Below are 53895 nucleotides of genomic sequence, written 5' to 3' on the forward strand. Positions count from 1 at the left end.
GTTATGCGTATTCCACAACTGCATGTTCGTGCTGTCGGTCGCATAGCGGATGTTCAGCGGGTCAAAAACCAGCAAACCACCATATCCGCGATCAACGATGGCCTGCGTCAGTCGCTTCCAGCGGTGTTCCCGCATCCGTGCAAGATTGGGCAATTCCAGACCTGCCGCAGCCCATTCGTCAAAAGCCAGCTGTGTCGGCCCGATCTCGATCCGGTCATTCTCATTTGGCGTGCCATCGCCCAGCGTAGCGCCTCGGCAGGGGTCAATCTTGCGCGTGTCTCGGTAATGCTTGTTCATGACGGACCTCGTTGCTTGTTCGGTCAAACCTAAGGTGCCCATGTGGATCGTCTTGGAAAAATGCGACGGCGAACCTGTCGTTTTCGACCGACAAAAATTTCGACCTATGCTAAGTCGCTGGTATGAATAAAGTTCTGCAGGAAAAAATACCATATGATGTCGGCAACCCGCGTGCTTTACCGGGTATACAGCCTGCAACGATGGAAAATTGGTTGCATCGGGACGAGGCTTTTGCCGGTCAGATGCAACGCCGGGAGAAGCTGCTGACAGAACGCCGCGATGACGTTCTGGCGCTTGATCCGCAGGCTGAATCCGCTGCTCGGGAACTGCTCGACCTTGTGGTGTCGCAGGTCTATCCCAATGCGGGTGAGGAGGTCGTCAGACCCGATGGTGCGACCGTCGCAGTCGACCGGGCGCAGCCGCTTGATACATTGTGCAGGCTGGTTCAGGAGGATTTTTGCATCCTTCAAAAGCGCGGAACTGAACATGTATTGACCGGCGCAATCCTGTGTTTCCCGGCCAGCTGGCTTTTGTCCGAGAAATTCATGCGACCACTGATCGACATCCATGTGCCTGTTGCAAGTTACGACGACAATATCGCCAAGCGGGTGCAGCGCCTGTTCGACGGGATACAGCCCGGTCGTCCGCTCTGGCGCTTTAACGCGCTTTGGTATGAAGACCCCGAACTGTTTCAACCCCGAAGCGCCAGTGACAGGCGGGGCGTCACAGATCGACGTAAAACGTCTTACCTGAGAAGTGAGCGGCAAACCCTGCTGCGCTTGCCGAAAACGGATGCGGTCGTCTTTTCAATCCACACTTATGTTCTGGCGGCGAACGCGGTTCCCAAAATGGAAAACCCCGCCTGAAGGCGGGGCATCCAAGGAGGGTCTTCTGTAATTCTCTTATTGGCCCAAGGCGGCCGCAACATCGGCAAACGCGTTTGTTGCGTTCAGGGCAACTATCGCGAAGGTAAAGACAAGCACCTGGGTGTTGAGGCGAAAATCTTCACCCCGGATCAGATTCACTGCAGCCATTGACAGGGCAATCGGGGTCGAAACGCCTGCCAGTACACCCGTCATGCACCAACTGCTGAGACGCAGAACGTCGCTTGGCTTTACGACACCATCGTCGTCATCGAACGTTTCCTGACCTGGCATGTTTGTATCTTCACTGCGAAACGCGATGCTGAGCAATTGTTCATCTGTCAGCTGGATCGGGCGGGACGTCGAAGTATGAAGTACACTTAAGGTGTCACCGTTCTCTGGCATATTCACTGCCGAGAATTGCCCGGTCAGCGACTGAAAAATTTGTTTTCTGTCGCGTGATCGGCTGGGGGCCAGAGTGTCAAAGGCGCTCATAAACTGCTCGACCGTCAGAACCGTGTGTGGCGACAGCCATTCAACGCGCCGGGTCGAACAAATGTCGACCATGCGATACAGAATGACGACCATCATCAGTTCCGAAATCTCGGAGTCATCCAGCAGGGGTGAGACCGGCGTGATTGAAAGAACCAATCTGTTTTGCGGATTTGCGGCGCGGGGTTTTGTTATCGTTTTTAGCCCCGCGGCGCGATCCATACGCTCGTACCGGTCTTCCTGCTCGGGGGTGCCTGTATCCAAGGTCAGTCGCACAAGATACTGACTTGAAACAATGCTGGCTTCAGAATTGCTCAGCAACGCCTTGCGTTCGACCAGATGGCCGTAATCTTCCAGCGTCGTGGCAACGATTGTGCCAAAACGCTCGATCGCGCCATTCGCGTCGCCGTTAAATTGCAGGCCGCCATGGTAGCTGTGCTTCCGAGCCACTGCACTGTCCTTTTTGCGTACTGTTCAGCGAACACTGTAACAACCATTCGTGTGGAGAATTTGGCGGAAAATGCAAAAAAGGTGATTTTACTCCGGTATTGGTTACGCGTTGGAAACCAAGAAACTAAAGGCTTTTGTTTGTCACTGTGGCGGAAATGTGGCGAAAGCGGGTGCGGAGTGTGTTTTTGGTGCGACCGCCTATTGGTCGATTCGGGCGGCCATGATTGCTATGGATTGCTGATAAACAGAGGCCGCGTTCCACTGTTGTAGCACTTGAAAATTCGGCTCCCCTGGCTGATAGCCACGCCCCGGCTTCCACCCTTTCTTGCGAAGATAATTGGCGGTCGAGGCAAGCGCGTCGGTCATGTCATAGAAGTCCACCCGACGGTCGCCGGTGGCATCGACGCCATAGGTCAGGGCGTTGCCCGGCAGGAACTGAGTGTGGCCCAACTCGCCATGTTTTGCCCCTTTTGTCGCCACGGTAATGCTTCCTGCATCGACCAGTTTAAGTGCCCCGATTGCGTGCGGAACAAAGAACTCGGACCGGCGACAATCATAGGCCAGTGTTGTGATTGCGGAAACAACCTGACTGTCTCCCATAAAATTGCCAAAGCCGGTTTCCATGCCGTGAATGGCGATCAGAATGCCCGGCGGAACACCGTATTGCCGTTCAAGCGCAGCATAGAAATCGGGATTTGCAGCCTTGCGTTTGCGCCCCTGCGCGACGATTGCATCAGCGCCTCTGACACGCATGAACTTGTCCAGTGTGTATTTGAAGCTTTTCTGATTGCGGTCTGCCGCAATTGTGCCCGTGGCGTATTGAGCTTGGGCAAGCGCCTGAAGGCCCTTTTTTTTCACACCAGCCTTGCGGGCCTGCTGGGCGAAATCGGCCTTCCAGGCCTCGAACCCCGCGCTGGTATTCCCACAAGGCGCGGCCAGAAGGGGCGAGGACACAAGCAGGGCGAATAATACGTAAAGGCGAAACATGCAGGTAATCCGGTTGTGTTAAAATCTGAGGCCAGCCTACCTTGAGCTTTGAATTGGGCAAAGCAGTTCGTTGGAGTGGCACCAACCGCTCCTGCAAAAGCTTGTTGACTGGTCTGCAGAGCGCCTTTGAAGGGTTTCAGATCCTCAGCATCGGGCAGATAGCAAGGGCGAAGGTAAAAAGTGTGTATTCTGCGTCATGGCGCTCGAAAAGGCTGAACAGCGACAGACCGGCGCAAATGAAACAGGGGCGCCCGTTTGGGCGCCCCTGTAAATCCATGCCGTGTTGCTTAGCAGCTGTAATACATGCCGTACTCAACCGGGTGTGGTGTGTGCTCGTAGGTTTCGACCTCTTCCATCTTCAGGGCGATATAGCCGTCGATCTGGTCTTTGGTGAACACGTCACCTTGCAACAGGAAGTCGTGATCGGAAGCCAGCGCTTCCAGAGCTTCACGCAAGCTGCCGCAGACTGTCGGGATACCGGCCAGTTCCTCGGCAGGTAGATCGTACAGGTTCTTGTCCATGGCTTCGCCCGGATCGATCTTGTTTTTGATGCCGTCCAGGCCAGCCATCAACAGAGCGGCAAACGCCAGGTAGGGGTTCGCTGCCGGATCGGGGAATCGAGCCTCGACACGTTTTGCTTTAGGGCTCTCGGTCCACGGAATACGGACACAACCTGATCGGTTGCGGGCCGAGTAGGCGCGCAGAACTGGGGCTTCGAAACCGGGGATCAGGCGCTTGTAGCTGTTGGTTGCCGGGTTGGTGAAGGCGTTCAGTGTCTTGGCGTGCTTCAGGATACCACCGATGAAGTACAGCGCTTCGTCCGAAAGATCAGCGTATTTGTCACCCGCGAACAGTGGCTTGCCGTCTTTCCAGATCGACATGTTCACGTGCATGCCGGTGCCGTTGTCACCTGCGATAGGCTTCGGCATGAAGGTTGCCGATTTGCCGTACGCATGAGCCACGTTGTGGATGACGTATTTGTACTTTTGCAGTTCATCCGCCTGCTTGGTCAGGCTGTCGAAGATCAGGCCCAGTTCGTGCTGGCATGACGCAACTTCGTGATGGTGCTTGTCGACCTTCATGCCCAGACGCTTCATGGTGGACAGCATTTCCGACCGCAGGTCCTGCGCTTCGTCGATCGGGTTCACCGGGAAGTAGCCACCCTTGACGCCCGGACGGTGGCCCGTATTGCCCATTTCGTATTCGGTGTCGGTGTTCCATGATGCGTCAGTTGCATCAACTTCGTAGGATACCTTGTTGATCGTGTTCGAATAACGGACATCGTCAAACAGGAAAAACTCGGCTTCGGGGCCCATGTATGCAACATCGCCGATCCCCGATGCCTTCAGGTAGGCTTCGGCTTTCTGCGCTGTGCCGCGCGGGTCACGCTCATAGGCTTCGCCTGTATCGGGCTCGACGACCGTGCAGTGTACGCAAATGGTTTTCTCAGCGTAGAACGGATCAACATATGCGCTTTCGGTGTCGATCATCAGCTTCATGTCCGATGCTTCGATCGACTTCCAGCCTGCGATGGACGAGCCATCGAACATGAAGCCTTCGTCCAGGAAGTCTTCGTCGACCTGATCGGCCATCAGGGTCACGTGCTGCAGCTTGCCGCGGGGGTCGGTGAAACGGACGTCGACATATTCGGCGCCCTCTTCCTTGATCAGCTGAAGAACTGCGTCCTTGCTCATTCTCTTAATTCCTCTGACTTGAAGATTGGTATGTTAGAGCGCGTCCGAGCCGGTCTCGCCGGTACGGATGCGAATGGCTTGTTCAACCAGAGAGACAAAGATCTTACCGTCGCCGATCTTGTCGGTCTTGGCTGCCGACACGATGGCCTCGATGGCCGCATCGACCTGGTCATCGTCCAATACGACCTCGACCTTTACCTTGGGCAAAAAGTCGACAACATATTCTGCGCCACGATACAGCTCGGTATGGCCTTTCTGACGGCCGAAACCTTTGACTTCGACGACGCTGAGACCCTGAACACCTACGTCCTGCAACGCCTCTTTCACTTCGTCCAGTTTGAACGGCTTGATGATCGCTTCGATCTTTTTCATTCCGGCTCACCTTGAATGGTTGTCTCAGGCGCAGTGATCACGTCTAAGATCGGGCAGCAACGTGATTGCGGTATCGGTCGGGTCGGTATCCGTTGAAATCAGGCTCTGTGCTAATTTTTGGGCGGTTTGCACAAAAAGTAATCGAAACTGAATCGCGCGAGGGTGTGACATGTCCGAATTGCTGACAGCGGCGCAGATGAGAGCCATCGAGCACGCGGCCATTGAGTCCGGTGAGGTCACGGGCCTGGAGCTGATGGAGCGGGCAGGGCAAGGCGTTGTCGAGGCGATCTTCGAGGAATGGCCAGATCTGGACAGGCGAGGGGCCAACCCCTCGCGCTCCCCGGAGTATTTGGAAAAAGATGAAGATAATCCGTTGCGCGCGGTCGTGCTGTGCGGGCCCGGAAACAACGGCGGTGACGGGTTTGTCGTGGCGCGTCTTTTGCGGGAACTGGGCTGGAAGGTTGAGGTATTCCTGTATGGCGATCCTGACAGGCTGCCGCCGGACGCGCGGGTGAATTATCAGCGATGGGGTGAGTTGGGTGTTATCAACGCGCTTTCAAAAGAAGGCTTGAAGAATGACCGCCTGGCCAATTTTGGAATACCTAACGTTTTGGTGGACGCGATTTTCGGCACGGGGTTGACACGTCCGATTGATCCTGTGCTTGGGCAATTGTTGGAGTATTTTTGCAGCTTGTCATCACGCGTTCGCTTTGTGGCAGTCGATTCACCTTCGGGGCTGTGCATGGACAGCGGAAAGGTGCTTGGTGCCCGAGCAGAAATATTGACCGATGCCAGACCCCTTTCTGCGGATCTGACAGTAACCTTCGAACGAAGAAAACTTGGGCATGTGTTGAGCGACGGTCCGGCCTATTGCCGGAAAGTGAGCGTCGTCGAAATTGGTCTGAATGAAACGTCGGAGCGGCACTGGGGGCAGGTTATTTTGCAAGGAGAAAGAGCAGGCCGGGGTCCAGTCCGCAGCGTCACTCTGGACGACCAAAAGCTCGATAGCGGGCGGCGTGCAAGAACGCTTTTGACAAAGCAAAGCGATTTACCTTCAGTCGTTGCGCACAAATACACCCATGGCCATGCCCTGATCCTTTCGGGTGGCCCCTCCAAATCCGGTGCGGCGCGTCTGGCCGCGCGGGGGGCCTTGCGGATTGGGGCAGGGTTGGTGACGCTGGGGGTGCCATCCTTGGCGTTGGCAGAGGTGGCGAGCCGGATCACTGCCCTCATGCTACAGTGCGTTGATGGTTCTCTAATGCTGTCAGACGTGTTGCAGGACGTGCGGATGAACGCCCTTTGTCTGGGCCCCGGTTTGGGGTTGGAGCGCGCGCGGGACCTGGTGCCGGTCGCCCTGATTGCGAAACGTGCGACGGTTCTGGATGCGGACGCGCTGACAGCTTTTGCGGGTGATCCCGGAAACCTGTTCGAAATGCTGCATGACCGCTGCGTTCTGACCCCACATGGCGGAGAGTTTGCGCGGCTGTTCCCCGATCTGGCGGAAAAGCTGAGCGAAACGCCGGTCAGAGGCCCCGCCTATTCCAAGGTGGACGCAACGCGAGAGGCAGCGGCACGTGCGGGATGTGTCGTGTTGTTCAAAGGGCCGGATACTGTCATTGCGGCTCCGGACGGGCGATGTTCGATCAATGCTGCGTGCTATGATCGCGCGGCCCCTTGGCTTGCAACCGCCGGGTCAGGCGATGTGTTGGCCGGTTATATCGCCGGGCTATTGGCGCGGGGGGTCGATCCGATGACGGCGGCTGAGACAGCAGCGTGGCTGCACGTGGAATGCGCAGGGCGTTTCGGGCCGGGATTGATCGCCGAGGATCTGTCTGAGCAATTGCCCGGTGTTTTCAAACAGCTGAATGTCTAGTTTTTTTGGGCAGAAAGCAGTTCAGGCTCTGACTGAATCGCATGTTTTTGCTGTCAAGATGTGCGCGGATGCATACCGCATATTCGTCAGGTGTATAGGTAAGCATCAGAATTCATTTGCCCGCTGCCAGTATGAGCTGGAGTCGTATCTTGTAAGCTGATGAAAAATAATATAAAATAACAGAATTATCAGTGTGTTCTGTTGCTAAAATACAATTCTTGCGTAAGACAAGGGGCAGACCACTGGAACGCTCGGATTCAGTAAACAAATGGGCAGTATCTGAACCCCGAACCAATTATGGTGAGTGAAATGACCCCAAATATCAAAAAGATATCGGTTGCTGCCTTTCTGACTGCCACGGTCGCTGTTCCGGCAGCCGCAGAGCTGAAATACGAAAATAACAGTGGCGGCTATGTGCTGTTGTACGGGCAGTTTAACCCAGCCTTGATTTCTGTTGATGACGGGCAAGATACCGAGACCCGGGTCCTCGACAACGATCTGTCGAACAGCCGGGTTGGCCTGCGCCTGATGCAGCCATTTGGCCAGAACGAGTTTACCTTTCGCTTGGAAACGGCGTTGGGCTTGCCGAACTCGACTGAATGGAACCAGAACGGTACAAATTTCAGCGGCTGGACTCGCGACGATATCCGATTTGTGGATTTTGCCTTGAAGGGGAGCTACGGCAAATTCTCGGCTGGTCAGGGCAGCATGGTGGCAGATGGTGCTGCCGAGGTGGACCTGTCCTATGTCGGCACCGCGCTGTATTCGTTCACAAACGATGAAAACTCGGGCTTTTTCTATCGTGGCACAAACGGTGTGCTGAGCGGTATTACGGTTGGTGACAGTTCCAGCAACTTTGACGGCTCACGTCGCGGGCGTGTGCGGTATGACACACCAACGGTTAACGGGTTCTCGGCCGCATTTGCATATGGTCAGAACATCCTGTCCAGCAGTGACGATGATGACTACTACGACGTCGGTGTGTTCTATGAAAACACCTTTGCAGGCGGAGTAGAGTTTGCGGCGGCTGTCGCGTATTCGGTGCGGGACCGGGATGACAATTCAGGGGATCGCAAAGATACCATCGGTTCGGCCTCGGTGTTGTTGCCCAGCGGTCTGGGTTTCACCATTGCCGGCGGCACGCGTGACGATGACCGGGCTGGCCAGACGGACCCGAATTACTGGTACGGCAAGGTCTCGTACGAAGGGAACTGGGTTTCCTGGGGTAAGACAGGTGTCGGCATCGACTATTATGACGGCTCGGATTTCGAGACCAACGGGTCCGACACCAAGGCATGGGGTATTGCTGTCGTACAGAAGGTCGAAGCGATCAATACCGATGTATACCTGAAGTATCGCAACCACGACTTCGATGATGGTTCATCCTTTGACAACAACGAAGCATGGGTTCTGGGCGCGCGCTGGAAGTTTTAATTGCCTTCCAGCGACCCAACACGAACGCCCCGAAAACCGGGGCGTTCTTTTTTGCCAAAACCAGGTTGATTCAGCCTTTGCCCCTTGCACGTTGGCGGCAGGGCAAATAGAAGGCGTCAAATTTGCCCGGCGCGCCCGTTTTGCGCGCCCCGAATCCTATGGGGACTACCAAAATGCAGGTTACCGAGACGCTGAACGAAGGTCTGAAACGCGGCTACAACATCGTTGTGACCGCAGCCGAACTGGACGACAAGGTCAATGAAAAGCTGACCGAAGCACAGCCGGAAATCGAAATGAAAGGCTTCCGCAAAGGCAAGGTGCCGATGGCGCTGCTGAAAAAGCAGTTTGGCCAGCGCCTGCTGGGCGAGGCGATGCAGGAATCCATCGACGGTGCGATGAACAAGCATTTTGAGGACAGCGGCGACCGCCCCGCGCTGCAGCCCGAAGTCAAGATGACCAACGAGGACTGGAAAGAAGGCGATGATATCGAGGTCGCGATGTCCTACGAAGCGCTGCCCGCGATCCCTGAGGTCGATCTGAAATCGGTCGCGCTGGACAAGCTGATCGTCAAGGCGGATGACGCCGCCGTCGAGGAAGCGCTGAACAACCTGGCTGAAACCGCTCAGGACTTCAAAGCCCGCCGCAAGGGTTCGAAAGCCAAGGAAGGCGACCAGATCGTGTTCGATTTCGTCGGCAAGGTTGATGGTGAAGAATTCGAAGGTGGATCGGCGGAAGATTACCCGCTGGTTCTGGGCTCGAACAGCTTCATCCCCGGTTTTGAAGACCAACTGGTCGGTGTGAAGGCCGAGGAAGAAAAAGACGTCAACGTGACTTTCCCGGAAGAATATGGTGCCGAACACCTGGCCGGAAAAGACGCGGTCTTCACCTGCACGATCAAGGAAGTGAAAGAGCCGGTTGCAGCTGAGATCAACGATGAGCTGGCGATGAAGTTCGGCGCCGAGGATCTGGCCGCCCTGAAAACTCAGATCTCGGAACGTCTGGAAGCAGAATACGCGGGTGCATCGCGCGCTGTCATGAAGCGGGCCCTGCTGGACGCGCTGGATGAGAAAGTGTCCTTCGACCTGCCGCCGTCGCTGGTTGAAGCCGAAGCCAAGCAGATTGCACATCAGCTGTGGCACGAGGAAAACCCCGAGGTAACCGGTCATGACCACGGTGAGATCGAACCCACCGATGAGCACAACAAGCTGGCCGAACGCCGCGTGCGTCTGGGTCTGTTGCTGGCTGAACTGGGCCAAAAGGCAGAGGTGGAAGTCACCGACGCCGAGATGACCCAGGCGATCATGAATCAGGCGCGTCAGTACCCGGGTCAGGAACGCCAGTTCTTCGAGTTCGTACAGCAGAACGCTCAGATGCAGCAGCAACTTCGCGCGCCGATCTTCGAAGACAAGGTTGTCGACTATGTGTTCGAGCTGGCCCAGGTCAGCGAAAAGGAAGTCAGCAAGGACGACCTGCAAAAAGCCATTGAGGCATTGGAAGAGGAATAATCCTCTTCCTTCCCTCTTTGTTCAGAGAGGGGAAAAAACGGAGCCGCCTGTAAACAGACGGCTCCGCATGGGTGGCTTTTGTATCTATGAGGTGAGGGGGTCAGGCCTCATGAGCAAAAGCACGGGGGGTTTCTAACAAAGCGATCTTCTGCTCTGGTGTGAACGTATCCGAGAGCGCTTCGATCAGCTTCAGAACGTCCTGACGTTCAGCTTCGTTCCTCGCGGCGCTCATCTGTTCCACAAAATACTTCTCAAGATCAGTCAGTGGCTTGTGATCCTGATTGGCCGGGTTCTGGGTTGCGGCCTTCTTGGCTGCAAACAGTGCCAGTGCCTCTTCGTCGTCCATAAAGACGTTCTCATGGATGCCTGCAAATTCGCGCAGGCCCGAGATGCGTTCATCGGTACAATCCAACAGGGCGGCCAGTGCCGAGACTTTCCCCATGGGAACCGTTTCGCCGACATAGTCATATGGCGCGCAGTTCGACCGTTTCAGAACCCGGTCCATGACCGGATCGATTACGGTGATGATATCCTGAATGCCTGAGTTCTTGGCATATTCCAGAGAACCAATCATCAGCTCGCAGGTAGCATAAGAGACAGAGTTCTTTTCCTTGCCACGCGTTAGGCGCTGCGTGTCCACGCAGAAGCGTGTCGATTCCCACATTGTTGCGCTGCGAAGTGGTGCTTCCCCGCAAAGGATTGCCGAAAACACATCCGACAACATATGAGGTCCTGTGGTCTGTAGGGCACGCACGGCTGCGACGACATTCCCCCCGTCGTCGAGTCCGATTACATATGCCGGGTCCAGATGATCGAATTCATCAATTTCCTTGCCGTCTTCGATCTTTACGTCCCATCCAAGACGTCCGCCAAAAACACGTGCTCTCAACTCGAACATTTCGTCAAGAACTTCGCTGAACATATGTCTGTTCAGGCCATCTACCACGATGATCATTTCTTCCCCCTTCGAGTGGTTGTTCGGTAATACTGACGTTACCGCTCTCGAAAGATTTTTCTATTGGGGGATTCCCGTATTTTGACGAAATTTGGGGATTTTTTTGTTTATCCCGGGGTAATAAGCCCGATCGCTATCGCCCGCCCTACAGCCTGAGGGGTGGTCAGCGCACTAAGCTTTTCCCGGCTCGAACGCAAGTGTACTTCTACGGTTCGGTGCGAAATAGACAAAATATCGCCGATATCCTGCTGCGACTTACCTGCGGCGACCCATTGCAGGATTTCCGCTTCGCGAGAGGACAATGTCGGATGATATAGTGCGTTGGTCAGCTGATCCGACGACACGACATTGTCGTGGATGTGTACGGCCATGGCCTGCAAATCGCCGATAAAGTTTGTATAGAGCTTACGCCACTCTTCCTTGCTGCAATTTCGGGTTGCGCTCAGCAGGCCAATATCGCCGTAAGGGCCACGTACCGGGATCGTAACTCCCTGACTGGGCAGGCCAAAATCATGAGCATCCCGGAACACACGCTGAAAATCCGGACTCCGTTCAAGACGGCTCCAATCCACCGGCGCAATACTGCGGCGGGCCATGTGGATGGTCGGGTCGATCATGATCAGACCTTGTTTCTGGTAGTGCTCGGTCCAGGCGTCGTCATAGGTGACAAAGCCAGCCACTGTTCCTGCCGCGGGATTCATACCAGCGTAGGCCGCATGATCCATGTCATGCTTCTCACAGATTTGCCTTAGAAACTCGGTATATCGAACTTCAGAATCCGGCAGAGTGCTCAGATCGACAATTTCCATGTGGCGCCTACCAGCTGTGGCCCATCTTGCCGCCCGATGGTGTCGTCGAGCATGCGTATTACACAGAGTGGAACCCGTTTACCTCACCACGTCAGAACATCATACTTTTCTAAACATGACAAGGAGAGGTCTTAATTGTCTGTGCAATACCGCATATTGCGACAACCAATAGAACATTTTTGTCACTATTCAGTTTCAAGTGCCAAATCCGGCCAATTTCTGACGCCAATGGACGTCAGGGCGCCGGTCTCAACCCGGTTTCGACCAGCATCCCCTTGGCTTTTGCCTCTGGATAGTAACCTTTGGCGTACAGGAAAATCGCCCTGCGTTGATCCCCGTCGGACAGCAGCCAGGCACCGCGCAGGTACTTTCCCGCAAACTCAAGGTTGGTGTCTGCGTCCAGCAAACCTTCGGCTTTACCGGTGTAACCCATCGAGCGCGCAGTGGCGGGTAGAACCTGTAGAAGGCCGTAATAGGGCTGGTTGACGGCCCATGGTCGGTGCGTGCTTTCACGTATGGCCAGCTTGTGAACCAGCTCTCGCGGAACCTGATAATGATCCGCCCATCTGTTGATCGAAGCTCTCAGCTCGGGCGTTTCATTTGGGTGAAGCGGCGGGTCAAAACGTGGCGTACCCGCCTTGGAGACCTGGTCTGCCCCGCAGGCAACCAACGACACAAATAGAAACAGTGCCAGGAAACTTTGGCGCAGATAAACAAGCATTTTTCGGTCCTCTGGATTTCGGCGGCAATGATACGGATCGGACAATAAGTCTTCAAGCTTACCCCGGAAAATGGGCTGAAACTTGCCGGTACGACTTGTGAACACATAGGGAAAAAAGAAAAGGCCGCGCTTTGGCGCGGCCTTTGGAATGCTTACAAGCAGCCGGATCAGGCTTTGGCTTCGTCTTCTTCAACCGGTGCTGCGTCGGCAACCATGTCGTCGTCCGAAGCGGCCGAGCCGATGTCCTCGAACAGTTCGGCGATCTCGAATTCAGCAGCGGCTTCTTCTTCAGCAGCCAGTTCCTGAATCGATTTGCCCGAAGCCTGCAGTTCGGCTTCTTCTGCCGAACGGGCCACGTTCATTTTGATTTCGACTTCAACCTCGGGGTGCAGTTTGACTGCGACAGTGTGCAGACCCAGTTCCTTGATCGGGGCGATCAGGACAATCTGTTTCTTGTCGACGGTGAAACCTGCGTCGGTTGCGGCGTCAGCGGCGTCACGCGGGGTGACCGAACCGTACAGAGCGCCGGCATCCGATGCCGAGCGAATCACGATGAACTGCTGACCGTCCAGCTTTTCAGCCAGTGCTTCAGCTTCTTTCTTGGTTTCCAGGTTGCGGGCCTCAAGCTGCGCTTTCTGGGCTTCGAACGACGCGATGTTGGCGTCGGACGCGCTCAGGGCTTTGCCTTGGGGCAGCAGGAAGTTGCGGGCGTAGCCGGGCTTGACGTCAACGACGTCGCCCATCTGACCCAGTTTCGCAACGCGTTCCAGCAGGATAACTTGCATGTCAGTCTCTCCTTACTTCACAGCGTAGGGCAGCAGGGCGAGGAAGCGGGCGCGCTTGATAGCACGGGCCAGTTCACGCTGCTTCTTCGCCGAAACGGCGGTGATGCGCGAAGGAACGATCTTGCCACGCTCAGAGATGTAGCGCTGCAGCAGACGGGTGTCTTTGTAGTCGATCTTCGGCGCGTTCTCACCCGAGAACGGGCAGACCTTGCGGCGGCGGAAAAATGGTTTTGCGGCCATGGTTTAGAGTCCTTTTCTCAGGCGTTGATCAACGGCGCTCGCGGCGTTCGCCACGTTCGTCACGCTTCTGCATCTGAACCGACGGACCATCTTCGTGGCCGTCGACCTTGATGGTCAGAACGCGCATGACATCTTCATGCAGACGCATCAGGCGTTCCATTTCCTGCACCGCGCCCGAGGGGGCATCGGTTTTCAGAAAGGCATAGTGGCCTTTGCGGTTTTTGTTGATCTTGTAGGCCATCGTCTTGACGCCCCAGTACTCGCTATCAACCAGCTTGCCGCCGTTGTCAGCCAGAACGGTGCCGAAATGTTCGACGAGGCTTTCCGCCTGCGCGTTGGACAGATCCTGACGCGCGATCATTACATGCTCATACAGTGGCATGTGCACTCCTGTTTATATCAAGGCGCATTTCATAGGCGGGGCCAAACGTTCCTTCGCGACCCTGCCACGAGAGGCTGCGCGATTCATACGACTGCGAAGGATGGCCCCGTATACACGTCTGAGCCGCAAGGGCAAGCCCTGCCACATATGCCTCTGAGACGCCGCCCAAATTCCTTTAGGCCGCCCAATTGCTGACGCTTTTCGGCTCAAAGTTGTTTTGCATACCGGACATCAACCGGATCAACAGAATTTCGAAAGTAACCTTAAAAGGGTGACGTGTTATGACCGCTACTAACACAAACGCATATCAGGAAAACGTTGCCGGCTCGCGATTTGAAAATTCAGTGCCGGTAATGATCACGTTTGCACCGAACTGGAAGGCCCGCCTGGTCCTGGCGCGGATGGTCGGGGCGTTCCTGATCGTTTCCGCGTTTTCAATGTGGTTGATGCCCGGATCGGTCGTTGGCGCAGATGTTTGGCCGATCAAGATGGCGGCGTCCATGCTGTTTCTGGTCGTTGGCGTCGCCCTTCTGACGATCGAGGTTCTTGACCCGCGTCCTGACGCCTATTTCGACCCGATCCGTCGCGAAGTCCGGGTGTTGCAGAAAAACGAAGACGGGCGCCCTCAGACTGTCCTGCGCCGCAGCTATGACTCGCTGGGTGGGGCGCGTTTCGAAGAAAACGAAGTTCATCTGTTTGACGTGGACGGCAGCCTTTTGATGAAGCTGCCACTTGAATCGGCGGATGTCAGCCGGGCGCTGAAAGGTCAACTAAGCAAGAGCGTAACAATTTTCGGCTGAGTTTTATTCTGTTCAAAAACGAACAGAAGTTGTGAATCAAAAATAGTTGTGTGCTGCCCCTGGGCAGCACATTTTGCGTTCAAGCAATCCTGACGGATTGCAATCACAAAACCGCGGAGATTGATATGAAATCCACCTTTCTTGCTGCTGCATTGGCCGTGTCAGCGACGACGGCATTCGCCAGCGCCGAGAAATACGTGTTGGACCCCAGCCACAGCCAGGTCATTTTCAGCTATGACCATCTTGGGTTCTCAACCACGACTGGCATGTTTTCCGGCTTTGAAGGCGAGATCATGTTTGATCAGGAAAACCCCGCCGCTTCGAGCGTGAGCGTGTCGATGCCCGTATTGGAGATGTTTACCGGCTGGAAACCCCGTGAAGATCACTTCATGACCGAGGATTTCTTTGGCGCGGCCGAAGGGGATCTGATCACCTTTACATCGACAGGAATCGAAGTGACCGGTGACAACACCGCGAACATCACTGGCGATCTGACGATGAACGGTGTGACCAAATCAGTTGTTCTGGACGCAAAGCTCAACAAGGCTGACACCCACCCGATGGCGAACCAGCCCTGGGCTGGTTTCAATGCCACGACAACGCTGGTCCGCAGTGAATTCGACCTGGGTCAGTTTGCACCGTTTGTCAGCGACGAAGTGCAAATCCAGATTTCGGTCGAGGCACAAAAAGCCGAGTAATCGCAGAATCACGAACAGAAAAACGCCGGTGATTTAATCACCGGCGTTTTTTTTGCCTTACTGACCGCGTATCGCAGTGAGTTCTACGGATACTGCGACGGTAAAGCCCAGCGAGTCTTCGGTAGGCTGCGATGTGCCTACATCAAACGCCAACCGGTTAAGCTCGATTGTGCCCGCCATGGTAGCAGTGTCGCCCTGCAGGTCCAGCGAGAAAAGCAAAACGACATCGATCGACTTGTCGCGAATAGTAAGCGGGCCGCGCGCCTCATAACCACTTTCGGTTTTATAAAGATCGGCCTTGAACTGAGCAGTGGGGAACCGGGCGTTGTCGAAGAAATCTGGCTCCATGGCCTGATCGGATACGGTTCCAAGACGAAGCGAGCCAATGGATATCGTTACATCGACAGATCCCGCCAGGCCCGGGTCTGTGGGCTCGTCAAAGGTAATTGCGGCAGTCCAGTCAGAAAACGAACCTGTCACGGGGCTGTTCAATTGCGAAATTGTAATCGACAGCGTGCCGCTCTGAACTTGCCATTCCGATTGAACCTCAGCCAATTGGACATCCGGGGCTTCCCCTATGTTAGGGGCCAGCTTCCCGGTTGCCCAGCCTCCGGTGACGACGACACCCCAGACCGCCAGTGCAGCGACGGCTGGAATCAGTGAATGGGTTTGATGTGGTGGTTCCGGCGCATCTGACAGACCCGGTAACATCCGACGCAATGTGCCGTCCTTGTCGATGACGTGATGTTTCAGCGCACCTGCAATGTGCAGGACAAGGGAAACAACCAGAACCCACATGAAGAGCCAGTGCAGAACTCCTGTAACCTCGGCCACGGCGGTGGATTTCGGTACAAAAGGCAGGTTTTGGCCGAAGGGCCAAAGGATTGGGGCAAAGCCCTCGGTCGCGGCGTGGTGAATCCAACCGGTCAGGGGCACAAGGACCAGCGAACCGTAAAGCAGCCAGTGGACGGTTTCAGCGGCGAAGGCTTCGGGTTTGTTGTCAGCATTCAGAAGGCCGGGCTTGGTTTGCGTGAACGCCCAAAGAATGCGGGCCAATGCCACGAAGAACACGGTAACCCCTACGGTTTTATGCAATGAGAACACGCGCGCTGCACGGGCAATTTCCAACTCGGTCGGGGCCGCTGCCGAGTGCAATACCGCATGTGCCAGATTGTCCGCGACCCAGCCGAGGGGCAAAGCCGTGAAGATCAGCAACGCGGTTAGCCAATGAAACGTCTTTGCGATGCTGCCGTAGCTTGAAAAGGAATTGGTCGATTGCATGTGTCGGACGCTCCGGGATTCTGGGTTGTGCCCAAGGTAAAGCCGGATGAAACAGACACAAGTGAGCGCGGGTGCACACAAAAGGTGCCACAATGCAGAAAGCAGGCAATGCTTGTGCCAGACGATCAGTCAGTTTACACCCCGCCGCAACCTGAAACCATCCATGAGGTTGCAATGACACTCGCGTTCGTTTTTCCGGGACAAGGCGCCCAGACCATAGGTATGGGCAAAGCTCTGGCAGAGGCCTATCCGGCGGCTCAGGCCATTTTCGATGAGGTGGACGACGCGTTGGGCGAGAAGTTGAGCAGTCTGATTTGGGACGGTGATATTGCTGACCTGACACTGACCCAGAATGCTCAACCCGCGTTGATGGCGACATCGATGGCAGCCATGCGTGCTTTGGAAGCCGAGGGCGTATCCGTCAGCATGGCGGCTTTTGTGGCGGGGCATTCACTGGGTGAATACTCGGCTCTGGCCGCGGCGGGGGCCTTGTCTGTTGCAGATACAGCGCGTTTGCTGCGCACCCGTGGTCAGGCTATGCAAAGCGCGGTACCCGTGGGCGAGGGGGCCATGGCCGCCATTCTGGGGCTGGATCTGGAGGCCGTACGCGCCGTGGCGGAAGAAGCCGCACAGGGCGAGGTCTGTCAGGCCGCAAATGACAACGATCCCACGCAGGTCGTCGTGTCGGGTTCAAAAGCGGCTGTCGAGCGCGCAGCCGAGATAGCCAAGGAAAAAGGTGCAAAACGTGCCGTTATGTTGCCGGTAAGTGCTCCATTTCACTGTTCGCTGATGAAACCTGCTGCAGATGTAATGGCAGAAGCGCTTGTTGCCGTCGAAATTAAGGCACCAGCCGTACCTTTGGTGGCCAATGTTCGCGCCGAGGCTGTCAGCGATCCGGATCTGATCCGTCAATTGCTGGTCGAGCAGGTGACCGGTTCGGTTCGCTGGCGGGAAAGCGTGCAATATATGGCGGCTCAAGGCGTGACTGAAACATGGGAAATCGGCGCTGGCAAGGCGCTGTCCGGTATGATCCGCAAGATCGATCGCGAAATCGCGGGCAAGGCCGTGGGCACACCGGAAGACGTTCAGAAGACCATTCAGGTCGAATCGTAAGCTCAATCCGCGTTGTAAGCGACGCAGCAAGAGGGAAACCGAATGTTTGATTTAACAGGTAAGAATGCGCTGATCACCGGTGCTTCGGGCGGTATCGGAGGTGACATCGCACGTGCGTTGCATGGCGCAGGTGCAACGGTTGGTTTGTCCGGTACACGCGTTGAACCGCTTCAGGCTCTGGCCGACGAACTGGGCGAACGCGCGCATGTTCTGCCTTGCAACTTAAGTGACCCGGAAGCCGTTGAAGCGTTGCCTAAGCAAGCGGCCGAGGCGATGGGATCGGTGGACATTCTTGTAAACAACGCCGGAATCACGCGCGACAACCTGTTCATGCGCATGTCCGACGAAGAATGGCAAAGCGTCATTGACGTGAACATGACCTCGACCATGAAACTGTGCAAAGGGGTGATCCGGGGCATGATGAAGGCGCGCTGGGGCCGTATCGTCAATATCTCGTCCGTGGTGGCCGCAATCGGCAATCCGGGGCAGGCGAACTATGCCGCGTCCAAGGCCGGTATGATCGGGTTTTCCAAGGCTTTGGCCCACGAAGTTGCGACACGCGGAATTACTGTGAATTCCGTGGCACCTGGATTTATCACAACTGCAATGACCGAGAAACTGACCGAGGAACAGAAAAAGGGTCTGTTGCTCAAGGTTCCGGCCGGTCGCATGGGCGATCCCGAGGAAATTGCAGCTGCCGTTCTGTATCTTTCCAGCCCCGAAGCGGGCTATGTTACCGGAAGCACCTTGCATGTGAACGGTGGTATGGCCATGTTGTGAGCGCGACAGGGGCGAGTGCGAAAGCGTTTGCCTCTTGCGTCGACTATGCTATAGGCGGCGCATCTATGCGGGGCCGGTCGTTCAGGTCGGCCTTCTATTTCCCGGTTCGCCGGGACCGAAACCGCCCAAAACGGGCAAACCAAAGCCAACCCGTGCGGGCAAGGGCAGAATCGGGCGGACCGCCCTGTAAAGGAATGAGGAATAGACATGAGCGACGTCGCAGATCGCGTTAAGAAGATCGTTGTTGAGCACCTGGGTGTTGAAGAAGATAAAGTCGTGGAAAACGCGTCCTTCATCGACGATCTGGGCGCAGATAGCCTGGACACTGTTGAGCTGGTCATGGCCTTCGAAGAAGAGTTCGGCATCGAGATCCCCGATGACGCAGCCGAGACCATCCAGACCTTTGGCGACGCCGTCAAGTTCATCAGCGAAGCGTCCTAAGCGTTTCTTTCTGATCAAAATCGGCGCTTCCGGGCAACGGGGGCGCCGTTTTTTTATGCCTGCCCGAATTTCGGACTTGCGTGGCTATTGTGGCCTGCGCACTGTTTCCACTGAGGCAAAACTCAAAGTGGACAGGGCATGATAAGATCCACTCCGATGATAAATACCGCGCGTTTGACGCTGTGCGCCATGCGCCCGGAAGACTTCGACCGGTTTGCGGAAATTTGGCGTGACCCTTGTGTCGTCCGGCATATCGGCGGCTCTCCCCGGTCGCGTGGCGAAGCGTGGGATTCGTTCCTGCGTAATGCCGGGCATTGGCAGATGGCCGGTTTTGGCCAGTGGGGCGTGATGCAACAATCGAATCGCAAGCTGATAGGGCAGGCCGGATTCTTCTATAGCAACCGATGCATGGGCGACGATTTCGACGGCTTCCCAGAGGCGGGGTGGGTGCTGGTCCCCGAAGCACAGGGGCAGGGATTGGGATACGAGGCAGCCAAGGCTGCGCATGACTGGTTTGATCGGGTGATTCCCGGACCGTTGGTCGCGATGATAAACGCGACGAACATGTCTTCGCAGAAACTCGCCAAGAAGCTAGGCTATGTTCTGATGCGGGAAGGGGTGTATAATGAAACCCCGGTGCATTTGTTACGACGCAACGGACCGCCAGCTCGCGCATAGATTCGCCACTTAAACAGTATGCCGCAAAATGGCCAAGCTGTGCCGATCCCGGTGATTTCGGGCGGGCGTTCTGGATGTATGCTGCCGGGGATTTTCAGAGCGATTGAGCGGAGGACCAAGCTCATGAGGATTTACCCCACGATGGAACTGCAGAACGGCCGGTGTGTCTCGCTGGACAAGGGTCGTCTGGAAGAAGCGATGATCTGGCACGTGAATCCGGTAGAAACCGCACGGAGCTGGGCAGAGGCGGGTGCCGAGTGGATGCACCTGACGGATTTCGACGCGATCGAGGGTAAGGATACCAACGCGCAGCTGGTCGAAGATATCCTTCGCAAGGCCGAGATTCCGGTGCAGTTGGCGGGTGGCATGCGCTCGCGCGAGCAGATTGAGCGCTGGATCGACAAGGGCGCGGGCCGCATCGTGGTTGGCACGCTTGCCGCGCGTGAACCAAACCAGGTCAAGGATCTGGCCAAGCTGCACCCTGACCAGATCGTGCTGTCAGTGGATGTCTGGCAAGGCCTTGTTATGACTGACGGCTGGCGCAGCCAAAGTGCGTTCACGCCCGAAGCCTTTATCGACGCATTCGGCGATACGCCCTTTGCCGCCATCGTGGTAACAGATATCGACAGCGACATCGAAGATGTCGAGGCAAAGCTTGGTCTGATCTCGCGATTGGCAAACCATTCGCGTACTCCGGTGATTGCCAGCGGTGTCGTGCGCACAGCAGACGATATCTCACGGCTGGCATACATCCCCAACATCTCGGGCGCGATTGTCGGGCGTGCGTTGTTCCGCAAGACACTGGACTTGGCCAAAGCACTTGAAACTGCCAAATCGGCCCACGAGCCGGTTGCGCAGTTTCAGTAAGCAACTCCGCCCTTTCGGCTGGACGCGCGAAAGGGCGGTTTTGACAAGCGCCGAATTTCTGGTTTCCTTGGGCATTCGGCGGCAGAACGCCGGGACGGAAAGAACCGTTGCTCTTGCCCCCGCACCCCGGGCCGGGGTATGAGCGGTTCTCATAAGAGGAAGCAGGCAAGAGGCACTTCATGCGCAGAGTCGTTGTAACCGGTCTTGGATTGGTCACTCCTTTGGCCAGCGGGGTCGAGGAAACCTGGTCGCGGCTGCTGGACGGAGAGTCCGGTGCGGGCCCAATCACGCATTTCGATGCAGAGGCAAGCGGGGTCGCAACGACCTACGCCTGCGAGGTGCCGCGCGGCGACGGAACCAACGGGACCTTCAATCCCGATGACTGGATGCCGCTGAAAGAGCAGCGCAAGATCGAAGACTTTATCCTGTATTCCATCGCGGCCGCCGAAATGGCCTGTAAGGATGCAGGCTGGCTGCCGGAAGACGAAGAATCGCGCCTGCGTACGGGTGTTCTGATCGGCTCGGGCATTGGTGGTCTGGGATCGATTGCCAATACCGCGAACCTGATCCGCGACAAGGGTCCGCGTCGGGTATCTCCGTTCTTTATTCCGGGCGCACTGATCAACCTGGCCTCGGGTCAGGTATCAATTCGCCATGGGTTCAAAGGGCCGAACCACTCGGTCGTGACCGCATGTTCAACCGGTGCGCACGCAATCGGCGACGCCAGCCGCATCATCCGGGCGGGTGACGCAGATGTCATGGTGGCAGGTGGTGGCGAGGGCTGCATCTGCGAGATCGGTATTGCCGGGTTCAACGCATGTAAGGCGCTGTCGACCAAATACGCAGATAATCCAAAGGCTGCCAGCCGACCCTATGACGTGGACCGTGACGGTTTCGTGATGGGCGAGGGCGCCGGCATCGTGGTTCTGGAAGATTACGAACACGCCAAGGCGCGTGGGGCTAAGATCTACGCCGAGGTTCTGGGCTATGGTATGTCGGGCGACGCCTATCACATCACTGCGCCGTCCGAGGATGGCGATGGGGCCGAACGTTCCATGAGAGCGGCGTTGCGCAGCGCCGGGCTGGAGCCGAAGGACCTGGATTACATCAACGCGCATGGCACCTCGACCATGGCGGACACGATCGAACTGGGTGCTGTCGAGCGCCTGTTGGGCGAGCATGCCGGGAATGCGACGATGAGTTCGACCAAGTCGGCAACCGGTCACTTGCTGGGTGCTGCGGGCGCGATTGAGGCAATATTCTCAATCCTGGCAATCCGCGATCAGGTCGCACCGCCAACAATTAACCTGGATAACCCGGCTGTTGAAACTCCGATTGATCTTGCCCCCAACGCCAAGCGCGAGCGTGAAATCAATGTGGCGCTGTCGAACTCGTTCGGGTTTGGTGGAACCAATGCCAGCGTGATCTTCGGAAAGGTCAATTAAATGTGGCGGGCCATCGCTTCGAATGCGCTGACCATCCTGGTGGTCGGCCTGTTTCTGGTGGGCGGTCTGATCCTGTGGGGACAGTCGCAGTACAAGGCCGAAGGCCCGCTTGAGACCGCGATTTGCCTTCAGGTCAAAAGCGGTTCGAACATGACACGTGTCAGTCGCGATCTGGAAGATCAGGGTGCCATTCGAAGTTCAATTCTGTTTCGAATGGCCGCTGACTATACCGATCAGGCGCAGCGGTTGAAAGCGGGCAGCTTTCTGGTGCGCGAAGGTGCGTCGATGGCGCAGATCATCGAAGAAATCACCAGCAGCGGCGCCAGCACTTGCGGGTCGGAAATCGAATACCGTATCGGTGTGACACGCACCCAAACCCGCGTGCGTGAACTGGATCCGGCAACACTGGATTTTGTCGAGATTGCTTCATTTGATGCGGCAGAGGAACAAACGCCTGAAGCCTATACCGAGAAACGCAACGAGGCTGATACGCGATATCGCGTGTCGCTTGCAGAAGGTGTGACCTCGTGGCAGGTGGTTGAAGCTCTGAAATCATTCGAAGCGCTGTCGGGTGAGGTGACCGAGATCCCGGCTGAGGGCATGTTGGCCCCGGACAGTTACGATGTTGTGGCCGGACAGGATCGCAATGCGATTTTGCAAGCCATGCAGGACAAGCAACAACTGCGGATCAACGCGGTTTGGGAAAGCCGTCAAGGCGGGTTGCCGCTGGACACTCCTGAAGAGATGCTGATCCTTGCGTCTATCATCGAAAAGGAAACCGGTGTTCCGGAGGAACGCGGCCAGGTCGCCAGTGTGTTCGTGAACCGCCTGAAACAAGGGATGCGGTTGCAAACCGATCCGACCGTCATCTATGGCGTGACAAAGGGGCAGGGCACATTGGGTCGCGGGTTGCGGCGCAGCGAATTGAACCGTCCAACACCGTGGAACACCTATCAGATCGACGGGCTGCCTCCGACGCCGATTGCAAATCCAGGTCTGGCGAGCCTGGAAGCAGCGGTTGCGCCGGATGACACCAACTATGTGTTCTTCGTCGCTGACGGCTCGGGCGGGCATGCGTTTGCAGAAACCCTGCAGGAGCACAATCGCAACGTTGCCAAATGGCGCGAAATTGAAGAACAGCAGAGCTCGGGGAATTAAGCCGGGCGGATTGCTGGTTTTGTTAACAAAATACGCCGACGCCGGTATAAAAACTGGCGTCGGCGTTTTCTTTGGCAGGCTCTTCAGTTCTTAGGCGGCTGAGCGTCTTTTGTTGGGACGGCGCCGTCTGGAGTTGGAAGGTTTCCCATCGCCGTTGGCCGGCTTGGGCTTGAACCCGCGACGGCGGTTGTTTTGACGACGTGCAGGTTGCTGAACCTCGACCCCTTCCGGCATGGTGCCGCTTGTGACAGGGATTTCAATTTTCATCAGCTTCTGGATCTGACGCAACAGGTCGACTTCTTCCGGTGCACAGAACGCGATCGCTTCCCCTCCGCGCCCGGCACGGGCGGTGCGCCCGATACGGTGGACGTAATTGTCGGGCACGTCGGGTAGGTCGAAGTTGATGACATAGGCGACGCCGGGGATGTCGATGCCACGCGCGGCAACGTCGGTGGCCACCAGTATGTTCACCTCACCAGCGCGGAAGGCATTGATGGCCCGGTCACGCTGGCCCTGGCTTTTGTTCCCGTGAATGGACGCCGCGTTAAAGCCGTCGTCCACCAGCCCTTTCATCAGCCGTTCAGCGCCGTGTTTTGTGCGGGTGAAGACCAGTGTCAGCGCATCCGCGTCCTGCGACAGGATTTCGCGCAACTTAGACGGTTTTCCGGGTTTCGAAACAAAGTGAAGGGACTGGGTGATCTTGTCAGCGGCCTTGCCCGGGGGCGAAACCTGCACCCGCTGCGGATTGTTCAGATAGGCACGGCTGAGCTCCTCCATCTGTTTCGGCATTGTGGCCGAGAACAGCATGGTCTGGCGGGGCGTGCCCAGTGCAGGCGCGATGCGACGCAGAGCGTGAATGAAGCCCAGGTCAAGCATCTGATCTGCTTCGTCCAATACCAGATGGCGCACCGAACCAAGGTCAACAGCGCCCCGTTCCATCAAGTCAATCAGGCGGCCCGGAGTGGCGACCAGAATATCGGTGCCGCGTGCGAGGAACATCACTTGTTTGTTGATCGACTGGCCACCAACAACTGTAGCGACCCGCAGCTTTGTTCCTTTGGTGAGGGTGCGCAAACTGTCGGCGATCTGGTTCACGAGCTCGCGGGTGGGGGCGAGGATCAGTGATTTGGCTGTTTTGGGATCGGGCTTGCCGGGCTGCGCCAGCAGGTGGTCGATCAGGGGCAGGCCAAAGGCCAGTGTCTTGCCGGTGCCGGTTTGGGCCAGCCCGAGGATGTCATGCCCGTTCAGGGCCAGCGGAATGGCCTGGTTCTGAATCGGGGTGGGTTGAGTGAAATTGGCGCGTTTCAACGCGTCGTTCAGCGTCGGCGCGAGGCCGAGCATATCGAAGTCGAACAAAAAATTATCCTTTACAGCCCGCAGATTAAACCCCACGAGCAGGTGGTGACTGGCCACATTCATGTGACCGGCAGGGTTGTGCGAGACCTCGGGATGCGCGAGCGAATCCAGCGCCATCCGGCCATCGCGTAAAGAACCCTGCGTGAAGGGGAACCGGGAGTAATGTGCTGGCGCTGAGGGGCCTGAAGCCCGACGATGCTCACGCGGTGGCGCCGTGATTAAGGGCACATGAGGGTTTCGGGAGGGAATGTCAAGGACTGGTTTTGCCGCGGGCAGGTTGCGCGCAGGACCTTGACGCGTCGAAATCGGGTGATGCGGGCGATTTTGAGCGCGATTTCGGAAAATGTCAGGTTTGTACACGCGTCAAGGTGGGGAGTGTGCAATTTGTACACGCTGAAAGCGGCACGGGGGTAACCCTGTGTTAATCCCTCTGGTCGGTGAGGCGGTCAGGGCTTGGAAGGCTAAAGGGCGGGGCGGCGTTTTGGCCGAGGGTTACCATGGCCGGAAATTCACTGTCCGTTAACCCGCACCGTACGATCCCTGTTGCGCGCCTGTTGCGTAAATCCTTGACTTTACGCGCTTTATCCCGTATTGGATGTGTCATGCTAGAAGAAGTGGGCGAACGGCCTCGGGGCGACCCGGTGGCCGTTTTTTCGTTTCTCTCGTGCGGAGAACACTCACGCATGAGGTCACAGGCAAACATGACTTTGATTACCCCGGAAGAGCGGATTTCCCAGACGGCTGAACTGTTGCAGTCCCTGGAAAGGTCCATTCGCGATCTGCGGCAAGCGGCAGAAGACCTGCGCAAACAGATCGGTGCCGGGGAGGATGCAGATCTTGCTGGTTCAGCCAAGCAACTCGGTCAGCTGGAGGGGCTGATCCGAAGTTGCCAGAAAGTGGAGACAAGCTTTGTCGAACAACATTACAGACAAGCCGGAATTGCCCAAGGGGGCTATGCGCTCGACCTTGAGCGGGCCCGATTTGAGATCGGGTGCAGGCTGGCTCGCCTCCGCCGATGCTGCGGTGCGGGAGAGATTTCTGAGTGAGATCGGGGAGGGGGGGCTGTGTGCCCTCCCTTTCCTGTTTGAATTCTGGGCGCTGCCGCATCAATTGCCGCCCGAGGGCGACTGGCGGTCCTGGGTGATCATGGGCGGGCGTGGCGCGGGCAAAACGCGGGCAGGGGCCGAATGGGTGCGATCGATGGTCGAGGGTCCGAAACCGCTGGACAAGGGCGAGGCGTGCCGCGTGGCGCTGGTGGGTGAAACATTCGATCAGGTGCGCGACGTGATGATCTTTGGCGATAGCGGGATATTGCAATGCTCGCCCCCGGATCGGCGGCCCACGTGGAAGGCATCGGAACGCAAGCTTATCTGGCCCAACGGGGCCGAGGCACAGGCGTTTTCAGCGCATGATCCCGAAGGGTTGCGCGGGCCGCAATTTGATGCGGCCTGGGTGGATGAGCTGGCCAAGTGGAAGAAGGCGGGTGAGACCTGGGACATGCTGCAATTTGCGCTGCGCTTGGGCGAGCGGCCTCGGGTTTGCGTGACCACAACGCCGCGCAATGTGAAGGTTTTGAAGGAGTTGCTGGCGTCGTCGTCCACCGTGCAGACCCATGCGCCGACCGAAGCGAACCGGGCCAATCTGGCGGCGTCGTTTCTGGAAGAAGTGCGCGCGCGCTATGCGGGTACTCGGCTGGGGCGGCAGGAGCTGGACGGGGTGCTGCTGTCAGACGCGGAAGGAGCGCTGTGGACGGGTTCGATGCTGGAGGCGGCGCGCTGTGCGCAGGTGCCCGAATTGGATCGCATCGTGGTGGCGCTGGACCCGGCGGTGACATCCGGGTCAGGAGCGGATGCCTGCGGGATCGTGGTGGTTGGCGCGCAAGTGCAAGGCCCGCCTGAGGCGTGGCGGGCGTTCGTGCTGGCTGACCGGACGGTGCAGGGTGTTGGCCCGGCGGGCTGGGCGCAGGCGGCGATTGACGCGATGGATGAGTTCGGGGCCGAACGGCTGGTGGCCGAGGTCAATCAGGGCGGGCAACTGGTGGAAGAGGTCGTGCGGCAGGTGGACCCTCTGGTCCCATATCGCGCGGTGCGGGCGTCACGCGGCAAGGTCGCGCGGGCCGAGCCTGTGGCGGCGCTGTACGAACAGGGGCGGGTGCGCCATGTGGCCGGGTTGGACGCGTTGGAGGAGCAGATGTGCCAGATGACCGCGCGCGGGTTTGAAGGGCAGGGCTCGCCCGACCGCGTCGATGCGCTGGTCTGGGCTCTGCATGAGTTGGTTGTGGGGCCTGCGGGGGTGTATCGGCGACCTAGGGTGCGGGCGTTGTGAGAGGTTGTTCAAACGATCATACAAATTTCCTCTTTTGGGGGAGGCAAAAGGTAATCTCACCGCTGAGACAACAGCTTTTCTCGCAATCGGATTCGGTGAATCTGCGCACATCGGTTATACTTCAGTTTGGACTTGGGGGAGAGGATAGATGTCAGACGCTTATTCGTATGCCTGTAGAGATTGTGAGGGAATGGAAGCTTGTCCAGCGAGCATGGTGGCGGAATCCAAGGAAGAAGTTTGGAAGCTCATGGAACTTCACGCGCAGATTGCGCACGATGAAAATCCAGACGATTGGGATGGCGCAACCCGGGACTATTTGGCAACTTTGATCAAGCCAGTCAGTGTCTTTCAGAGTTGATTTAACGGCAGCCCGTGTAGCTGCAACTTCGTTCATCGCAAATACTGTTATTAAGCGGCGGTTCCGGTGCAATCGGTTAAAGAGCTAAGCCGTTGCGCACCCCCCGTACGCCCCATTCCCAAGCCCTAAACTTCTTTCCGTCATAACTCCTTTCAACAAGCCGGGCAGAGCGGCGGCAGAAAGGAGCACAGATGGTATTCGATTTCTTGCGTCGTGGATCGGCTGGGAGCGCGCCCGAGGCGAAGGCGAGCGCGACCGGGCCTGTGGTGGCATGGCAGACCGGCGGGCGCGTGGCGTGGAGCCCGCGGGACACGGTGTCGCTGACACGGACGGGGTTTTCGGGCAATCCGGTGGGGTTTCGGTCAGTCAAGCTGATTGCTGAATCGGCGGCGGCTCTGCCCTTGATTTTGCAGGGTCAGGGGCAGCGTTTCGATGCGCATCCGATCCTGGCCCTGTTGCGGCGCCCGAATGCGGCGCAGGGGCGGGCAGAGATGCTGGAGGCCCTGTTCGGGCAGCTGCTGCTGTCGGGCAATGCTTATGTCGAGGCGGTGCAGGCCGAGGACGGGCTGCCGGTTGAGCTTCATGTTCTGCGCTCGGACCGGATGAGCGTTATGCCGGGGGCGGATGGGTGGCCCAAGGCTTATGATTACAGCGTCGGCGGCAAGACGCACCGGTTCTCGGCCGAGGCCATCTGCCATATCAAGACGTTCCACCCGCAGGATGATCATTACGGGTTCTCGCCGATGCAGGCGGCGGCGACGGCGATTGATGTGCATAACAGCGCCTCGCGGTGGTCGAAATCGCTGCTGGACAATGCAGCGCGGCCCTCGGGGGCGCTGGTGTGGAAGGGCGGTGATGGGCACGGAATGATGGCCGAGGAGCAGTTCCGCCGCCTGTCCGACGAGATCGAGCAGAACTATCGCGGGGCGCGCAATGCCGGCCGTCCGATGGTTCTGGAGGGGGGGCTGGATTGGAAGCCGATGGGCTTTTCCCCCTCGGATATGGAGTTTCAGAAGACCAAGGAAGCCGCCGCCCGCGAGATCGCGCTGGCCTTTGGGGTCCCGCCGATGCTGCTGGGGATACAGGGCGACGCGACCTATTCGAACTATCAGGAGGCCAACCGGGCGTTTTACCGCCTGACCGTGCTGCCCCTGGTGACGCGGGTGGCGGCAGCGGTGTCGGAGTGGCTGACGGGCTTTACCGGCGAGGATCTGATGCTGAAGCCCGATCTGGATCAAGTAACGGCCCTGTCCGCAGAGCGGGATGCGCAATGGGCGCGGGTCAATCGGGCGGAATTCCTGAGCGATGTGGAAAAACGCAGGTTGCTGGGGCTGCCGGAGCGTGCCGATGGCTGAGGGGTATCCGCCGTTCGAATGCGCGCCGGGGCTACGTCTGGCCGCGCATGAGCGGGTGGCCGAGATCCAGCACGCGCATCTGTGCAGGCGGCTGGATCAGATCGAAGAGATGATGGAGCGGCTGGAGAAACGGCTGTGGCTGACGGTCTATGGTGTGGCCGCAGTGATCCTGGCGCAGGTGTTTCAGTCTTTCTTGGTGGTAACGACATAAGTTCAGTGGGTTACATGGAGAAGTTCATGGATTTGGAGCATAAGTTCGCAGGGTTCGGTGACATCCTGTCGGTGACCGAGGATGCGATGATCGAAGGCTATGCCAGCCTGTTCGGGCAAGTCGATCATGGCAGTGACATGGTGCAGCGCGGGGCCTATCGCGCCTCGCTTGAGGGGCTCGCCAAGGCGGGTCAGCGGGTCAAGATGCTGTGGCAGCACGACCCGGCGCAACCCATAGGCGTCTGGGACGAGGTACGCGAGGACGACAAGGGCCTGTGGGTCAAGGGACGTCTGCTGGAAAGCACCCAGAAAGGCCGCGAAGCGGCCGAGCTGATCCGCGCGGGTGCGATGGATGGCCTGTCGATCGGCTATCGCACCAAACGGGCCGTGAAGAATGACAAGGGCCAGCGGGTCCTGACGGAACTGGAGCTTTGGGAGGTGTCGCTGGTGACCTTCCCGATGCTGCCCAGTGCGCGGGTGGCGGCAAAGGGGAGCGACCCCGATGCCGAGAATACCTGGCGCAGTATTGCCGAGGTGTTCAACGACGCCCGGCAGGAGCTGGCGCGGACCTAGCGCGCCTCAAACCCACCCAAAAACAGGACATGCTGATGAGCAAGACCGAGATCCCGGCCTTGACCGGAGAGGGTGCGCCCCTGGTTCAGGAGGTGAAGCAGGCGATGGCTGGCTTCGTGAATGAATTCAAGGGCCTGAAGGCTGAAGTTAAAACAAAACTGCAACAGACAGAAGAGCGACTGACCATGCTGGATCGTAAATCAACCATCGCGGCGCGCCCGCATCTTGCGGCCTCGACCCTGGACGGTGCACCGCACCAGAAGGCGTTCGACGCCTATGTACGCTCGGGCGAGGATGACGGGCTGCGCGGGCTGGAGATGGAGAGCAAATCGCTGTCCACCGCCGTCAACAGCGATGGCGGGTATCTGGTCGATCCGCAGACCGCCGAGACGATCAAGTCGGTTCTGAACGCAACCGCGTCGATCCGCTCGATTGCGTCGGTGGTGAATGTCGAGGCGAATTCGTTCGATGTGCTGATCGACCATACCGATGTCGGTGCCGGCTGGGCCGATGAGAATTCGTCCACTTCCGAAACCGGAACCCCGTCGATCGACCGCATCTCGATCCCACTGCACGAGTTGAGCGCGCTGCCCAAAGCCTCGCAACGTTTGCTGGATGACAGCGCGTTCGATGTCGAGGGCTGGCTGGCCGGTCGGATTGCCGACAAGTTCGCCCGTGCCGAGGCGGCGGCCTTTATCGCGGGTGACGGTGTGGACAAACCCAAAGGTCTGATGATCCACCGCGCGGTATCCGACGACACCTGGTCCTGGGGCAGCCTGGGGTATGTTGCCACCGGCATCGATGGCGGTGTCGACGCGGATGCGATTGTCGATGTGGTTTATGCGCTGGGCGCGCAATACCGGGTCAATGGCACATTCGTCATGAACTCGAAAACGGCGGGTGTGATCCGCAAGCTGAAGGACAGCGATGGCCGTTTCCTGTGGTCGGACGGTCTGGCCGCTGGTGAGCCCGCGCGCCTGATGGGCTATCCGGTACTGATTGCCGAGGACATGCCGGATGCGGCCTCGGACAGCTTCTCGATCGCGTTTGGCGACTTCAAATCCGGTTACACCATCGCCGAACGCCCCGATCTGCGCGTGCTGCGCGACCCGTTCAGCGCCAAGCCGCATGTCCTGTTCTATGCGACCAAACGCGTGGGCGGTGATGTGAGCGACTTTGCAGCCATCAAGCTGGTGAAATTCGGCATAGCATAGGCGGTGGCGAATCCGGGGGGCCATCAGCCCCTCGGGCGGCGGGCACGGGCCGGGGTGAGATCCCCCGCGTTGTCTAGCTGCTCCCCTCCGTCCGAGCAACGTGGGGCGGCGCGTGCCCGTCATTTTCCTGACTGAGGCCCCCGGTGGGGTCCGAGATTGCGGAGTGAATGGATGATGTTGATCGAAGAAACCGCCATCGCGGATGCGGCGCTGCCGGTGGATCAGTTCAAGGCGCATCTGCGGCTGGGCAGGGGCTTTGCCGAGGATGACGTTCAGAACGAGGTGCTGAAGGGGTTCCTGCGGGCGGCCATGGCCGCGATTGAGGCGCGCACCGGCAAGGTTCTGATCGAGCGCGACTTTTCATGGAGCCTGAGCGGTTGGCGCGATCCGTCGGGCGAGGTTTTGCCGGTTGCTCCGGTGACATCGGTGCTGTCCGTGACGCTGACCGATGCGGCAGGTACTGAAACCGTTGCGGATGCGGCGGTGTATCGGCTGGAACGCGATGGCCAGCGCCCGCGGTTGCGGCCGGTCGGGTTGGTCCTGCCTGCGATTGCAACGGGGGGTGCGGTGAAGATCGCCTTCACGGCCGGGATGGCCACGGACTGGGCCGGTTTGCCTGCCGATCTGGGCCAGGCGGTACTGTTACTGGCGGCGCATTATTACGAATACCGGGACGAGACCGCGCTGGGCGCGGGGTGCATGCCGTTTGGTGTCACCAGCCTGATCCAGCGCTATCGGATGGTGCGCTTTGGTGCGGGGGTGGTGCAATGAACACCCCGCGTCTGAACCGCAAGCTGGTGCTTGAGGCCCCGATGTGCAGCGCTGACGGGTCCGGGGGATATACCGAGGCTTGGGCCGCGCTGGGAACGCTGTGGGCCGAGGTCACGGCGCGCAGTGGTGCGGAACGGCAGATCGCTGGCGTTTCCGTCTCGCGCGTGGGGTATCGCATCGTGGTGCGGGGCGCCCCCGAAGGGTCGACCATGCGCCCGGCGCCGGATCAGCGGTTTCGCGAGGGCAATCGCCGTTTCGTCATCCGCGCCGTGGCAGAGCGTGACGCGCGCGGCCAGTACCTGACCTGTTTCGCGGATGAAGAGGTGGCGGCATGAGCTATGGCGTATCAGCCGCCCTGCAGGCGGCGGTGTTTCAGCACCTGACCGCGGATGCGGATGTCAGCGGCCAGTCCGGCGGCGCGATCTATGACGCGGTGCCCACGGGAACGGTTCCGCAGACCTATGCGACATTGGGCCCGGAAGAGGTCCGCGACGCCTCGGACCGGTCGAGCGCGGGTGCGATCCACCGCTTTACGGTTTCGGTGGTGTCCGAAGCCGCCGGGTTTGGCGCGGCAAAGACGCTGGCCGGGGCGGTGTGTGACGCGCTGGACAATGCGCCGCTGGTTCTGAGCCGCGGGCATCTGGTCGGGCTGTGGTTCGAGCGCGCCTCGGCCCGGCGAACCGGGACAGGCGGCAGCATCCGCCAGATCGACCTGAGATTCCGCGCCCGCGTGGAAGACGACTAAGCAATCAACGGAGAGAGCACATGGCTGCCCAGAACGGAAAAGACCTTTTGGTCAAAGTGGATATGAACGGCACGGGCCTGTTCCAGACCATTGCGGGCCTGCGGGCCACGCGGATCAGTTTCAACGCCGAAAGCGTGGACGTCACCAGCCTGGAAAGTCAGGGGGGTTGGCGCGAGCTGTTGTCGGGGGCGGGGGTCAAATCGGCCTCGATTTCCGGCTCGGGCGTGTTAAAGGATGCAGGTACGGACGAACGTGCGCGGTAGCTGTTTTTTGACGGCGAGACCCCGGCGTTTCAGGTGATCATCCCCGATTTCGGCATTGTCGAGGGGGCGTTTCAGGTGACGGGCATCGAGTATGCGGGCTCACACAACGGTGAGGCGACCTATGAGATGAGCATGGCAAGCGCCGGTGCGCTGAGCTTTACGGCGCTGTAATCGCATGGCCAATCCGTGGACGGGCGAGGTGGCACTGACCATCGATGGAGAGCGGCGGGTGCTCAAGCTGACGCTGGGCGCTTTGGCGGAACTGGAGCAGGAGCTGAACACCGGATCCATGGTCGAGCTGGTGCAGCGGTTTGAGGGTGGCGCGTATTCCAGCGGTGACGTGCTGGCGCTGATCGTTGCCGGATTGCGGGGCGGAGGCCGGAATGCCACCCGCGCCGACCTGTTTCATGCCGAGATCGAGGGCGGCCCGATGGCTGCGGCCAAAGCGGCGGCCGAACTGCTGGCCCGTGCCTTCATGGTGCCGGAAACGACATGAGCGGGTTCGACTGGCCCGCCCTGATGCGGGCCGGGTTTCTGGGGCTGCGGCTGACGCCGGAGCAGTTCTGGCGTCTGACCCCGGCGGAACTGCGGCTGATGCTGGGGCAGGGCGCCGGGATGCCCGCGATGAACCGGGCAGGCCTTGACGCGCTGCTGGCCGCCTTCCCGGACAAGCAACAAGGAGAGCGTGATGACGGATCGTGACGGGTTTGACGACTTGCAGGAACGGGGCGCAGCGCTGGGCGATGCCCTGGGTGATGCTGCGACGATGGCCGCGGCGTTTGACAGCCAGATGAAGCGGATCAGCGCCGCGTTCGAGGAAACCGGCAAGGAGGTCGCCACGCTGGAGCGGGGCATGTCCAGCGGTTTGCGCAAGGCCTTTGATGGTGTGGTTCTGGACGGGATGAGCCTGTCAGGCGCGCTGGATGTGCTGAAGAACTCGTTGATCCAAACGGCTTATGCAGCAGCGATCAAGCCGGTGACGGATCATTTTGGCGGATTGCTGGCAAACTCGGTCGGCGGGTTGGTGCAGGGTCTTCTGCCCTTTGCCGATGGCGGCAGTTTCAGCCAGGGCCGGGTGATGCCGTTTGCCAATGGCGGCGTGGTCAGCAGCCCGACGATGTTTCCGTTGCGGGGCGGCACCGGGCTGATGGGCGAGGCCGGCCCCGAGGCGATCATGCCGCTGGCGCGCGGCGCGGACGGCAAGCTGGGCGTGCGCACGCAGGGCGGCGGGCGTTCGGTGAATGTGGTGATGAACATCACGACCCCGGATGTGCAAGGGTTCCGCCGCTCGCAGGGACAGATTGCAGCACAGATGAGCCGTGCCCTGGGGCGCGGCAATCGCAACAGGTAAATCAGGGAGCAGGTGATGACTTTCCACGAGGTGAGATTTCCCGCCAGCCTGAGCTTTGGCTCGGTCGGGGGGCCCGAACGGCGCACGGATATCGTGACGCTGGCCAACGGGTTCGAAGAACGCAACACGCCCTGGGCCCATTCCCGGCGCAGGTATGATGCGGGGCTGGGGATGCGCTCGCTGGACGATATCGAGACGCTGATTTCGTTCTTCGAGGCGCGGCAGGGCCAGATGTATGGGTTTCGCTGGAAGGACTGGTCGGATTTCAAATCCGGCAAGGCCACGCTGGATGTCGATGTCGGAGATCAGGTTATCGCACGCGGCGACGGTGTGCGGACCGAATTTCAGCTGATCAAGACCTATAGCTCGGGCGGGGTCAGCTATGCCCGCCCCATCGTCAAGCCGGTGCTGGGGACGGTGCGTCTGGGGCTGGATCAGGATGAGATCCGGGAGGGCGTGGAATTCGAGGTCGATCTGGCAACAGGCCGGATCACCTTTGCCGACCCGCCACCGGAAGAGGTGGATATCACCGCCGGGTTCGAATTCGATGTACCGGTACGGTTTGACACCGACAAGATCCATACCAACGTCGCCAGTTTTCAGGCCGGAGAGGCGCCGAACGTTCCCGTGGTCGAGGTGCGTGTCTGATGGCTGTGGATGAACAGGGCCTGCACGCGCATCTGCAAAGCGGAATGACCACTGTGTGCCGGTGTTGGGCGATCAGACGCCGGGATGGTCAGGAATACGGGTTCACCGATCATGATCTGGAACTTGGCTTTGACGGATTGACGTTCAGGGCCAGCACCGGATTGACGGCGGCGGCCATCGAACAGGCCACCGGCCTGTCCATTGACAACGCCGAAGCCATGGGCGCGCTGTCGGATGCGGCCATTCGCGAAGAGGATATCGAGGCGGGGCGGTTCGACGGGGCCGAGGTGCGCGCGTGGCTGGTCAACTGGGCCGACCCGGATCAGCGTATCCTTCAGTTCCGGGGTTCAATCGGGGAATTGCGGTGCGCAGGCGGCGCGTTTCACGCCGAGCTGCGTGGCCTGACCGATTTGCTGAACCGCCCGTTGGGGCGCGTGTATCAGAAGCCTTGTACCGCCGTATTGGGGGATCGGACTTGTCGGTTCGACATGGATACGCCTGGCTATTGGATCGAGGGCGCCGTCACCGGTTTCGATGGCGGAACCTTTCTGCTTGTGGCAGGCGGGGGAACCATCGATGACGGGTGGTTCGAGCGCGGCAGGGTCGACGTAGTGTCGGGAGCGGCGAAAGGGCTCTGGTCATCGATTAAGCATGACCGGCAGGTGGCGGAAGGGCGGCAAATCAGGCTCTGGTCCGGTTTCGGGGAAAGCCTGGTGCCGGGTGACATGGTCAGGCTGCGGGCGGGGTGCGACAAACGCATGGAGGCCTGCCGCCTGAAGTTCAACAACCTGCTGAACTTTCAGGGCTTTCCAGATCTTCCGGGCGAAGACTGGGTGATGGCCGTTCCCAAACAGAGCAAAGCCAACAGCGGAGGGAGCCTGAGGTGATGATGCACAGGCAGGATATTGTCGCAGAAGCGCGCAGCTGGTTGGGGACGCCTTATGTGCATCAGGCCTCGACCAAGGGGGCGGGCACGGATTGTCTGGGCCTGCTGCGCGGCGTCTGGCGCGCCGTGATCGGGCAGGAGCCCGAGGCGGTTCCGGTCTACAGTCTGGACTGGTCCGAGCCGCAGGGCGAGGAACGCATGTGGGCGGCGGCGCGGCGGCATCTGGTCGAAAAAACGGCCGCCGATTTTGCGGTCGCAGATGTGCTGCTGTTCCGGATGCGCGATGGCAGCGTGGCCAAACATCTTGGCATCGTCAGCGTCGCAGGCTCTGAGCCGAGGTTCATTCACGCCTATTCCGGCCATGGCGTCGTCGAGAACGCGCTGAGCGGCCCTTGGCGTCGCAGGGTCGTTTCCTGTTTCGAATTCCCGTTGGAGGTGCTCTGATGGCTACTATTCTTCTTTCCGCTGCCGGGGCCGCGCTGGGCGGGTCAATCGGTGGCACCGTCGCGGGCCTGTCCACCGCGATCATCGGCCGGGCCATTGGCGCGACGGTCGGGCGGGTTATCGACCAAAGGTTCTTCAGTCAATCCGTCATGGGCAGTGGCAGTGAAGTCGTCGAAACAGGCCGCATGGACCGGTTCAGGCTGACGGAAACCGGCGAGGGCGCCCCGGTGACCACGGTCTTTGGGCGTATGCGCGTGGGCGGTCAGGTCATCTGGGCCTCGGACTTTCTGGAGACCGAGACCCGGGAAACGCAGGGCGGCGGAGGCGGGGGCAAAGGAAAACCCAAGGCCCCCGAAGTGACCACCGTCAGCTACAGCTATTCGATTTCGCTGGCCATTGCCGTTGGTGCAGGCGAGATTGCCGATGTCGGGCGCATCTGGGCAGACGGGGAAGAACAGGACCGATCCGGGCTGAACATGCGCATCTATCACGGCACGCAGGATCAGTTGCCCGATCCCCTGATCGAAGCAATCGAAGGGGCGGGTACGGTGCCGGCCTATCGCGGTACAGCCTATGTCGTGATCGAGGATTTCCAGCTTGCGAGTTTTGGCAACCGGGTGCCGCAGTTCTCGTTCGAAGTGGTGCGCCCCGCGCAGCGCGACTTGCCTGATTACCCAAGCGCCCTGCCGCAAATCGTGCGCGGGGTGGCGATGATACCGGGCACGGGCGAGTATGCGCTGGCCCGTTCGCAGGTGAATTATACGCAATCCGGGACAAGCTGGGCGGCCAATGCGCATTCTGCGTCCGGTGTATCGGATCTTGTGAGCTCGACCCGTGCGCTGGAGACCGAGCTGCCAAATTGCGATGCGGCCTCGTTGGTGGTTTCGTGGTTCGGTGACGATCTGAGATGCGGCACATGCACGATCCGGCCCAAGGTCGAACAGAGCGACACGGACAGCCGCAACATGCCCTGGATCGTGTCGGATCAGGTCCGAAGCACGGCGGGCCAGGTCGCGCGGCAGGATGGTCGCCCGGTCTATGGCGGAACACCCGCAGACCCGGCAGTGGTCGAGGCGATCCGTCACCTCAACCAGTCGGGTAAGCGGGTCATGTTCTACCCGTTCATCCTGATGGAGCAGTTGCCGGGAAACGGGCTGCCTGATCCCTGGTCGGAGGCCGCAAGCCAGCCCCATCTGCCTTGGCGGGGACGGATCACGCTGGATGTGGCACCGGGGCGCGCGGGGTCTGCTGATCAGACCGCTGCGGCGGACGCGCAGGTGGCCGCGTTCTTTGGGACAGCAAGTGCTGCGGATTTTACGATCAACGAAGGCTTTGACGACCCGGTAGGCTCGGGCGGCGGCAGTGGCTCGGGCCCGTTGCTTGGCGGGCGGCCGGATGATCGCGGGCCTGGCGATATGCAATGGCTAAACGGTGGTGGCACGTTTGGCGGCTTGCTTGGCAATGGTCCCGTTCGGGCCACGAAAATCGTCAAATATTCTGGCCCGCAGGAATGGGGCCTGCGACGGTTCATTCTGCACTATGCCATGTTGTGCAAGGCGGCTGGTGGAGTGTCGTCCTTCTGTATCTCGTCCGAGATGCGTGGCCTGACCCAGATCCGCGGAGCCTCGGGCTTTCCCGCTGTTGCGCAACTGCGTGCGCTGGCGGCAGAGGTGCGCCAGATTCTGGGCCCGGACACCAAGATCGGCTATGCAGCGGATTGGAGCGAGTATTTCGGATTCCAGCCCGACGGAAGCGGAGACAGGTATTTTCACCTCGACCCGTTATGGGCGGATGACAACATCGATCTCATTGGCATCGATAATTACATGCCGTTGTCTGACTGGCGCGATGGCGAAAATCACGTAGACGCCGCGGCAGGTGCGCCGTCGGTCTACGACCTGGGATATCTGCGCGGCAATATCGAGGGGGGCGAGGGGTATGACTGGTATTATGCCTCGCCGGAAGAGGCCGAGGCACAGATCAGAACGCCCATCGAAGATCAGGAGCATGATGAGCCATGGGTCTGGCGGTACAAGGACCTGCGCGGCTGGTGGTCAAATCTGCACCACGAGCGGATCGGTGGCGTTCGTCAACCCAATCCGACCGACTGGGTGCCCGGATCAAAGCCGATCTGGTTTGCCGAGTTGGGATGTGCGGCAATCGACAAGGGCACGAACCAGCCGAACAAGTTTCTGGACCCGAAATCGTCTGAGTCGCTGCTGCCTGCATATTCAAACGGTCTGCGCGACGATTTCATTCAGGTCCAGTACCTTGCAGCGACACTTGGATATTGGAGCGACCCGGACGTCAACCCGGTGTCGCAAGTCTATGGCGGGCCAATGCTGGATTTGGCGAATGCCTATGTCTGGGCGTGGGATACCCGCCCGTTTCCGACCTTTCCCAATCTGCGAAGCCAATGGGATGATGGGGCGAACTATGACCGGGGGCATTGGCTGAACGGCCGGTCCGGCTCGCGGACGCTGGCCTCGGTCGTGACTGAGATATGCCACGCGGCAGGGGTGACGGATATCGATGTTTCCGGGCTTTATGGCGTGGTTCGGGGATATGTCATCGAAGATGTGACAAATGCGCGGTCGGCTTTGCAGCCGCTGATGCTGAGCTATGGGTTTGACGCGATCGAACGGAACGGCATCTTGCGCTTTCAGATGCGCGATGGCTATAGCGCGATTGCCCTGAATCCTGATCATCTGGCGATCAGCGGCGATCTGGATGGCACGGTTGAACACCGGCGTGAAGCCGAGGCCGAGATGACGGGCCGCGTGCGCCTGCGCTTTGTCCAGTCGGATGCGGATCACGATCTGGTTGCGGAAGAGGCGGTTCTGCCCGAGGACAGCACGCATTCGGTCTCGGTCAACGAGATGCCGCTGTCCATGACACGCACCGAAGGTCGGCAAACGGCTGAGCGCTGGTTGAGTGAGGCCCGTGTTTCCCGCGATACGGTGCGGTTTGCCTTGCCGCCATCGCTGCTGCATCTGGGCGCAGGTGATTTGGTGCGGTTGTCAGAAACCGAAAACAGCCCCCTTTACCGGATTGACCGTCTGGAATCGGCCGATCTGCAACTGGTCGAAGCGGTCCGGGTTGAACAGGGTGTGTACAAGGCATCGCACCTGCGCGACGACCCGGCGGTTGTCAGGCCCTATGCCGCGCCCGTTCCAGTGTTGCCGGTGTTTCTGGACCTGCCGATGATCACCGGGGCAGAGATCCCGCATGCACCTTATCTTGCGGTGACCGCTGATCCCTGGCCGGGGGCTGCAACGGTTTATTCCTCCTCAACCGATGAGGGGTACAGCCTGAGTGATGTGATCACCGGTCAGGCCATTGTGGGCGTGACCGAAACACCGCTGAGGCGCGCCAGCATCGGCGTCTGGGACGAGGGCCCGGCGGTGAAGGTGCGACTGTTGGCCGGTCAGCTGGAATCGCGCCCGCGCAGCGCGGTTTTGAACGGTGTCAATCTGGCGGCCATCGGCGACGGAACACCCGGCAACTGGGAGGTTTTCCAGTTCTCGGATGCCACGCTTGACTCCCCCGGCGTTTACGCCCTGTCCGGGCGGTTGAGGGGCCAGTTGGGGTCGGATGCCCTGATGCCGGATGTCTGGCCGGACGGGTCCCTTTTCGTGTTGCTGAACGACCAGGTGCAGCAGATCAACCTGTTGCGCAACGAGCGGGGGCTGGCCAAGCATTATCGCATCGGCCCGGCGACCCGTGGTTACGATGATCCGGCTTACCAGCATCTGATCGCCTCATTCGATGGCAATGGTTTGCGCCCGTATTCCCCGGTTCACCTTCGGGTGCGATCCGACGCAACCGGCGATCACCTGAGCTGGGTGCGGCGCGCCCGGTTGGATGGGGATGACTGGTCAGGGCTGGAGGTTCCACTGGGCGAGGAAAGCGAATCCTATCTTGTGCGTGTCGTTGCGGGGGGAACCCTTGTTCGTGAAGAGATGACATCCCTTCAGGGCTGGTCCTATTCGGCGGCGATGAAGGCGGCAGATGGTCTGACCGGGTCATATGAGGTCGGGATTGCGCAGGTGTCGGCCATTTACGGCCCCGGTGCGATGGCGCGTCTGGTTGTCAGATAAGCGGCCTGATGCGACCGGTTTTGCATGGTGATGTAAGTGCCGCGGCGCGCGCCTTGTTGGCGGCGCCGCCGCCAGAGCGGATCCGCTTATGCGTCCGGATGATCTATGAGGCGGAACTGGCCGACAATCACCGCGCGCGCACGGGTCGGCTGCATCCGGTTTACGGCAACGGATCGTTGATGGCGGTTGCGCGCAACAGGGTGCTGGCTGATGAACCGGGGTTTGACGATTTGCAATATTGTCAGTGTTTTTCGATGGTTTTGCACCATCTTGCCGAGTTTCTGATCACCCGGTCGCGCAGCTGACACATTTGCTGGCGGCCAGATCCAGAGACAATCGTCCATCGGGAATACGGTCGCCACAATCCTCGCAATACCCGTACTCCCCCTCGTCCAGCCGCATAAGCGCGGCCTGAAGGCGGCGGGTTTCAACATTGCGATTCACCTGTTGCGCCTTTGCCATCGCCTGGTTTTGCAGCGCATCCATGCGGCTGAGCCGACCAACGGCCTGCTGATCCAGCTCAACAACGGCCTGAGCCTGTTGGCCTGATGCGGACAATTGATTCAGTTCGGCCAGACGCTCGCGAATTCGTGTTTCAAAATATGTGCGCTCGGACTCATTCATTTTCGTTGTATCGCGGATCACGGGTTTGCGTTTGGCCTTTTTGCCACTAAATGGCATTCTAGGCGCAGCAAAGGATCAAAAGCTATGTTTGAAAAACGCAGCCCTGTGACACCGGTCGATCCGGTCTGGAACCGTATCACATCCGAAGCCCAAGCAGCCGTCGAGACGGAGCCGCTTATGGGCGGGCTTGTACACGCCTGTATTCTGCATCACCGCAGCCTTGAGCGTGCACTGTCCTATCGGATCGCGGCCAAGCTGTGTTCGAACGAAATGTCGATGATGGTTCTGCGTGAGATCGTGGACGAGGCCTATGCAAACGATCCCGGATTGCTGGAAGCCGCCCGCGCCGATCTGATGGCGGTTTATGAGCGTGATCCGGCCTGCCATCGGTTGTTGCAGCCGATCCTGTATTTCAAGGGCTATCAGGCCATGCAGGCCTATCGCGTGGCGCACTGGCTGTGGCGCAAGGGGCGTTTTGATCTGGCCTATTTCTTCCAGATGCGATCGTCGGAGATATTCGGCATCGATATTCACCCGGCCGCGAGGATCGGCAAGGGGATCATGATCGACCACGCCCATTCCATCGTCATCGGTGAAACCGCCGTGGTCGGAGACAACGTGTCGATGCTGCATTCAGTGACGCTGGGCGGAACCGGCAAGGAGGAGGAAGACCGCCATCCCAAAATCGGAGATGGTGTTCTGATCGGGGCCGGGGCAAAGGTTCTGGGTAACATCAAGGTCGGCCATTGCAGCCGTATCGCCGCCGGTTCGGTGGTGTTGCAGGACGTTCCGCCGTGCAAGACCGTTGCCGGTATCCCGGCCAAGATCGTGGGCGAGGCCGGATGCGATCAGCCGTCGATCTCGATGGATCACATGCTGGGCAAAGATCAGTAGGTTGATTTGAACTAACAAAAAAGGCCGCCTCGATATTCGAGGCGGCCTTTTTTTTCGCGAGGTCGGTATGGCTTACGCCAGCATGACCATCGGGTTTTCCAGATTGTCGACAATGGCCTTGAGCAGCTCGGCCCCCAGCGCGCCGTCGATGACCCGGTGATCAACGGACATGGTGACAGACATCACCGTTGCCACGGTCAGCTCGCCATCATCCCCGACAACCGGTTTCTTGACGCCGATGCCGACGGCCAGAATACCGGCATGGGGAGGGTTCACGATGGCGTCGAAATTGTCGATGCCGAACATGCCCAGGTTCGAGATGGCAAAGGTGCCGCCCTGATATTCATGCGGAGCCAGCTTGCGTTCGCGTGCGCGGGCGGCAAGGTCTTTCATCTCGGTCGAAAGGGCTGACAGGGATTTCATGTCAGCATCTTGCAGGACCGGCGTGAACAACCCACCTTCGATTGCGACGGCAACAGCCACATCTGACGGTTTCAGTTGCAGCACCCGGTCACCTGCCCAGACGGCATTACAAGCCGGAACCTGCTGCAACGCGTTGGCGACAGCCTTGATGATGAAGTCATTGACGCTTAGCTTGACGCCGCGACCTTCGAGTTGCTTGTTCAACTGACCACGGAATTTCAGCAGCGCATCAAGCTTGATATCGCGGCGCAGGTAGAAATGCGGAATGGTCTGTTTGGCCTCGCCCAGACGTGCGGCGATGGTTTTGCGCATACCGTCGAGCTTGATTTCCTCGTACGGGCGGCCTTCGTACATCCGCGCGACCATATCCGCCGATGGACCAGACGGAGCTGCTGGGGCAGCTGCGGGCGCGGCGGCGGCGGGAGCAGTGGCAGGAGCTGCTGCCGGAGCGGTGGCAGTTGCGCCTTCAACATCAACCTTGACGATGCGACCATGCGGGCCGGAACCGGCAATCTGCGTCAGGTCGAGACCTTTTTGCGCAGCAATCCGGCGGGCCAGAGGCGAGGCAAAAATCCGACCACCATCAGCCTTGGCCGGAGCGGCCGGGGCAGGGGCGGCCGCCTCGGGTGCCGCTGGCGCGGCAGCCTCGTTGCCCGCGACGGCTGCGGGGGCAGCAGCCGTGGCTGCAGCCGGGGCCGTGCCAATGTCATCGGCGCTTTCGCCATCTTCCAGCAGAACCGCGATGGCGGTGTTGACCTTGACCCCTTCGGTCCCCTCGGGGATCAGGATCTTGCCGATGGTGCCTTCGTCAACGGCCTCGAACTCCATCGTGGCCTTGTCGGTTTCGATCTCGGCCAGCAGGTCACCGGAGGAGACGGTGTCGCCTTCCTTGACCAGCCATTTGGCGAGCGTGCCTTCCTCCATCGTCGGGGACAGGGCGGGCATCAGAATTTCTGTAGGCATCTGTCTGTCGCTCCTTACCGGTAGGTCACTTGTTTGACGGCGGCGATCACCTCATCGGTGGTGATCAGGGCCAGCTTTTCGAGATTGGCGGCATAGGGCATCGGAACGTCCTTGCCGGTGCAGTTGATGACCGGTGCGTCGAGGTAATCAAACGCCTCCTGCATCACGACCGAACTGATGTAGCTGCCGACGGACCCCTGCGGCCAGCCTTCTTCCACTGTCACCAGACGGTTGGTCTTCATCACCGAGTTGATGATGGCGCCAGTGTCCATCGGGCGGATGGTGCGCAGGTCGATCACTTCGGCGCTGATGCCGTCTTCGGCCAGCTTGTCGGCAGCTTCCAGCGCGTATTGCATGCCGATGCCAAAGCTGACGATGGTCACGTCCGAGCCCTCGCGCCAGATGCGGGCCTTGCCCAGCGGAATGGTCAGGTCATCCACCTGCGGCACTTCGAAAGAGCGGCCGTAGAGGATTTCGTTTTCCAGGAACACAACCGGGTTGGGATCGCGGATGGCCGATTTCAGCAGACCTTTGGCATCAGCGGCTGAATAGGGCATGACGACCTTCAGACCGGGGATCTGCATGTACCACGCGGCATAGTCCTGGCTGTGCTGTGCGGCCACGCGGGCCGCGGCCCCGTTGGGCCCCCGGAACACGATGGGGCACCCCATCTGACCACCGGACATATAGAGCGTTTTGGCCGCAGAGTTGATGATCTGGTCAATCGCCTGCATGGCGAAGTTGAAGGTCATGAATTCGACAATCGGTTTCAGACCGCCAAAGGCCGAACCCACCGCGATACCGGCAAACCCGTGTTCGGTGATCGGGGTGTCGATCACGCGTTTGGAGCCAAATTCATCCAGCAGACCTTGCGAGATTTTATAGGCCCCCTGATATTCAGCGACTTCCTCGCCCATCAGATAGACGTTTTCATCGCCGCGCATTTCCTCGGCCATTGCATCACGCAAGGCTTCGCGCACGGTTTCGGATTTCATTTCAGCATCCGCGGGCCAGTCGGGTGACAGGTCCACCGCTGGAGCCGCGGGGGCTGCTGCGGCAGGAGCCGGGGCCGGGGCTGCTGCGGGGGTGGCCTCGGGCGCCGCTGCCGCTGCGGGGGCTGCTGCGGGCAGGGCAGAGGCGTCTTCGCCTTCTTCGACCAGCACCGCGATGGGGGTGTTCACCTTGACCCCTTCGGTGCCCTCGGCGATCAGGATCTTGCCGACGATGCCTTCATCGACGGCTTCGAACTCCATCGTTGCCTTGTCGGTTTCAATCTCGGCCATGATGTCGCCCGAGGATACGGTGTCGCCTTCCTTGACCAGCCATTTGGCCAGCGTGCCCTCTTCCATCGTGGGGGAAAGGGCGGGCATGAGAATTTCGGTTGCCATGTCTTATTCGTCCTCTCAGGCGTAAATGTCAGTCCAGAGCTCTTCGACCGAAGGCTCGGGGCTTTCTTTCGAGAATTCGGCGGCCTGATTGACGATCTCCTTGATTTCCTTGTCGATCGCTTTCAGGTCATCCTCGGTCGCGTGCTTTCCGGTCAGCAGCAACTCGCGCACGTGTTCGATCGGGTCGCTTTGTTCGCGGACCTTCTGAACCTCTTCGCGGGTCCGGTACTTGGCCGGGTCGGACATCGAGTGGCCGCGATAGCGGTAGGTCTTGATTTCCAGGATATAGGGGCCTTTGCCCGCGCGGCAGTGCGCGACAGCCTTTTCGCCTGCTTCCTTGACCGCCAGCACATCCATGCCGTTGACGATCTCGCCCGGAATGCCGAACGCTTCGCCGCGATGGAAGATGTCTTTGGTCGAAGTCGAACGGGACTGAGCGGTGCCCATGGCGTATTGGTTGTTCTCGATCACGAAAATCACCGGCAAGCCCCAGATGGCCGCCATGTTGAAGGTCTCATACACCTGACCCTGGTTCGCGGCGCCGTCCCCGAAATAGGTGAAGGTAACGCGGCCGTTTTCCTTGTACTTGTCGGCAAAAGCCAGCCCCGCGCCCAGCGGAACCTGCGCGCCCACAATACCATGCCCGCCGTAGAAATGTTTTTCTTTCGAGAACATGTGCATCGAGCCGCCCTTGCCTTTGGACAGGCCACCGATGCGCCCGGTCAGTTCGGCCATTACGCCGCCCGGATCCATGCCGCAGGCCAGCATGTGACCGTGGTCGCGATACGAGGTGATGCGCTTGTCGCCTTCCTCTGCAGCGGCCTCAAGCCCGACAACAACGGCCTCTTGTCCGATATAAAGGTGGCAGAACCCGCCGATCAGGCCCATGCCATAAAGCTGACCGGCCTTTTCCTCGAATCGGCGGATCAGCAGCATCTCGCGGTAGTATGTCTGGAGTTCTTCCGCAGAAACATTTGGTTTCTTTGTGGTTTTTCGCGCAGCCATCGTGGCGATCTCCCCCTTTCGGACAGATAGTTTAGCGTTAAACTATCTCTTAAAGCATTTGAGGCTTTCTGGCGAGGGGAAATGTGACGCAGCGTTCGGCACGGCGCATCCTGGCCGAAACGCCGGGCCTGAGTTGCCTTTTCTGAAAAGGGTCGTTGATCAGCGGATCACAATTTCGTCCGACCGGATCATGCCCAGAACCGAGCGCGCCTGCTGATCCAGCAGGTCCAGATCCAGATAGGTGTCGGACAGACGCCGTGTCAGGTTTTCCATCTCGGCGATTTCGACATTCAGTTTTTCCAGACTGCGTGACAGAGCGTCCCGTTCCGCCGCAATTTCGACCCGCCGGAACAGGCCGTAATCCCCCTGAACGGCGGCGAAGGTGAAATACACACCCAGCATGAAAGCCACCGAGAAGAAGAGAACTGCACCCAAACCGGGCCGATGGGAACGGGACACTCTGTTTACCGCCGTATGAAAACTTGCCTCAATAACGGGCTCTTTCCGAGCCTCTGATCGCACTATGTCACAGGCGATTCGGGTTGTGAATCCCCTGATTCGGTTTTTTCATCAGTATTTCGTGTGCGTCCCGGTTAAAGCTCAGCGCCAGGACTGAAGCTGCTGATTTCTTGCAAGCGTCTGCTCTTTCATACAGGTCCAGTAGAACATGGGCGCAGCGCTGCCGCTGCCGGACAGTTCCTTGTCGCAAGTGGCGTCCCGTGTCTTTAGCCACGCACGTTGTTCCGCCAGAAGGGCATCGCCGTTGCCACGCGCATCAGCGACCGGCTTGATCTGTTTCCATAACCGGTTGAGGTTGCGGTCAACGGCTTCCCATTGTTCTTTCGCACAGAAATTTGCGTCAAGCTGTGTCTGGCCACCGCAGCTGGATTGTGCCGTTGCAGGCCACGGCATCGCGAGAAGGACGAGCAGGTATAATGACCTCATGGTATTATCCCCCATTCAAATAGGGGATAATACCATGAACCCTGACAAGCGGCCAAATGCGGTGAGTGTCGCTTAGTGTTCCAGCGCAGCGACACCCGGCAGGGTTTTGCCTTCCATCCATTCAAGGAATGCACCACCTGCGGTCGAGATATAGGTGAAGTCCTTGGCCGCACCCGACGCGTTCAGCGCCGCAACCGTGTCACCGCCACCCGCGACCGAAATCAGCTGACCCGAACGGCTGAGGGCTGCGGCTTTCAGGGCCGCGGCATTGGTGGCCGCGTCGAACGGCTCCAGCTCGAACGCACCCAGCGGGCCGTTCCAGATCAGGGTTTGGCTTTTGTCGAAAATCGCGGTAATCGCTGCGACGCTTTCGGGGCCCGCGTCCAGGATCATGCCATCCGCAGGGCATTGATCGGCGGGCAGAACCTTGTGGGGTGCGTTGGCCTCGAATTTTTCAGCCACCACAACATCAAGCGGCAGGACGATCTGGCAGCCCGAGCTTTCGGCCTTGGCCAGAATTTCGGCGGCGGTGTCCTTCATTGCGGTTTCAGCCAGAGATTTGCCAACGCTGATGCCTTGGGCGACAAGGAATGTGTTCGCCATGCCGCCACCAATCACCAGATAATCGACCTTGTCGATCAGATTGCCCAGCAGTTCCAACTTGGTCGAGACCTTGGCGCCGCCAACAACCGCCGTTACCGGGCGCTTGGGCGCACCCAGCGCGCTTTCCAGCGCCTGCAACTCGGCCTGCATCAGACGGCCCGCACAGGCCGGCAGCAGACGGGCGATAGCCTCGGTCGAGCTGTGGGCGCGGTGCGCGGCTGAAAACGCATCGTTGCAATAGACATCGCCCAGCTTGGCCATCCCAGCGGCCAGATCGGCGTCATTCTTGGTTTCGGCTGCGTGAAAGCGCGTGTTTTCGAGCAACAGGACCTGGCCGGGCTGCAAGGCACTGGCGGCCAGTTCCGCCTCGGCCCCGACGCAATCGGCAGCAAACAGAACCTTTGCGCCAAAAGCGCTTTCCAAAGTCGGGACCAGTTGTTTCAGTGACAGGCTTTCACGCCGTTCGCCACCGGGACGGCCAAAATGGGCCAGAAGGATCGGTTTGCCGCCAGCGGCCAGAATATCGCGTACCGAAGGGACGATCCTTTGGATACGGGTGGCGTCGGTCACAACACCGTCAACCACGGGCACGTTGATATCCACACGCACCAGCACGCGTTTGCCGTTCAGGTCCATATCGTCCAGTGTTTTCCAGCCCATTGTGCGATCCTTGTCATTGGCAACCGATTTAGGCGGTTCTTTTCCTGCATTTTGCCCTCAGGTCAATGCGTCACTTGGCATTCGCACGCGTGCGTCATAGGTATTTGCGCAAGATAAACGACAGGAGGGCCTCATGGCCGAGATCAAAGACCCCGAAAACACAATCATCATCGAGCTGAAAGGCGGCAATGTCGTCATCGAGCTGCTGCCGGATGTAGCGCCTCTGCACAGTGCGCGGATGAAGGAACTGGCCCGTGGCGGTGAATATGACAACGTGGCGTTTCACCGTGTGATCGACGGTTTCATGGCGCAAACCGGCGACGTGCAGCATGGCGATATGGAAGACGGGTTCAACCTGCGCATGGCGGGCACCGGCGGTTCGTCGCTGCCGAATGTTCCGGCAGAATTTTCCAAGCTGCCCCATGATCGCGGCACGCTGGGCGCGGCGCGCTCTCAGAACCCGGATTCGGCCAACTCGCAGTTCTTCATCAACTTCAAGGACAATCACTTCCTGAACGGTCAGTACACGGTCTATGGCCGGGTCATCGACGGGATGGAGCATGTGGACGCCATCGTACGCGGTGAGCCGCCTGCGAGCCCGGACCGCATGATCAGCGTCAAGGTGGCAGCAGATGCATAAACTGGCTGCGGCTTTTGCCTTGCTGGCAAGCCCGGCGCTGGCCAGCGGTTTGCAGATCGAGGTCGAAGGGGAAGGGGCCAATGGCACAATCTCGATCGACCTGTTCGAAGATGTCGCGCCCCAGCATGTGGAACAGATCACCGCTCTGGCTGCTGAAGGTCAGTACGATGGCGTCGTGTTTCACCGCGTGATCGATGGCTTCATGGCGCAGACCGGCGACGTGCAATACGGCAACTCGGGCGCGGACGGATTCGACATGCGTTATGCCGGGCGCGGCGGGTCTGATCGCGCGGACCTGCCGGCCGAGTTCTCGGACGTGAGTTTTGACAGGGGTGTGGTCGGCATGGCCCGGTCCAGCGATCCGGATTCGGCCAACTCGCAGTTCTTCATCATGTTCGCCCCCGGCCCGTTTCTGGACGGCCAGTATACCGTGGTTGGTCAGGTGATCGACGGTATGGATGTAGTCGACGCGATCAAGCGGGGCGAAGGTCAGAATGGTGCGATCATCGGTGCACCGGATATGATGAAAAAAGTCACCGTTACCGAATAAGATGATTTAGCCCGGCTCAAGCGCCGGGCTTTTTCTTTGGCCTATTGGTCGATGAAATCACGGATGGCACGGGTATAGTCAACTGGATCCTGAAAAGATGCGAAGTGACTGACATCTTCCAGAACAAGCAATTTGGCTTCGGGGATCACGTCAGCAATTGCTTGTGAATGCGCCATCAGAATGGCCTCGTCATGTGCGCTTTGAACCACGAGTGTCGGGACGGTGATCGATGACAGCGCCCCGAGCCCACCGGGTTTTTCGGTGCCCCACATGGTGGCAACCCCACCAAGAAATGCCTCGAACCCGTCAGGAGTGGGGGACATGGCCGCATAATCTTGGGCCATCATGCCCACGTAAGTGCCAAACACCTCGTTGGTTTCCACCGAAGGATCGATCCCGTCCAGCGTGACATTGCCTGCATGGGCAAAGTGACTGGCCAGCCGATCCGGGTTGGTGGTCGAGATAGAATACCCGATATTTGCCCCATCGGACCAGCCGACCAGATGCACCTGATCGACCCCCAGATGATCCAGCAGCGCCAGATAATCCTGCGACAACAACTCGTAAGAATAAGGGCTGCCATCGTTTGTGGATCGTCCATGCCCGCGCGTATCCGCCACAATCACCCTGTGGTCCTGCGACAGGTCGGCAACCTGCGCAGCCCAGAGATCGGCATGGGCAAGCCCGCCGTGGATCATCAGAACCGGGGTGCCGCCCGCATCGCCATACGTGGCGTAATACATGTCGATGCCGTTGATCTCTGCCGTGCCCGCTTCGGTGGCGGCGGGCATCTGGGGGGCTTGCGGGATGCTCAGCCATTTGTCTTCGGCCCAGCCTGCCGTCGCAGCGCAGCTTAGGAAAAGTGCTATGGAAAATGTCTTCATTGTATCCTCCCGTTGAATTAAAGGCTGTGACCAAGCCAGGTTGGGCGGAAGGATACCGTGTTTTTCAGAAAACGGGATAACTACCTTTCCCGCGCGGATCAGTCATCCGAGGACATTGCTTTCCATATCAAAGCGCCGATTGCGCCGCCAATCAGGGGGGCCACCCAGAACAGCCAGAGCTGAGCCAGAGCCGGGCCGTCGGCAAACAGGGCAACGCCGGTTGAGCGCGCCGGGTTGACGGAGGTATTCGTCACCGGGATTGAGATCAGGTGGATCAGGGTCAGCGCCAGACCGATGGCAATCGGAGCGAACCCGGCGGGTGCCTTTTCAGACGTCGTGCCCAGAATGATCAGAATGAAGAAAGCCGTCATCACGATTTCGATGATCAAAGCCGACATCAACGAATATCCCTGCGGCGAGGCCTCACCATACCCGTTTGACGCGAACCCTCCGACACCTGCGAAATCGGGTGCCCCGCTGACAATCAGGTACAGAACCACTGCGGCAGCGATTGCGCCAATGACCTGTGCAACCCAGTAGGGCAGAAGGTCTTTGGCCGGAAACCGTCCGCCAATCATCAGACCCAAACTGACGGCCGGATTGAAATGCCCGCCCGAGATTGGGCCAACCGTGTAAGCCATCGTCAAAACGGTAAGGCCAAAGGCAAAGGAAACACCAAGCCAACCGATGCCGACATCTGCCACACCAGCCGCCAGAACGGCACTGCCGCACCCCCCCAAAACCAACCAGAACGTGCCGAAGAACTCGGCAAGTAGTTTCGATGACATAGAATATCCTCCGCCCAATAATGAGGTTAACCGTAATTCAAGAATTAGCTTATGTTAAATTGTTGCGAACGGGGAATTTTTTTCGAAGCTTCCTCAATCGGGTCAGAACGGACCGCTGTGCCATTGAGCGGGATCAAGATGAAAAAGCTTTGACAGCTGTTCATAGATTGCCGGGTCAGAGGATCTCAGCGCATGTGGTCGTTCAAAGAACACCTCGACCGAAACGGCAAAGAATTCTTCGTGCCCTTCCGCGCCGTAGGGATCGATCACTGTGGGTTTCCCGGTTTCCACGGCGTGAACATGTGTCTTGTAACCGTTCAGAAAGGCGGTTTCCCACTCGCCAAAGCTTTGGTCATTGCTGAGCACGGGAACACCATTGGTTGCGCCCGAGAGGTCATCAAGCTGGTGCGCGAACTCGTGAAAGACGACGTTCCGACCATCGTGATCATTCAGGGCACCGCGCTGGCTATGGGCCCAGGACAGGATCACGGGGCCGCGGTTCCAGCTTTCCCCGCTGCGGATGATTTCCTGTTCGGTGACGACATAGCCACTTTGGCGGCGCTGTTTTGATTTGAAGGCACCGGGGTAAACCAGAATGGTCGTCAGGTTGTCATACCACTGGTCTGTATTTACCACGAGCAGACAGGCTTGCGCGGCAATCGACACCTGCATATCTTCGGTGACGTCCAGCCCGTCGCAGCCGACGAAATCGACCTGATCAAGAAACAGGTTGATCTTTCCTTCCAGCGCCCCGCGCAAGTCTTTGGGCAGCTTCTGGATAATCGGCACCTGAGCGTTCACAATATCGCGCTGGTGCTGGGACAGCGACTTGGCCAGCAAGGTCAGGCGGGTTTGTCGTTTCGACCAGAAGTGAAAGGCCGCAGCGCCAGCGATCAGCGCGACAACCGTCAGAAAAAGCAACATGGATCGACTGTAGCGCGATCAGAAAGGGACGAAAACGGGAATCCCTGATCATCCGGACACTCAAAAGAAATGACGCCACGGGTTTCCCCACGGCGCCCTGACATGAAGTGCAGTCTGCTTACTGTTTGACTTCTGCCGCCGGGTTCGATCCGGCTTTGGCGCTGCGGCCGGGGTTCAGGGGATCGTCCTGACGCTGAACCGAGCCTTCGAAATGCGCGCCGCTTTCAATGGCGATGGTCTTGTGGATGATGTCGCCTTCGACACGGGCGGTCGAGGTCAGGCGAACCTTGAGGCCACGTACGCGGCCAACGATGCGACCGTTGATCACAACGTCATCTGCGGTGACTTCGCCCTTGATCGTTGCCGATTCACCAATGGTCAGCAAATGGGCGCGGATGTCGCCTTCGACAGTGCCTTCCACCTGAATGTCACCGCTGGTCTTGATGTTGCCGGTGATGTGCAGATCCGAGGACAGAACCGAGGCCGGCGGCTTGGGTTTGGGTGCCATTGCAGGTTTCGCGTCAGCCGGAGCAGGAGCCGCTGGGGTCGCCGGAGCGGCAGGTTTGGCCGCCTCAGGTGCTTTGGGTGCGGGCTCGTTGATTTTGCTTTTAGAAAACATTTTTCGCAGCCTTGATGTAAGTCATTGGGTTTACGGGATTTCCGTTCACGCGCACCTCGTAGTGCAGATGCGTGCCGGTGGACCGTCCGGTGTTACCCATATCAGCAATATGATCCCCGCGCGAGACCCTTTGGCCGACCTTTACGTTGATCTTGGTGTTATGAGCATAAAGTGTCTCAATTCCGAACGCGTGCTTGATTTTCACAAGGCGTCCGAAGCCTGATTGCCAACCGGCATGCGTGACCACGCCATCAGCGGTCGCAAAGATATCGGTGCCCGTTGCTGCGGCAAAATCCGTGCCGTTGTGCATCCGGCTACCGCCGGTTTTTGGGTCGCGGCGGCGACCATATCCGCTGGTAAAGCGAAACGCGCTTTTGACCGGGCTGGCGAAGGGGGCCTTTTCCGCTGCAATTCGGTACAGGTTCAGCTGATCCATCTGGCGCAGCAACGTGTTCGCGCGCACTTCTTCGGGCGAAAGCTCTTCTTCTTCGCCGCGTGTGCTAAGGGATAAAGGGGTCAGCGGACCGCCCATACCGCTATATCCGCGCCGGACCTCTTCGATGATGCGATCTGTCGGCATTCCGGCCTCTCGGAACATCTTGTCCAGAGGTTCGACCGAGATGACCATCGCCTCTTCCAACTGGCGGAAAATCTCGTCGCTGCGTTCCTGCATCAGACGGATTTCCAGTTCCAGGTCGTCCCGCTGTTCCAACGCGTCCTGCGCGTTGGTGGCGATCAGGTCGCGTTCTTTGGCGGTTCGCGCCAAGGCGTCCGTCATAAAGGCCATCTGCACCGGGGCGCTGGAAACCGCGGCATACATATCGGATCCGCTGGTGTCCTGTTTCAATTGGGCCAGCTCTGAGCGCGCCTCCTCGCGCTGTTTCATCGTGGCGCGCAATGTCGTCTGGATGACTTCAATACCTGTCTCAAGCTCGCGGCGACGGTTTTCCGAGGCCAGCAGTTCCGACTGCATCGCGGAAATCTGGTCCAGCGCGGCATTGAATCGGTCCTGAGCGGCCAGTGCCTCATGCGCACGGGAATCGCGTTCTGCCGACAGGGTGTTCAGGCGTTCCTGATAGATGGCCTGATCGCGCTTTGCCTGTTCCCGGAAATTCCCGGCCCCGATGCTGTCCATCAACAATATGGCTGTCGCAACCGCTGTCCATCCGACCATGACGGCAACGCCGGCCACTGCGACGACCTGAGTTTCCGAACTGAGCCGGATAAATTTTGTGTCTGTGTCGGATTTCAGAAAGACCCGGCGTTCCGGGAAATGCCTCTCAAGCAGTGAGTGCAGTTTTATTGCCAGACGTGTTCGCACGCGCCCTACCTTTCATCCCCAAGATCGGAACCGGTCGTGAGTGCCTGCCGTCCCTTGCGCCGATTGCATAAAGCGGCAGGGGCGTTCGGGCAAGTTTGTTGACCAATCAGGTGCAAATGGCGCTGAAATCCCGCAAAGATCGGCGAGATTTTGCCGAAAATAACGCAAAAGTGTCAGTTCGAGAGGTCTCCGGGCGCAGGCAGGTCTTCGGTCAGGGGCCAGTAGAAATCGGGGGGCAACCCGGCTTCGGCCCGTTTTTCTTCGTTGAAGGGGGGCTTGAGAACACCGTGGAAGTACCGCCGGACCAGCGCGTGAAACACATCCTTGGGGTCGGCGTTTTCGCGGCCACACAGGAAGTGGAACCATTTTGAGCCGTAAGCGACGTGGCCGACCTCTTCGGCATATATCACTTCGAGCGCGGCGATGGCCTGCGCGGCCTTGGCCTTGCGGAATATCTCGATCATGCCGGGCGTCACGTCCAGCCCACGCGCCTCAAGCACCATAGGCACAACGGCCAGCCGACCCATCAGATCTTCGGCAGTATCTTCGGCGGCGCGCCACATGCCAGCATGGGCGGGCAGGGCACCATAGTGGCTGCCCATCTGTTCCAGACAATCGCAGACCATCTCGAAATGGCGCGATTCTTCTTCGGCGCATTTCACCCAGTCATCATAGAACCCGATGGGCATGGGTACATGGCCAAAGCGCGCGATGATGTCCCAGTGCAGATCGACGGCGTTCAGCTCGATATGGGCAACCGCGTGCAGCAGGGCAATGCGCCCGGCTTCGGTACCCGGTTTTCGTTTGGGTACCTCACGCGGGGACAACAGCTCGGGCTTGTCCGGGCGCGCGGGGGACAAGGGCGGTGATGCGGTGCCGATCTCGATCGGCTCACCTTCGGCCTTGCGGGAGGCAAACCACGCGGCGGCATGGGCTTTGGACAGG

60 protein-coding genes and 1 pseudogene (2 of these 61 only partly in view) are annotated in these 53895 nt (G+C 59.0%); 35 read left to right on the forward strand and 26 right to left on the reverse strand.

Going from position 1 to position 53895, the window contains the following annotated elements:
• On the reverse strand, positions 1-297 hold the start of the coding sequence (dddP, locus tag ACR0ID_RS00830) for a dimethylsulfonioproprionate lyase DddP (protein ID WP_480603223.1). It extends 1047 nt beyond the left edge of the window; only the first 297 of its 1344 coding nucleotides appear in the window; it begins with the start codon at positions 295-297; the stop codon falls past the left edge of the window.
• Positions 298-419: 122 nt separating this feature from the next.
• Between dddP and ACR0ID_RS00835 the strand changes: the two genes are divergently transcribed.
• Positions 420-1163 (forward strand): heme-dependent oxidative N-demethylase family protein, encoded by a 744-nt coding sequence (locus ACR0ID_RS00835; protein WP_480603224.1) that lies wholly within the window; start codon positions 420-422, stop codon positions 1161-1163.
• 36 nt (positions 1164-1199) lie between these two features.
• Here ACR0ID_RS00835 and ACR0ID_RS00840 read toward each other — a convergent pair whose 3' ends face one another.
• From ACR0ID_RS00840 to ACR0ID_RS00855, 4 genes are all read right to left on the reverse strand, one after another.
• Entirely contained in the window at positions 1200-2102 is a 903-nt protein-coding gene (locus ACR0ID_RS00840) for a hypothetical protein (protein ID WP_480603226.1), read from the reverse strand.
• Between the two features lie 198 nt (positions 2103-2300).
• The gene (locus ACR0ID_RS00845) at positions 2301-3089 is read right to left on the reverse strand and encodes a lytic murein transglycosylase (RefSeq protein ID WP_480473396.1); all 789 of its coding nucleotides are present in this window, start codon (positions 3087-3089) and stop codon (positions 2301-2303) included.
• A gap of 287 nt (positions 3090-3376) precedes the next feature.
• A complete protein-coding gene (gene glnA / locus ACR0ID_RS00850; protein ID WP_480473395.1) occupies positions 3377-4783 on the reverse strand; it encodes a type I glutamate--ammonia ligase in 1407 nt (468 codons plus the stop codon).
• Positions 4784-4816: 33 nt separating this feature from the next.
• Positions 4817-5155, reverse strand: a complete 339-nt coding sequence (locus ACR0ID_RS00855; protein ID WP_480603227.1) for a P-II family nitrogen regulator — start codon at positions 5153-5155, stop codon at positions 4817-4819.
• A 169-nt stretch (positions 5156-5324) separates the two neighbouring features.
• Here ACR0ID_RS00855 and ACR0ID_RS00860 point away from each other — a divergent pair, with 169 nt between their 5' ends.
• The 3 genes from ACR0ID_RS00860 (at position 5325) to tig (ending at position 9967) form a co-directional block, all read left to right on the forward strand.
• A complete protein-coding gene (locus tag ACR0ID_RS00860; protein WP_480603229.1) occupies positions 5325-7028 on the forward strand; it encodes an NAD(P)H-hydrate dehydratase in 1704 nt (567 codons plus the stop codon).
• Between the two features lie 309 nt (positions 7029-7337).
• Positions 7338-8462 (forward strand): porin, encoded by a 1125-nt coding sequence (locus ACR0ID_RS00865; RefSeq protein WP_480603231.1) that lies wholly within the window; start codon positions 7338-7340, stop codon positions 8460-8462.
• Positions 8463-8635: 173 nt separating this feature from the next.
• Positions 8636-9967, forward strand: coding sequence for a trigger factor (gene tig, locus ACR0ID_RS00870; protein ID WP_480603233.1), 1332 nt, complete (start codon positions 8636-8638; stop codon positions 9965-9967).
• Positions 9968-10067: 100 nt separating this feature from the next.
• On the opposite strand, the gene ACR0ID_RS00875 is transcribed toward tig, so the two are convergent.
• The 6 genes from ACR0ID_RS00875 to rpsF all read right to left on the reverse strand — a co-directional run bounded on the left by ACR0ID_RS00875 (position 10068) and on the right by rpsF (position 13859).
• Positions 10068-10922: an acyl-homoserine-lactone synthase gene (locus tag ACR0ID_RS00875; RefSeq protein WP_480517482.1), complete on the reverse strand. Its 855-nt coding sequence runs from the start codon at positions 10920-10922 to the stop codon at positions 10068-10070.
• A 107-nt stretch (positions 10923-11029) separates the two neighbouring features.
• Positions 11030-11731, reverse strand: coding sequence for an autoinducer binding domain-containing protein (locus tag ACR0ID_RS00880; protein ID WP_480473391.1), 702 nt, complete (start codon positions 11729-11731; stop codon positions 11030-11032).
• Between the two features lie 235 nt (positions 11732-11966).
• Positions 11967-12452 carry a transglycosylase SLT domain-containing protein gene (locus tag ACR0ID_RS00885; protein WP_480517480.1) on the reverse strand — a complete coding sequence of 162 codons (486 nt, stop codon included), beginning with the start codon at positions 12450-12452 and terminating at the stop codon, positions 11967-11969.
• Between the two features lie 167 nt (positions 12453-12619).
• Positions 12620-13237 carry a 50S ribosomal protein L9 gene (gene rplI, locus ACR0ID_RS00890; protein WP_480603235.1) on the reverse strand — a complete coding sequence of 206 codons (618 nt, stop codon included), beginning with the start codon at positions 13235-13237 and terminating at the stop codon, positions 12620-12622.
• Positions 13238-13249: 12 nt separating this feature from the next.
• Positions 13250-13477 (reverse strand): 30S ribosomal protein S18, encoded by a 228-nt coding sequence (rpsR, locus tag ACR0ID_RS00895; RefSeq protein ID WP_005608650.1) that lies wholly within the window; start codon positions 13475-13477, stop codon positions 13250-13252.
• A gap of 28 nt (positions 13478-13505) precedes the next feature.
• Positions 13506-13859, reverse strand: coding sequence for a 30S ribosomal protein S6 (gene rpsF / locus ACR0ID_RS00900; RefSeq protein ID WP_209503558.1), 354 nt, complete (start codon positions 13857-13859; stop codon positions 13506-13508).
• 353 nt (positions 13860-14212) lie between these two features.
• On the opposite strand from rpsF, the gene ACR0ID_RS00905 reads away from it, so the two are divergent.
• Together ACR0ID_RS00905 and ACR0ID_RS00910 are read left to right on the forward strand one after the other, a co-directional pair.
• Positions 14213-14659 (forward strand): hypothetical protein, encoded by a 447-nt coding sequence (locus tag ACR0ID_RS00905; protein ID WP_480603237.1) that lies wholly within the window; start codon positions 14213-14215, stop codon positions 14657-14659.
• Between the two features lie 125 nt (positions 14660-14784).
• Positions 14785-15357 (forward strand): YceI family protein, encoded by a 573-nt coding sequence (locus tag ACR0ID_RS00910; protein ID WP_480517476.1) that lies wholly within the window; start codon positions 14785-14787, stop codon positions 15355-15357.
• 57 nt (positions 15358-15414) lie between these two features.
• Here the strand turns inward: ACR0ID_RS00910 and ACR0ID_RS00915 are convergent, their stop codons facing one another.
• The gene (locus tag ACR0ID_RS00915; RefSeq protein ID WP_480603239.1) at positions 15415-16638 is read right to left on the reverse strand and encodes a cytochrome b/b6 domain-containing protein; all 1224 of its coding nucleotides are present in this window, start codon (positions 16636-16638) and stop codon (positions 15415-15417) included.
• Between the two features lie 174 nt (positions 16639-16812).
• Between ACR0ID_RS00915 and fabD the strand changes: the two genes are divergently transcribed.
• From fabD to mltG, 7 genes are all read left to right on the forward strand, one after another.
• Positions 16813-17751, forward strand: coding sequence for an ACP S-malonyltransferase (gene fabD, locus ACR0ID_RS00920; protein WP_480603241.1), 939 nt, complete (start codon positions 16813-16815; stop codon positions 17749-17751).
• A 42-nt stretch (positions 17752-17793) separates the two neighbouring features.
• On the forward strand, positions 17794-18531 hold the full coding sequence (fabG, locus tag ACR0ID_RS00925) for a 3-oxoacyl-[acyl-carrier-protein] reductase (protein WP_480473386.1): 738 nt from the start codon (positions 17794-17796) through the stop codon (positions 18529-18531).
• Between the two features lie 207 nt (positions 18532-18738).
• Positions 18739-18972: an acyl carrier protein gene (locus ACR0ID_RS00930; protein ID WP_050602116.1), complete on the forward strand. Its 234-nt coding sequence runs from the start codon at positions 18739-18741 to the stop codon at positions 18970-18972.
• A gap of 138 nt (positions 18973-19110) precedes the next feature.
• Positions 19111-19650 carry a GNAT family N-acetyltransferase gene (locus ACR0ID_RS00935; protein WP_480473385.1) on the forward strand — a complete coding sequence of 180 codons (540 nt, stop codon included), beginning with the start codon at positions 19111-19113 and terminating at the stop codon, positions 19648-19650.
• 123 nt (positions 19651-19773) lie between these two features.
• Entirely contained in the window at positions 19774-20517 is a 744-nt protein-coding gene (locus tag ACR0ID_RS00940) for a 1-(5-phosphoribosyl)-5-[(5-phosphoribosylamino)methylideneamino]imidazole-4-carboxamide isomerase (RefSeq protein ID WP_480603244.1), read from the forward strand.
• Positions 20518-20696: 179 nt separating this feature from the next.
• The gene (gene fabF, locus ACR0ID_RS00945; RefSeq protein ID WP_480473383.1) at positions 20697-21962 is read left to right on the forward strand and encodes a beta-ketoacyl-ACP synthase II; all 1266 of its coding nucleotides are present in this window, start codon (positions 20697-20699) and stop codon (positions 21960-21962) included.
• Positions 21963-23120, forward strand: coding sequence for an endolytic transglycosylase MltG (gene mltG / locus ACR0ID_RS00950; protein ID WP_480517470.1), 1158 nt, complete (start codon positions 21963-21965; stop codon positions 23118-23120).
• A 90-nt stretch (positions 23121-23210) separates the two neighbouring features.
• Here the strand turns inward: mltG and ACR0ID_RS00955 are convergent, their stop codons facing one another.
• Complete coding sequence (locus tag ACR0ID_RS00955; RefSeq protein ID WP_480603857.1) at positions 23211-24476, reverse strand: DEAD/DEAH box helicase; 1266 nt, start codon at positions 24474-24476, stop codon at positions 23211-23213.
• A 701-nt stretch (positions 24477-25177) separates the two neighbouring features.
• On the opposite strand from ACR0ID_RS00955, the gene ACR0ID_RS00960 reads away from it, so the two are divergent.
• The 19 genes and pseudogenes from ACR0ID_RS00960 to ACR0ID_RS01050 all read left to right on the forward strand — a co-directional run bounded on the left by ACR0ID_RS00960 (position 25178) and on the right by ACR0ID_RS01050 (position 40024).
• Entirely contained in the window at positions 25178-25522 is a 345-nt protein-coding gene (locus ACR0ID_RS00960; protein WP_267366896.1) for a hypothetical protein, read from the forward strand.
• On the forward strand, positions 25431-26801 hold the full coding sequence (locus ACR0ID_RS00965) for a DNA-packaging protein (protein WP_480603245.1): 1371 nt from the start codon (positions 25431-25433) through the stop codon (positions 26799-26801). The genes ACR0ID_RS00960 and ACR0ID_RS00965 overlap by 92 nt, the downstream gene beginning before the upstream one ends.
• A gap of 148 nt (positions 26802-26949) precedes the next feature.
• Positions 26950-27159 carry a DUF1059 domain-containing protein gene (locus tag ACR0ID_RS00970; RefSeq protein WP_480553782.1) on the forward strand — a complete coding sequence of 70 codons (210 nt, stop codon included), beginning with the start codon at positions 26950-26952 and terminating at the stop codon, positions 27157-27159.
• A gap of 191 nt (positions 27160-27350) precedes the next feature.
• Complete coding sequence (locus tag ACR0ID_RS00975) at positions 27351-28514, forward strand: phage portal protein (protein ID WP_480517464.1); 1164 nt, start codon at positions 27351-27353, stop codon at positions 28512-28514.
• Positions 28507-28725 carry a GTA head formation protein, RCAP_rcc01685 family gene (locus ACR0ID_RS00980; protein WP_480603248.1) on the forward strand — a complete coding sequence of 73 codons (219 nt, stop codon included), beginning with the start codon at positions 28507-28509 and terminating at the stop codon, positions 28723-28725. The genes ACR0ID_RS00975 and ACR0ID_RS00980 overlap by 8 nt, the downstream gene beginning before the upstream one ends.
• A gap of 14 nt (positions 28726-28739) precedes the next feature.
• Positions 28740-29297: an HK97 family phage prohead protease gene (locus tag ACR0ID_RS00985; RefSeq protein ID WP_480517462.1), complete on the forward strand. Its 558-nt coding sequence runs from the start codon at positions 28740-28742 to the stop codon at positions 29295-29297.
• A gap of 35 nt (positions 29298-29332) precedes the next feature.
• Positions 29333-30511 carry a phage major capsid protein gene (locus tag ACR0ID_RS00990; protein WP_480517460.1) on the forward strand — a complete coding sequence of 393 codons (1179 nt, stop codon included), beginning with the start codon at positions 29333-29335 and terminating at the stop codon, positions 30509-30511.
• A 171-nt stretch (positions 30512-30682) separates the two neighbouring features.
• The gene (locus ACR0ID_RS00995) at positions 30683-31282 is read left to right on the forward strand and encodes a head-tail connector protein (RefSeq protein WP_480603249.1); all 600 of its coding nucleotides are present in this window, start codon (positions 30683-30685) and stop codon (positions 31280-31282) included.
• The gene (locus tag ACR0ID_RS01000) at positions 31279-31617 is read left to right on the forward strand and encodes a phage head closure protein (RefSeq protein WP_480603250.1); all 339 of its coding nucleotides are present in this window, start codon (positions 31279-31281) and stop codon (positions 31615-31617) included. The genes ACR0ID_RS00995 and ACR0ID_RS01000 overlap by 4 nt, the downstream gene beginning before the upstream one ends.
• Positions 31614-32027, forward strand: coding sequence for a DUF3168 domain-containing protein (locus tag ACR0ID_RS01005; RefSeq protein ID WP_480603252.1), 414 nt, complete (start codon positions 31614-31616; stop codon positions 32025-32027). The genes ACR0ID_RS01000 and ACR0ID_RS01005 overlap by 4 nt, the downstream gene beginning before the upstream one ends.
• A gap of 20 nt (positions 32028-32047) precedes the next feature.
• A pseudogene (locus tag ACR0ID_RS01010) lies at positions 32048-32461 on the forward strand (phage major tail protein, TP901-1 family).
• 4 nt (positions 32462-32465) lie between these two features.
• Positions 32466-32786, forward strand: a complete 321-nt coding sequence (locus tag ACR0ID_RS01015) for a gene transfer agent family protein (RefSeq protein ID WP_480517452.1) — start codon at positions 32466-32468, stop codon at positions 32784-32786.
• Positions 32783-32992, forward strand: a complete 210-nt coding sequence (locus ACR0ID_RS01020; RefSeq protein ID WP_480492981.1) for a rcc01693 family protein — start codon at positions 32783-32785, stop codon at positions 32990-32992. The genes ACR0ID_RS01015 and ACR0ID_RS01020 overlap by 4 nt, the downstream gene beginning before the upstream one ends.
• A complete protein-coding gene (locus ACR0ID_RS01025) occupies positions 32979-33641 on the forward strand; it encodes a phage tail tape measure protein (protein ID WP_480603254.1) in 663 nt (220 codons plus the stop codon). The genes ACR0ID_RS01020 and ACR0ID_RS01025 overlap by 14 nt, the downstream gene beginning before the upstream one ends.
• A 15-nt stretch (positions 33642-33656) precedes the next feature.
• Positions 33657-34289 carry a phage distal tail protein, Rcc01695 family gene (locus ACR0ID_RS01030; RefSeq protein WP_480603256.1) on the forward strand — a complete coding sequence of 211 codons (633 nt, stop codon included), beginning with the start codon at positions 33657-33659 and terminating at the stop codon, positions 34287-34289.
• The gene (locus ACR0ID_RS01035) at positions 34289-35176 is read left to right on the forward strand and encodes a DUF2163 domain-containing protein (RefSeq protein ID WP_480603257.1); all 888 of its coding nucleotides are present in this window, start codon (positions 34289-34291) and stop codon (positions 35174-35176) included. The genes ACR0ID_RS01030 and ACR0ID_RS01035 overlap by 1 nt, the downstream gene beginning before the upstream one ends.
• Positions 35176-35619 (forward strand): C40 family peptidase, encoded by a 444-nt coding sequence (locus tag ACR0ID_RS01040; protein ID WP_480545413.1) that lies wholly within the window; start codon positions 35176-35178, stop codon positions 35617-35619. The genes ACR0ID_RS01035 and ACR0ID_RS01040 overlap by 1 nt, the downstream gene beginning before the upstream one ends.
• Complete coding sequence (locus ACR0ID_RS01045) at positions 35619-39719, forward strand: baseplate multidomain protein megatron (protein ID WP_480603258.1); 4101 nt, start codon at positions 35619-35621, stop codon at positions 39717-39719. The genes ACR0ID_RS01040 and ACR0ID_RS01045 overlap by 1 nt, the downstream gene beginning before the upstream one ends.
• An 8-nt stretch (positions 39720-39727) precedes the next feature.
• Positions 39728-40024 carry a DUF7742 family protein gene (locus ACR0ID_RS01050; protein WP_480603260.1) on the forward strand — a complete coding sequence of 99 codons (297 nt, stop codon included), beginning with the start codon at positions 39728-39730 and terminating at the stop codon, positions 40022-40024.
• Here ACR0ID_RS01050 and ACR0ID_RS01055 read toward each other — a convergent pair.
• On the reverse strand, positions 40005-40343 hold the full coding sequence (locus ACR0ID_RS01055; protein ID WP_480603262.1) for a TraR/DksA family transcriptional regulator: 339 nt from the start codon (positions 40341-40343) through the stop codon (positions 40005-40007). The genes ACR0ID_RS01050 and ACR0ID_RS01055 overlap by 20 nt on opposite strands.
• An 84-nt stretch (positions 40344-40427) precedes the next feature.
• On the opposite strand from ACR0ID_RS01055, the gene cysE reads away from it, so the two are divergent.
• Entirely contained in the window at positions 40428-41237 is an 810-nt protein-coding gene (cysE, locus tag ACR0ID_RS01060) for a serine O-acetyltransferase (protein ID WP_480473363.1), read from the forward strand.
• Between the two features lie 72 nt (positions 41238-41309).
• Here cysE and ACR0ID_RS01065 read toward each other — a convergent pair whose 3' ends face one another.
• The 6 genes from ACR0ID_RS01065 to ACR0ID_RS01090 all read right to left on the reverse strand — a co-directional run bounded on the left by ACR0ID_RS01065 (position 41310) and on the right by ACR0ID_RS01090 (position 47224).
• Positions 41310-42623, reverse strand: coding sequence for a pyruvate dehydrogenase complex dihydrolipoamide acetyltransferase (locus ACR0ID_RS01065; RefSeq protein ID WP_480603264.1), 1314 nt, complete (start codon positions 42621-42623; stop codon positions 41310-41312).
• A 14-nt stretch (positions 42624-42637) separates the two neighbouring features.
• The gene (locus ACR0ID_RS01070) at positions 42638-44011 is read right to left on the reverse strand and encodes a pyruvate dehydrogenase complex E1 component subunit beta (protein ID WP_480553772.1); all 1374 of its coding nucleotides are present in this window, start codon (positions 44009-44011) and stop codon (positions 42638-42640) included.
• Positions 44012-44026: 15 nt separating this feature from the next.
• Entirely contained in the window at positions 44027-45016 is a 990-nt protein-coding gene (pdhA, locus tag ACR0ID_RS01075) for a pyruvate dehydrogenase (acetyl-transferring) E1 component subunit alpha (RefSeq protein ID WP_209503593.1), read from the reverse strand.
• Positions 45017-45175: 159 nt separating this feature from the next.
• Positions 45176-45475: an FtsB family cell division protein gene (locus ACR0ID_RS01080; protein ID WP_209503595.1), complete on the reverse strand. Its 300-nt coding sequence runs from the start codon at positions 45473-45475 to the stop codon at positions 45176-45178.
• Between the two features lie 141 nt (positions 45476-45616).
• Positions 45617-45961, reverse strand: a complete 345-nt coding sequence (locus ACR0ID_RS01085) for a lysozyme inhibitor LprI family protein (RefSeq protein WP_480603266.1) — start codon at positions 45959-45961, stop codon at positions 45617-45619.
• 72 nt (positions 45962-46033) lie between these two features.
• Positions 46034-47224 carry a phosphoglycerate kinase gene (locus ACR0ID_RS01090; RefSeq protein WP_480564285.1) on the reverse strand — a complete coding sequence of 397 codons (1191 nt, stop codon included), beginning with the start codon at positions 47222-47224 and terminating at the stop codon, positions 46034-46036.
• 133 nt (positions 47225-47357) lie between these two features.
• On the opposite strand from ACR0ID_RS01090, the gene ACR0ID_RS01095 reads away from it, so the two are divergent.
• Both ACR0ID_RS01095 and ACR0ID_RS01100 read left to right on the forward strand, forming a co-directional pair.
• Complete coding sequence (locus ACR0ID_RS01095; RefSeq protein WP_209503601.1) at positions 47358-47864, forward strand: peptidylprolyl isomerase; 507 nt, start codon at positions 47358-47360, stop codon at positions 47862-47864.
• Positions 47857-48414: a peptidylprolyl isomerase gene (locus tag ACR0ID_RS01100; protein WP_480603268.1), complete on the forward strand. Its 558-nt coding sequence runs from the start codon at positions 47857-47859 to the stop codon at positions 48412-48414. The genes ACR0ID_RS01095 and ACR0ID_RS01100 overlap by 8 nt, the downstream gene beginning before the upstream one ends.
• Positions 48415-48455: 41 nt before the next feature.
• On the opposite strand, the gene ACR0ID_RS01105 is transcribed toward ACR0ID_RS01100, so the two are convergent.
• The 6 genes from ACR0ID_RS01105 to ACR0ID_RS01130 all read right to left on the reverse strand — a co-directional run.
• Positions 48456-49298: an alpha/beta fold hydrolase gene (locus ACR0ID_RS01105; protein WP_480603270.1), complete on the reverse strand. Its 843-nt coding sequence runs from the start codon at positions 49296-49298 to the stop codon at positions 48456-48458.
• 98 nt (positions 49299-49396) lie between these two features.
• Complete coding sequence (gene aqpZ, locus ACR0ID_RS01110; protein WP_480603271.1) at positions 49397-50086, reverse strand: aquaporin Z; 690 nt, start codon at positions 50084-50086, stop codon at positions 49397-49399.
• A gap of 102 nt (positions 50087-50188) precedes the next feature.
• A complete protein-coding gene (locus tag ACR0ID_RS01115; protein ID WP_480603273.1) occupies positions 50189-51010 on the reverse strand; it encodes a M90 family metallopeptidase in 822 nt (273 codons plus the stop codon).
• 118 nt (positions 51011-51128) lie between these two features.
• Positions 51129-51629: a bactofilin family protein gene (locus ACR0ID_RS01120; RefSeq protein ID WP_209596778.1), complete on the reverse strand. Its 501-nt coding sequence runs from the start codon at positions 51627-51629 to the stop codon at positions 51129-51131.
• A complete protein-coding gene (locus ACR0ID_RS01125) occupies positions 51619-52950 on the reverse strand; it encodes a DUF5930 domain-containing protein (protein ID WP_480603275.1) in 1332 nt (443 codons plus the stop codon). Before ACR0ID_RS01125 ends, ACR0ID_RS01120 begins: the two co-directional genes overlap by 11 nt.
• Positions 52951-53123: 173 nt before the next feature.
• On the reverse strand, positions 53124-53895 hold the 3' portion of the coding sequence (locus ACR0ID_RS01130; protein ID WP_480476777.1) for a ferritin-like domain-containing protein. The gene runs 47 nt beyond the window's last position; the window shows 772 of its 819 coding nt (coding positions 48-819); its start codon lies off the right edge, out of view — the gene reads right to left on this strand; its stop codon occupies positions 53124-53126.

Source organism: Ruegeria sp. AL2 (assembly GCF_056540845.1).

What these genes read in the sequence shown, in the direction of transcription:
- ACR0ID_RS00835 (WP_480603224.1), top strand. Translation starts at nt 420, where the DNA reads ATGAATAAAGTTCTGCAGGAAAAAATACCATATGATGTCGGCAACCCG.
- ACR0ID_RS00845 (WP_480473396.1), bottom strand. Translation starts at nt 3,089, where the DNA reads ATGTTTCGCCTTTACGTATTATTCGCCCTGCTTGTGTCCTCGCCCCTT.
- glnA (WP_480473395.1), bottom strand. Translation starts at nt 4,783, where the DNA reads ATGAGCAAGGACGCAGTTCTTCAGCTGATCAAGGAAGAGGGCGCCGAA.
- ACR0ID_RS00855 (WP_480603227.1), bottom strand. Translation starts at nt 5,155, where the DNA reads ATGAAAAAGATCGAAGCGATCATCAAGCCGTTCAAACTGGACGAAGTG.
- ACR0ID_RS00860 (WP_480603229.1), top strand. Translation starts at nt 5,325, where the DNA reads ATGTCCGAATTGCTGACAGCGGCGCAGATGAGAGCCATCGAGCACGCG.
- ACR0ID_RS00865 (WP_480603231.1), top strand. Translation starts at nt 7,338, where the DNA reads ATGACCCCAAATATCAAAAAGATATCGGTTGCTGCCTTTCTGACTGCC.
- tig (WP_480603233.1), top strand. Translation starts at nt 8,636, where the DNA reads ATGCAGGTTACCGAGACGCTGAACGAAGGTCTGAAACGCGGCTACAAC.
- ACR0ID_RS00875 (WP_480517482.1), bottom strand. Translation starts at nt 10,922, where the DNA reads ATGATCATCGTGGTAGATGGCCTGAACAGACATATGTTCAGCGAAGTT.
- ACR0ID_RS00880 (WP_480473391.1), bottom strand. Translation starts at nt 11,731, where the DNA reads ATGGAAATTGTCGATCTGAGCACTCTGCCGGATTCTGAAGTTCGATAT.
- ACR0ID_RS00885 (WP_480517480.1), bottom strand. Translation starts at nt 12,452, where the DNA reads ATGCTTGTTTATCTGCGCCAAAGTTTCCTGGCACTGTTTCTATTTGTG.
- rplI (WP_480603235.1), bottom strand. Translation starts at nt 13,237, where the DNA reads ATGCAAGTTATCCTGCTGGAACGCGTTGCGAAACTGGGTCAGATGGGC.
- rpsR (WP_005608650.1), bottom strand. Translation starts at nt 13,477, where the DNA reads ATGGCCGCAAAACCATTTTTCCGCCGCCGCAAGGTCTGCCCGTTCTCG.
- rpsF (WP_209503558.1), bottom strand. Translation starts at nt 13,859, where the DNA reads ATGCCACTGTATGAGCATGTAATGATCGCGCGTCAGGATCTGTCCAAC.
- ACR0ID_RS00905 (WP_480603237.1), top strand. Translation starts at nt 14,213, where the DNA reads ATGATCACGTTTGCACCGAACTGGAAGGCCCGCCTGGTCCTGGCGCGG.
- ACR0ID_RS00910 (WP_480517476.1), top strand. Translation starts at nt 14,785, where the DNA reads ATGAAATCCACCTTTCTTGCTGCTGCATTGGCCGTGTCAGCGACGACG.
- ACR0ID_RS00915 (WP_480603239.1), bottom strand. Translation starts at nt 16,638, where the DNA reads ATGCAATCGACCAATTCCTTTTCAAGCTACGGCAGCATCGCAAAGACG.
- fabD (WP_480603241.1), top strand. Translation starts at nt 16,813, where the DNA reads ATGACACTCGCGTTCGTTTTTCCGGGACAAGGCGCCCAGACCATAGGT.
- fabG (WP_480473386.1), top strand. Translation starts at nt 17,794, where the DNA reads ATGTTTGATTTAACAGGTAAGAATGCGCTGATCACCGGTGCTTCGGGC.
- ACR0ID_RS00930 (WP_050602116.1), top strand. Translation starts at nt 18,739, where the DNA reads ATGAGCGACGTCGCAGATCGCGTTAAGAAGATCGTTGTTGAGCACCTG.
- ACR0ID_RS00935 (WP_480473385.1), top strand. Translation starts at nt 19,111, where the DNA reads ATGATAAGATCCACTCCGATGATAAATACCGCGCGTTTGACGCTGTGC.
- ACR0ID_RS00940 (WP_480603244.1), top strand. Translation starts at nt 19,774, where the DNA reads ATGAGGATTTACCCCACGATGGAACTGCAGAACGGCCGGTGTGTCTCG.
- fabF (WP_480473383.1), top strand. Translation starts at nt 20,697, where the DNA reads ATGCGCAGAGTCGTTGTAACCGGTCTTGGATTGGTCACTCCTTTGGCC.
- mltG (WP_480517470.1), top strand. Translation starts at nt 21,963, where the DNA reads ATGTGGCGGGCCATCGCTTCGAATGCGCTGACCATCCTGGTGGTCGGC.
- ACR0ID_RS00960 (WP_267366896.1), top strand. Translation starts at nt 25,178, where the DNA reads ATGACTTTGATTACCCCGGAAGAGCGGATTTCCCAGACGGCTGAACTG.
- ACR0ID_RS00965 (WP_480603245.1), top strand. Translation starts at nt 25,431, where the DNA reads ATGCGCTCGACCTTGAGCGGGCCCGATTTGAGATCGGGTGCAGGCTGG.
- ACR0ID_RS00970 (WP_480553782.1), top strand. Translation starts at nt 26,950, where the DNA reads ATGTCAGACGCTTATTCGTATGCCTGTAGAGATTGTGAGGGAATGGAA.
- ACR0ID_RS00975 (WP_480517464.1), top strand. Translation starts at nt 27,351, where the DNA reads ATGGTATTCGATTTCTTGCGTCGTGGATCGGCTGGGAGCGCGCCCGAG.
- ACR0ID_RS00980 (WP_480603248.1), top strand. Translation starts at nt 28,507, where the DNA reads ATGGCTGAGGGGTATCCGCCGTTCGAATGCGCGCCGGGGCTACGTCTG.
- ACR0ID_RS00985 (WP_480517462.1), top strand. Translation starts at nt 28,740, where the DNA reads ATGGAGAAGTTCATGGATTTGGAGCATAAGTTCGCAGGGTTCGGTGAC.
- ACR0ID_RS00990 (WP_480517460.1), top strand. Translation starts at nt 29,333, where the DNA reads ATGAGCAAGACCGAGATCCCGGCCTTGACCGGAGAGGGTGCGCCCCTG.
- ACR0ID_RS00995 (WP_480603249.1), top strand. Translation starts at nt 30,683, where the DNA reads ATGATGTTGATCGAAGAAACCGCCATCGCGGATGCGGCGCTGCCGGTG.
- ACR0ID_RS01000 (WP_480603250.1), top strand. Translation starts at nt 31,279, where the DNA reads ATGAACACCCCGCGTCTGAACCGCAAGCTGGTGCTTGAGGCCCCGATG.
- ACR0ID_RS01005 (WP_480603252.1), top strand. Translation starts at nt 31,614, where the DNA reads ATGAGCTATGGCGTATCAGCCGCCCTGCAGGCGGCGGTGTTTCAGCAC.
- ACR0ID_RS01015 (WP_480517452.1), top strand. Translation starts at nt 32,466, where the DNA reads ATGGCCAATCCGTGGACGGGCGAGGTGGCACTGACCATCGATGGAGAG.
- ACR0ID_RS01020 (WP_480492981.1), top strand. Translation starts at nt 32,783, where the DNA reads ATGAGCGGGTTCGACTGGCCCGCCCTGATGCGGGCCGGGTTTCTGGGG.
- ACR0ID_RS01025 (WP_480603254.1), top strand. Translation starts at nt 32,979, where the DNA reads ATGACGGATCGTGACGGGTTTGACGACTTGCAGGAACGGGGCGCAGCG.
- ACR0ID_RS01030 (WP_480603256.1), top strand. Translation starts at nt 33,657, where the DNA reads ATGACTTTCCACGAGGTGAGATTTCCCGCCAGCCTGAGCTTTGGCTCG.
- ACR0ID_RS01035 (WP_480603257.1), top strand. Translation starts at nt 34,289, where the DNA reads ATGGCTGTGGATGAACAGGGCCTGCACGCGCATCTGCAAAGCGGAATG.
- ACR0ID_RS01040 (WP_480545413.1), top strand. Translation starts at nt 35,176, where the DNA reads ATGATGCACAGGCAGGATATTGTCGCAGAAGCGCGCAGCTGGTTGGGG.
- ACR0ID_RS01045 (WP_480603258.1), top strand. Translation starts at nt 35,619, where the DNA reads ATGGCTACTATTCTTCTTTCCGCTGCCGGGGCCGCGCTGGGCGGGTCA.
- ACR0ID_RS01050 (WP_480603260.1), top strand. Translation starts at nt 39,728, where the DNA reads ATGCGACCGGTTTTGCATGGTGATGTAAGTGCCGCGGCGCGCGCCTTG.
- ACR0ID_RS01055 (WP_480603262.1), bottom strand. Translation starts at nt 40,343, where the DNA reads ATGAATGAGTCCGAGCGCACATATTTTGAAACACGAATTCGCGAGCGT.
- cysE (WP_480473363.1), top strand. Translation starts at nt 40,428, where the DNA reads ATGTTTGAAAAACGCAGCCCTGTGACACCGGTCGATCCGGTCTGGAAC.
- ACR0ID_RS01065 (WP_480603264.1), bottom strand. Translation starts at nt 42,623, where the DNA reads ATGCCTACAGAAATTCTGATGCCCGCCCTGTCCCCGACGATGGAGGAA.
- ACR0ID_RS01070 (WP_480553772.1), bottom strand. Translation starts at nt 44,011, where the DNA reads ATGGCAACCGAAATTCTCATGCCCGCCCTTTCCCCCACGATGGAAGAG.
- pdhA (WP_209503593.1), bottom strand. Translation starts at nt 45,016, where the DNA reads ATGGCTGCGCGAAAAACCACAAAGAAACCAAATGTTTCTGCGGAAGAA.
- ACR0ID_RS01085 (WP_480603266.1), bottom strand. Translation starts at nt 45,961, where the DNA reads ATGAGGTCATTATACCTGCTCGTCCTTCTCGCGATGCCGTGGCCTGCA.
- ACR0ID_RS01090 (WP_480564285.1), bottom strand. Translation starts at nt 47,224, where the DNA reads ATGGGCTGGAAAACACTGGACGATATGGACCTGAACGGCAAACGCGTG.
- ACR0ID_RS01095 (WP_209503601.1), top strand. Translation starts at nt 47,358, where the DNA reads ATGGCCGAGATCAAAGACCCCGAAAACACAATCATCATCGAGCTGAAA.
- ACR0ID_RS01100 (WP_480603268.1), top strand. Translation starts at nt 47,857, where the DNA reads ATGCATAAACTGGCTGCGGCTTTTGCCTTGCTGGCAAGCCCGGCGCTG.
- ACR0ID_RS01105 (WP_480603270.1), bottom strand. Translation starts at nt 49,298, where the DNA reads ATGAAGACATTTTCCATAGCACTTTTCCTAAGCTGCGCTGCGACGGCA.
- aqpZ (WP_480603271.1), bottom strand. Translation starts at nt 50,086, where the DNA reads ATGTCATCGAAACTACTTGCCGAGTTCTTCGGCACGTTCTGGTTGGTT.
- ACR0ID_RS01115 (WP_480603273.1), bottom strand. Translation starts at nt 51,010, where the DNA reads ATGTTGCTTTTTCTGACGGTTGTCGCGCTGATCGCTGGCGCTGCGGCC.
- ACR0ID_RS01120 (WP_209596778.1), bottom strand. Translation starts at nt 51,629, where the DNA reads ATGTTTTCTAAAAGCAAAATCAACGAGCCCGCACCCAAAGCACCTGAG.